Source organism: Cupriavidus pampae, assembly GCF_914271485.1.
Classification (GTDB): Bacteria; Pseudomonadota; Gammaproteobacteria; order Burkholderiales; family Burkholderiaceae; genus Cupriavidus; species Cupriavidus pampae.
Window position 1 is genome coordinate 572,364 of sequence record NZ_CAJZAG010000003.1, and the last position, 56,409, is coordinate 628,772.

The following is a 56,409-nucleotide window of genomic DNA, read 5'->3' on the forward strand; positions in this document are numbered from 1 at the left end:
GTAAAAGTCTGCAAAAACGCAATCGCGGCAAACAAAAACGCGCCCCCGGAGCCAACTACGATTTGGCCGGACCGGGCGCGCGCTCATGCTAAACCCAAACTGCTGGAATTAGTACTCGTGGTTCTGCGGTTCTTCACCACCGTATCGATCACACCACGGTCGGCGAATCGATACGCCTCAGGGTGCCACCTCGGGTGCTACCTCAGGATGCCGCCGCAGGCGCTTCCGCCTGCCCGCGAGCGGGGGGCGGCTTCATGCGCCAGGCGATTATAAGCCAGGCCAGCAACACCACCGCACAGCCAATAAACACCGCCGCCCGGCCCTCGTGCTCGAGCAGCCAGCCGCCGATCACACCGCCCAGAAACAGCCCCATCGCCTGCGTCGTGTTGTAGATGCCCAGCGCCGCGCCGCGGCTGGCCGCCGCATAACGGGACACGAGCGACGGCTGCATGGCCTCCAGCACGTTGAACGCCACGAAGAACAACAGCAGCACCCCAACGATCGGCCACAGCCCCTGCACCGCGGCAAACAGAACCTGCACCACGGTCATCAGCGCCACCGAACCCAGCAACACTACCCGCACGCGGCCATACCGCTCGGCCGCCATCATCGGCCCGAGCATCAGGATGAACGACACCAGAACCACCGGCAGGTAGACCTTCCAGTGCTGGTCGAGCGGCATACCGGCGGCGGACAGCATCGTCGGCACCACCATAAACATGGCGACCTGACTTGCATGAAGCGCCAGCACCCCCACATTCAGACGGAAGAGGTCCGGATTGACCAGCACGCTGCGGAACGGCAACTGCACCGGATGCGGCGCTGGCGGAGTCGGCACCACGAATATCGTCACGCCGATCGCCACCACGCCCAGGACCGCCATCAGCCAGAAGATGCCGGACATGCCGATGGCTTCCAGCAGCGGCGAGGCAATGACCAGCGAGAGCGCAAAGGTCAGGCCGATGCTGCCGCCGACCATCGCCATGGCTTTGGTGCGATGTCGCTCGCGCGTCAGGTCGGCAATGCAGGCCGTGATGGCGGCCGAGATGGCGCCAGTCCCCTGCAGCGCGCGGCCGATCGTGATGCCCATGAGCGTATCCGAGCACGCCGCGATGATCGCCCCCGCAACGAACAACAGCAGCCCGCCAATCATCACCGGCTTGCGCCCGACGCGATCGGACAGCCAGCCCAGCGGAATATGGAGAAACGCCTGCATCAGACCGTAGATGCCCATCGCCAGGCCCACGCGCTGCGCGTCGTGCCCGTCCGGCAGCCCGCGCGCGAACTCGGCGAATACCGGCAGGATGAGGAACAGTCCGAGCATGCGCAGCGCGAAGATGCTTGCGAGCGACAGACTGGCACGCAACTCGCTTCGCGTCATGCGCTCGCGTACCGGCGGCGCGGCATCGGCGGCACCTGGCACCACGCCGGGTTCACCGGCTGCACTGGCAGTAGCGGATTGGGGGGAGGAAGGCATCGACGGCATTGCGGTCGTGAGAAGTATCTGATTCGGTCGGAGCTGACGGGGTTGCGCCTGAGGAGGGTGCCCCTAACGGTGACACCCAAGGCGGGCTGCGCCAATTCTGTCGTGTTTCCCGTCTTTTTGTCGCTGAAGCCCCGGAAACCGAAGTTCGGTATATTAGCAGGTTTGCTTCCCGCGCTTTCCCGGTCACCTGCCGTCCCCGCAGGTGCCGGAGCGATCTCACCCGGCAGGCGTTTGCCCTCGTTTTGGGCATCACAGGCGTTGCTTTAGGCACTTTGAAGTTTCTATGGAAGAAATCAAGATTCGTGGGGCGCGTACCCACAACCTGAAGAACATCAATCTCGACCTGCCGCGCAACAAGCTGATCGTGATTACGGGTCTGTCCGGGTCGGGCAAGTCTTCGCTCGCGTTTGACACGCTCTACGCGGAAGGCCAGCGCCGCTACGTGGAGTCGCTGTCCGCCTACGCTCGCCAGTTCCTGCAGTTGATGGAAAAGCCCGACGTGGACCTGATCGAAGGTCTGTCGCCAGCCATCTCCATCGAGCAGAAGGCCACCAGCCACAACCCGCGCTCGACCGTTGGTACGGTCACGGAAATCCACGACTACCTGCGCCTGCTGTTTGCCCGCGCGGGCACGCCATATTGCCCGGACCACGGCATCGCGCTGCAGTCACAGAGCGTCTCGCAGATGGTGGACGCCGCGCTCGCCCTGCCCGAGGACACCAAGCTGATGATCCTGGCGCCGGTGGTGGTCGATCGCAAGGGCGAACACTCCGACCTGTTCGACACCATGCAGGCGCAGGGCTTCGTACGCTTCCGCATTCGCTCGGGCGGCGGTACCGCGCACGAGGCGCAATCCAAGGTGTACGAAGTCGATCAGTTGCCCAAGCTCAAGAAGACCGAGAAGCATTCGGTCGACGTGGTGGTCGATCGCGTGAAAGTGCGCGAAGACATCAAGCAGCGTCTGGCCGAATCGTTCGAAACCGCGCTGCGCCTGGCCGACGGCCGCGCGATCGCGCTGGAGATGGACACCGGCCACGAGCACGTGTTCAGCTCGCGCTTCGCCTGCCCGATCTGCTCGTACTCGCTGCAGGAACTCGAACCGCGCCTGTTCTCGTTCAACAACCCGATGGGTGCGTGCACGAGCTGCGACGGCCTGGGCCAGATCACGTTCTTCGATCCGAAGCGCGTGGTGGCCTTCCCCAACCTGTCGCTCGCGTCCGGCGCGATCAAGGGCTGGGACCGCCGCAATCAGTTCTACTTCCAGATGCTGCAGAGTCTTGCGGCGTTCTACGACTTCGACACCGACACCGCGTTCGAGGAACTGCCGCCCAATGTGCAGGAAGTGGTGCTGCACGGCTCGGGCGAAGAAGAGATCCCGTTCACGTATATCAACGAGAAGGGCCGCACCACGGTGCGCGCGCACGTGTTCGAAGGCATCATCCCGAACCTCGAGCGCCGCTATCGCGAGACGGACTCCCTCGCGGTGCGCGAGGAGCTTGCCAAGTACCAGAACAACCAGCCCTGCCCTGCCTGCCAGGGCACGCGTCTGCGCACCGAAGCGCGGCACGTGAAAGTGGGCGAGAACGAGCAGGCGCGCGCGATCTTCGAGGTCAACGCCTGGCCGCTGCGCGATGCGCTCACGTGGTTCCTCACGCTGAACATGCATGGCGCCAAGCGCGAGATCGCCGACAAGATCGTCAAGGAGATCACCGCGCGGCTGAACTTCCTGAACAACGTCGGGCTCGACTACCTGTCGCTCGAGCGCAGCGCGGACACACTGTCCGGCGGCGAGGCGCAGCGCATCCGGCTGGCTTCGCAGATCGGCTCGGGCCTGACCGGCGTGATGTACGTGCTCGACGAACCGTCGATTGGCCTGCATCAGCGTGACAACGATCGCCTGATCGGCACACTCAAGCATCTGCGCGACATCGGCAACTCGGTGCTCGTGGTCGAGCATGACGAGGACATGATTCGCGCGAGCGATTACGTGGTCGATATCGGCCCCGGTGCGGGCGTGCATGGCGGCATGATCGTCGCGGAGGGCACACCGGACCAGATCGAGCAGGCGGTCGGATCGCTGACCGGCCAGTACCTGTCGGGCGCGCGACGCATCGAGGTGCCGGCCAAGCGAGCCGCGCCCGATGAAGAACGCCTGCTGCGCATCGTCAACGCCACTGGCAACAACCTGCGCAACGTGACGGCGGAGATTCCGGTCGGGCTGCTGACCTGCATCACCGGTGTATCGGGCTCGGGCAAGTCGACGCTGATCAACGACACGCTGTATCACGCGGTGGCGCGCCATTTGTACGGCTCCACACCGGAGCCCGCCGCGCACGATCGCATCGAGGGACTCGAGCACTTCGACAAGGTCATCAACGTCGACCAGAGCCCGATCGGCCGCACCCCGCGCTCGAACCCCGCGACGTACACCGGCCTGTTCACGCCGATCCGCGAATTGTTCGCGGGCGTGCCGTCAGCGAAGGAGCGCGGCTACGATCCGGGCCGCTTCTCGTTCAACGTCAAGGGTGGCCGCTGCGAGTCATGCCAGGGCGATGGCGTGATCAAGGTGGAGATGCACTTCCTGCCCGACGTGTACGTGCCCTGCGACGTCTGCCACGGCCAGCGCTACAACCGCGAGACGCTCGAGGTGCTGTACAAGGGCAAGAGCATTTCCGAAGTGCTGGACCTGACGGTGGAACAGGCGCACGAGTTCTTCAGCGCGGTGCCGGTGGTACGGCGCAAGCTGCAGACGCTGCTCGATGTGGGTCTTGGCTATATCCGCCTGGGCCAATCCGCGACCACGCTCTCGGGCGGGGAGGCGCAGCGCGTCAAGCTGTCGCTGGAGCTGTCCAAGCGCGACACGGGCCGCACGCTGTACATCCTCGACGAGCCGACCACGGGTCTGCATTTCCACGATATCGAGCTGCTGCTCAAGGTCATCCACAAGCTGCGCGACCAGGGCAACACGGTCGTGATCATCGAGCACAACCTCGACGTGATCAAGACCGCGGACTGGCTACTGGATATGGGGCCGGAAGGCGGCGCCGGCGGCGGGCAAGTGATTGCCAAGGGCACGCCGGAAACCGTGGCGACGAGCAAGGCCAGCTTTACGGGGAAATATCTGGCCCCGCTGCTGAAGCGAAGCTAGGACTATCGCGCCTGCACCTCGGGAACGCCCGCCACATCCGGGCGTTCGTCGTCTTTCAACCGGCTGCGATTCATCAATCCAGCCTGCTCGAGCACCGGATACGCCGTCGCGCAGAACAGCGAGTTGAGCCGCTTGAGCTCGCTGATCATGTCCAGATGCAGCGAGCTCGTCTCGATGCTCTCGGCGGTCTGCACCGCCACGCGCTGCAGATGCGAGCGCGAATACTTGCGCTCGAGGTCGCGGAACTTCGCCTTCTCCTCCACCAGCTGCTGCGCGCTGCGCAAATCACCAGTCAGAAACACCGACATCGCCAGCCGCAAATTGGCCACCACGCGTCCATGCATCTCGGCAATCTCCTGCATGCCGGCCTCCGAGAACTGCAGGTTGTGCGCGATCTTCTTGTCCTTGGCATCCAGCAGCATGCGTTCGATCAAATCCCCGGCATGTTCGAGGTTGATCGTCAGCGAGATGATCTCGGTCCAGCGCTGACCATCGTTCTCGTCCAGCGCCTCGGTACTGATGCGCGTCAGGTAGAGCTTGATCGCGGTATAGAGATCGTCCACCTCGTCGTCGATGCGGCACGTCGCCGTAGCCAGCCGGGCATCGTTGGTACGCAGCACGCGCAAGAGGTTGTCGAGCATCTGTTCGACCCGATCGCCAATGCGCAACAACTCGCGTGCCGCATTGGACAACGCCAGCGTCGGCGTGGTCAACGCGGCGGGATCCAGGTGACGCGGCGTCACCTGACTGTCGCCCGTGTTGCGCCCCGGCAGAATCGCCTCGCACAGACGCGCGAGCGGCCCCGTGGCGCCGATCAGCAAGATCGCCAGCACGACGTTGAACATCAGGTGGAAATTGACGATCAGCCGCTGCGGATCGGTGCTGACCAGCTTGAGCAGGTCTTCCGCGTGGGTCAGCAGCGGCAGCGCGATCAGGCACCCGAGCAGGCGCGACAGCAGGTTGCCCAGCGTCACGCGCTTGCCCGGCTGGTTGTTGCCCGAGGTAGTCAGCAGCGCCGAAATGCCCGAGCCGAGGTTCGCGCCGAGCACGAGCGCCAGCGCCACGTGAATCGACACTACCCCAGCCGACGCCAGCGCGCCGCAGAACAGCACTACCGCGAGGCTCGAATAGCAGAGGATGGTCAGGAAGGCGCCAATCAGCATGTCGAGCGTCGCATCGCCGGTCAACGTGCCGAACAGCACCTTGACGCCGGCCGCCTGCACCACCGGGCGCGTCGCGATCGAGATCAGCTCGAGCGCCAGCGTGATCAGGCCCAGCCCGATCAGCACGCGACCCACATGGCCGACCCGCTGGCCCTTCCAGGACAAGTGCAGGATCACGCCCACGAAAATCAGCAGCGGCGACAGCCACGACAGGTCCAGCGAGAACACCTGCACCATGACGGCGGTGCCGACGTTGGCGCCAAGCATGATTGCCAGCGCGGGCGCCACGGCGATCAGCCCCTGTCCCACGAACGAACTGGTGATCACCGCCGTTGCATTGCTGCTCTGGACAAGCCCGGTCACGCCCAGACCCGCCGCGAAGGCGCTGAGGCGATTCGATACGCTGACCGAGAGGATATGGCGCAGGTTGGCGCCATAGACACGCAGGATGCCTACCTTGACGATATTGGTGCCCCAGACCAGGAGCGCCACGCCGGAAAGCAGATGAAGAAGAACGCCCATCGTCCGCCCTTTCGTGACCGTTAAGGAACCGCAAGAGGGCGGTTCACGCGGTCATCATGTCGTTGTCAATGGGGCATTATGCGCCGGAGGGCAGTCCCGGGCAAACGGTGGGCCTTTCAGTGCCCCTCGAAGTTGCAAACTGTAAACAACGGCAATCCGCTGGCCGACAGCAGCTTGGAGCCACCCAGTTCGGGCAGGTCGACAATGGCCGCACCCTCGATCACGGTGGCGCCGAGGCGTTCGAGCAACCTGCGGCCGGCCATCATGGTGCCGCCGGTGGCGATCAGGTCATCGACCAGCAACACGCGGTCGCCCGCCTTGCACGCGTCCGCGTGGATTTCCACGGTGGCGCTGCCGTATTCGAGTTCATATTCCTCGGCCACCGTCTGAAACGGCAGCTTGCCCTTCTTGCGGATGGGCACGAACCCGAGGTTCAGTTCGTACGCGATGATCGAGCCGAGGATAAAGCCGCGCGCATCGATGCCCGCCACGAGGTCCAGCCGTTGGTCCATGTAGCGGTGGACGAACACGTCGATCAGCACGCGCAGCGTCTTGGGGTCCTGCAGCAGCGGGGTGATGTCGCGGAACATCACGCCGGCCTGGGGCCAGTCCGGCACCGTGCGGATGCGGTCGCGCAGGTAACGGCTGACGTTATTGAGCTCGTCACCGAGATCGGGGGACTGGATAATGGAATCTGCCATTGGGGGAATTCAGTTTTCTGTACACAAGACCGCGATGGTACCGCGCGGAGGGGACAAAAGCGGGCAAACCCGGGCAAAACTGAACGGCGCCCGGACTAATCGCGGATCATCCGCTCCTCGGCCGCCTCCAGCGCCTCCGGCGTACCGCGCAGCACCACGATATCGCCGGGCTCGAGCACCGTGTCCGGCTCTGGATCGAACGCCGGAATGCCGCGGCGCCGCACTGCCGTCACTTCCACACCGATGCGCTCGAGCCCGAGCAGGCCCAGCCGGCGACCCACCGCCGTATGCTCGGCACCGAGCGACACCGCATGCAGCCGCACGGTATCGCGCTCGACCATGTCCTCTTCGTCATCGCGTCCGTGGAAGTAACCGCGCAGCAGGCTGTAGCGCGCATCGCGCGCCTCCTGCACACCGCGTACCACGCGTCGCATCGGCACGCCCAGCAGCACCAACGCGTGCGAGGCGAGCATCAGGCTGCCCTCGATGATCTCGGGTACCACCTCGGTAGCGCCGGCCTTCTGCAAGGTATCCAGTTCCGAGTCATCGACGGTCCGCACGATCACCGGCAATGCGGGCGCCAGTTCCTGCACATGGTGCAGTACCCGCAGCGCCGACGGCGTGTTGGCATACGTGATGATCAGCGCGGCGGCGCGATGAAGACCGGCCGCAATCAGCGCCTCGCGTCGCGCGGCGTCGCCATAGACCACCGTGTCGCCGGCCGCCGCGGCCTCGCGCACGCGGTCCGGGTCCAGATCGAGCGCGACGTAGGTAATGCCCTCGCGCTCCAGCAAGTGCGCCAGATTCTGCCCGCTCCGGCCAAAGCCGCAGATGATCGCGTGCTTCTCGGTCTGCAGGCTCTGCGCCGCGATGCGCGTCATGTTCAGCGACTGCATCAGCCATTCGTTGGCGGCAAAACGCAGCACGATCGCGTCGCTGTACTGGATCAGGAATGGCGCCACCAGCATCGACAACAACATCGACGCCAGGATCACCTGAGTCAGCACCGGATCGACCAGACCGATGCCGTCGATCTGGTTCAGCAGCACGAAGCCGAACTCGCCGGCCTGCGCAAGGCCCAGCCCGGTGCGGATCGCCACCCCCTGGCGCGAGCCGAACGCGCGCGCCAGCAGCGCGATCAGCACCAGCTTGAACAGAATCGGCACCAGCAGCAGCCCGAGCACGAGCCAGACGTGGTCGTAGACCACCTGCACGTTCAGCAGCATGCCGATGGTCACGAAGAACAGCCCCAGCAGCACGTCGCGGAACGGCTTGATGTCCTCCTCCACCTGATGCCGGTAAGGCGTCTCGGAGATCAGCATGCCCGCCAGAAACGCCCCAAGCGCCATCGACAGGCCCAGCCGCTCGGTCAGCGCGGCCATGCCGAGCGTCACCAGCAGCAGGTTCAGCATAAACAGCTCCTGCGAGCGCCGTGCCGCCACGATATGGAACCAGCGGCTCATCAGGCGCTGGCCGAGGAAGAAGATCAGGCCCAGCGCCACCACGATCTTGACCGTCGCCACCCCCAGCGCGGCCACGAGGTCGGCAGGGTCGCGCGAGAGCGCCGGCACCACAATCAGCAGCGGCACCACGGCCAGATCCTGGAACAGCAGCACGCTGATGATGTTGCGGCCGTGTTCGCTCTCCAGTTCCATGCGTTCGGACAACATCTTGGAGACGATTGCCGTGGAAGACATGGCCAGCGCGCCACCGAGCGCGATCGAGGCCTGCCAGCTGAGCGGAAACAGCCAACTGAAGAGCCAGCTCGCCGGCAGCACCACCAGCATCGACAACACGACTTGCGAGCCACCCAGCCCGAACACCAGCCGCTTCATCGCGCGCAGCTTGCTCAGGCTGAACTCCAGCCCGATCGAGAACATCAGGAAGACCACGCCGAACTCGGCCAGGTACTTGGTCTGGGCCGAATCGCTGGCCAGGCCGAGCGCGTGGGGGCCGATCAGGATGCCTACCGCGAGGTATCCGAGCATCGGGGGCAACTGCAGCATGCGGAAGGCCACCACGCCGAATACGGCGGCGGCCAGCAGTACCAAAGTCAGTTCCAGCGGAGAATGCATGCGGCAGGGGTCGGAACAATCGGGAAGGAACAGGATCGAACGGCCGCGGACCTGCTGCAGGTTTCCCGGCGGGCCGTCCAGACGCCATCGCATTCGTTGGTATACTCCGTCGCCATGATAGCCAATTTCGATGCGGATCGAGCACTTCGTCTCGGCCGCGAGACTCTCCAGATCGAGGCCGACGCCGTTCACGGGCTGATCGGTCGCCTGACACCCGAATTCGCGGACGCAGTACGCCTGGTGCTGGGTTGCACCGGCCGTGTCGTCGTGTCCGGCATCGGCAAGTCCGGCCATATCGGCCGCAAGGTCGCCGCCACGCTCGCCTCCACGGGCACGCCGTCGTTCTTCGTGCATCCGGCCGAGGCCAGCCACGGCGACCTCGGCATGATCACGAGCGACGACGTCCTTATTGCGTTCTCGAATTCCGGAGAAACGGGCGAACTGCTGTCGATCCTGCCGATCGTCAAGCGCATGGGCGCCCGCCTGATCTCCATTACGGGCAACCCGGCCTCCAATCTGGCCAAACTGTCCGACGTTCACCTCAACGGCGCGGTGGAAACCGAAGCCTGCCCGCTGAACCTCGCTCCGACCGCCAGCACCACCGCGGCGCTCGCGCTGGGTGACGCACTGGCCGTGGCCGTGCTGGACGCACGCGGGTTCGGCGAGGAAGACTTCGCGCGCTCCCATCCGGGCGGCGCGCTCGGCCGCAAGCTGCTGACGCACGTCCGCGACATCATGCGCACCGGCAATGCGGTGCCCGAGGTGCGCGAAGCCACCCCGCTGGCCCAGGCGTTGATGGAAATCACGCGCAAGGGCATGGCCATGACGGCCGTGGTGGACGATCAGGGCCGTGCCATCGGCGTGTTCACCGACGGCGACCTGCGCCGCCTGCTGGAAACCCCGCGCGATTGGCGCACCGTGCCCATCAGCGAGGTGATGCACCTGAATCCGCGTACGGTCCTGCAGGATGCGCTCGCCGTCGAGGCCGTGCAGATCATGGAAGCCAACCGCATCAACCAGCTGCTGGTGGTGGATGGCGACGGACGCCTGACCGGGGCGCTCCATATCCATGACCTGACCCGCGCCAAGGTCATCTGAGCGCGCCCCGGCCACCATGCAGGCACTTCTCGCCAAACTGACCGGACTCGTCATGCGGCTGCTGCCGCTGCTGCTGATGGCGATCGTGGCCGGCAGCACCTTCTGGCTCGTCGAGATCAACTCGCCGCGCCAGGACAAGTCCGCCGAGACCGGCAAGCGTCACGAGCCCGACTACTTCGTCGACAATTTCTCGGCGACCGAACTCGCGCAGGATGGCAGCACCAAGCTGCGTTTCAACGGCATCAAGATGATTCACTTCGAGGACGATCAGACCTACGAGGTGACGCGCCCCGCCCTGCGCGCGTACGAGCCGGACCGCCCGCCCGTGACCGCCAATGCCGACCGCGGCGTGATGAACTCGGAGGGTTCGATCATCGATCTCTACGGCAATGCGTTCATCGTGCGCCAGGCCGGCGCCGATCTCAGCAAGGACCCGCGCATGACCGCGGCCTCGCAGTATTTTCAGTTGCTGGTCAACGACGACATCGTGAAAACCAACCAGCCGGTACAGCTGGTGCGTGGCCCGTCGGTGATGAACGCGAACGGTCTGATCTTCAACAACGTCACGCGCGAAGTACAATTGCTGGGTAACGTACGCGGCACCATCATTACGGGGCCGCCTTCGGGCCAGGCTCCGAAACCATAAGAAGCGCGCCCATGCAAGACTGTGTCGTTGTCCGCGCAGCCTTGCCAGGCCGTCATTCCTGTCCAATTTCTAGTCCGCTATGACTTCATCCCAGACGACGCCGTCCCGTCGCCGACCCGCTGCTGCCGCGCTGCTCGCCATGGTTGCCATGCTTGGCCTATCGCTTGCGGGCCCCGCATTGGCCGAACGCGCGGACCGCGACAAGCCGCTCGTCCTGGAAGCGGACAACGCCAGCTACGACGACGTCAAGCAGATCTACACGCTGACCGGCAATGTCGTGCTGACCAAGGGCACGATGGTGCTGAAGTCCGATGCGGCCGAACTGCGTACCGATCCCGAGGGCTACCAGTACGCGATCGCGACTTCCAAGCCGGGACGTCAGGCATATATCCGCCAGAAGCGCGACGGCGTGGACGAGTACATCGACGGCTGGGGCGATCGCATCGAATACGACGGCAAGCAGGAACTGTCGCGACTGATCGGACATGCGCGCGCGGCGCGCGTGGCCGGCACCAAGATCATCGACGAGATTCGCGGCGCGCTGATTACCTATGACAGCCGCAACGAGTTCTATACCGCGGCTGGCGGCGGAGAGCCCGCCAGTTCGGGGGCGACCTCGGGCCGCGTGCGCGCCGTGCTGTCGCCGCGCGCAGACGCGGCCAGCGCGCCCGGCGCGCCCCTCGAACTGAAGCCCGCACCGGCCCCGGCCACAGGCACATCGCCAAGCCGGCCCTGAGTCCCGCGTCCCGGGCCCGAAGCATTCCAACGCAGCAGTCCATGAACGATACCGCCACGCTCACCAAGCCGATCTCCGCCGACACCGTCGCCAATGGCAGCACGCTCGTCGTGCGCCACCTGAAGAAGCGCTACGGCTCGCGTACCGTCGTCAAGGACGTATCGCTCGACGTGAAGAGCGGCGAGGTGGTGGGTCTGCTCGGCCCGAACGGCGCGGGCAAGACCACGTCGTTCTACATGATCGTGGGCCTGGTCGCGCTGGACGAAGGCGACATCCTGCTCGACGGCCAGCACATCAGCCGCCTGCCGATCCACGAGCGCGCGCGCATGGGCCTGTCGTACCTGCCGCAGGAAGCCTCGGTCTTCCGCAAGCTCAACGTCGAGGAGAACATCCGCGCCGTGCTCGAGCTGCAACTGGACAACGGCAAGCCGCTCAAGAAGGACGTGATGAACAAGCGGCTGGACACGCTGCTCGAGGATCTCCAGATCGCGCATCTGCGCAACAACCCCGCGCTGTCGCTGTCGGGCGGCGAGCGGCGCCGCGTGGAAATCGCGCGCGCGCTGGCGTCGTCGCCGCGCTTTATCCTGCTCGACGAACCGTTCGCGGGTGTGGACCCGATCGCAGTGGGGGAAATCCAGCGTATCGTCAGCTTCCTCAAGGCCCGCAACATCGGCGTGCTGATCACCGACCACAACGTGCGCGAGACGCTCGGCATCTGCGATCACGCGTACATCATCAGCGAAGGCACGGTGCTCGCAGCGGGCCAGCCCGAGGAAATCATCGCCAACGAGTCCGTGCGACGCGTCTATCTGGGCGAGAATTTCCGCATGTGACGCGCTGGCCGCGAGTGCGGCCACTTACACTCCGCGCGCGGCGGAAAACGATCACCGAGCTAAAGCGATAGGCGATAGCAATTTCCGTTCCATCGACGGGAAGATGCGCATAGAATAGGTCGCATGAAACCGTCGCTTCAGCTTCGCCTCTCCCAACACCTTGCCTTGACCCCCCAACTGCAACAGTCGATCCGGCTGCTGCAGTTGTCCACGCTGGAGCTCCAGCAAGAGGTGGAACAGGCGCTGACGGAGAACCCCCTGCTCGAGCGTGAGAACGACTGGATCGAGAGCCCGCTGCGCGTGGCCGCCGATGGCTCGGTCAACGTGCAGAGCGCGCCCGCGCCGGCCCCCGCCGAGCCGCAGGGCAATGGCGAGGACCGCGCCGAGGGCGCCGGCGGCAGCGACGACGAAGGCTTTAGCGATTCCTCGAACGAAGACTACGGCAGCGAGTGGAGCCTGGACGACTTCGCACGCCGCCCCCAGGGCGACGAGGACGAGAAGACGCCGATGCAGCTCCGTGATGCGGAGCCGACGTTGCGCGAACACCTGATGGGACAGCTCGCGCCGCTGAAGATTTCTCTGCGCGACAAGGGCCTTGTGGTGTTCCTGATCGAGTCGCTGGACGACGACGGATACCTCGGCGCGACGCTCGACGAAATCTACGCCGAGCTGCCCGAGGAACTCGAGTTCGAGATCGAGGAACTGCAGTCGATGCTCACATTGCTGCAGAGCTTCGACCCGCCCGGCGTCGCGGGCCGCAATGCGGCGGAATGTCTCACCCTGCAGTTGCGCCGCATCTCGCATCCGCAACGCGACCTTGCATTATCGATCGTCAACCACCACCTGGAATTACTGGCGGTGCGTGACTACACGCGCCTAAAGAAAGCGTTGCAGGTTGACGAAATAGCATTGAAGGCCGCGCACGATCTGATCCGTTCACTGGCACCGTACCCCGGGCATGCATACAGCCGGCCCGAGGCCGATTTCGTGGTGCCCGACGTGTTCGTGCGCAAGAGCGCGGGCGGCTGGATTGCACAGCTGAATCCCGATGTGATGCCACGATTACGCATCAACGACATGTACGCGCAGATCCTGCGCGGCGCGAAGGGCGAGTCGGGCACGGCAGGACTGCAGCAGAAGCTTCAGGAGGCGCGGTGGCTCATCAAGAACATCCAGCAACGCTTCGATACGATCCTTCGTGTTTCGCAGGCGATTGTCGAACGCCAGAAGAACTTTTTCACCCACGGGGAAATCGCGATGCGCCCCTTGGTTTTGAGGGAGATAGCCGATACACTCGGTTTACATGAGTCCACCATCTCTCGCGTGACCACCAACAAGTACATGGCCACGCCAATGGGGACTTTCGAGTTGAAGTACTTCTTTGGGAGCCATGTGTCCACCGAAACGGGTGGCGCAGCTTCATCCACGGCAATCCGCGCGCTGATCAAGCAACTCATAGGAGCCGAAGACCCCAAGAATCCCCTTTCCGACAGCCGCATCGCCGAACTGTTGGGCGAGCAGGGCTTTGTGGTCGCGCGGCGCACCGTCGCCAAATACCGCGAAGCGCTCAAGATCCCGGCAGTGAATCTCCGCAAGTCTTTGTAGCCGAGCTGCGCCTTCTGCCTGGTGCAGCTCTTTCAGAAGGAGAAACGCTATGAACTTCAAGATCAGTGGACACCACCTGGACATCACGCCTCCTCTGCGTGAGTACGTGGAAACGAAACTGGAGCGTATCGTCAGGCATTTCGATCAAGTCATCGGTGTGAGCGTGCTGCTATCGGTCGACAATCACAAGGAAAAGGATCGGCGGCAGTATGCGGAAATCAATCTGCATCTGAAGGGTAAGGACATCTTCGTGGAAGCCCATCATGAAGACCTGTACGCGGCGATCGACTGTCTGGTCGATAAGCTCGACCGTCAGGTGATCCGTTACAAGGATCGCGTACAAGGCCACGACCGCGAGGCCCTGAAGTACCAGATGGCAGCGGCGCAGATGCAGCAGCAGTAAAAACCCAACGTGCGACGAACACGTCGCCGAGGAGTGATACGAAGAGAGCAAAGCCGCGCATCAGCGCGGCTTTTTTGATTGCAACCGTTCAGCGTCGGTGTATGCTGCGCAATACATGCATGAAGGAGACCGGTGTCCGCCGCCTGCCGGGGCGCGACGCTGCGGTGCACAAGATTCCGATGCCGCTGCTCTATAATGCCCGGACGTTAGACCCCCCAAGAATATCCGCGCATCGCCCATGAATCGTTTGGCCAAACTGCTGCCACCCGGCAACATATCCCTCGACGTCAGCGTCACCAGCAAGAAGCGGGTGTTCGAGCAAGCCGGGCTCCTGTTCGAGAACAACCATGGCGTGGCACGCGCCACAGTCACCGACAACCTGTTTGCGCGCGAGTCGCTCGGTTCCACCGGCCTCGGTGCTGGCGTCGCGATTCCGCATGGCCGCATCAAGGGCCTCAAGCAGCCGCTGGCCGGCTTTATGCGCCTGGCCGAGCCGATTCCGTTCGAGTCGCCCGATGGCAAGCCTGTATCGCTGCTGATTTTCCTGCTGGTGCCCGAACAGGCCACGCAGCAACATCTGGAAATCCTGTCGGAAATCGCCCAGTTGCTGTCGGATCGCGAGATGCGCGACGGGTTGGCGACGCTGCCCACGCCGGAAGCCGTGCACCAGTTGTTGACCGACTGGCACCCGTGACGTGAGCGCCGTCGCGGACGTGTCGTTGCCCGCCGCCCCGCACTCAACAAATCCGTAGATGCACCTCAACCGCAAGTAATCGCATGGAACTCACCGGCGTCACCTCGCAGTCGATCTTCGACGACAACGCAGCCGACATCAAACTCTCGTGGGTGGCCGGGCTGGAAGGCGCCGACCGCGCGTTCGATGTCGAATTCGCGCGCGAGGCCACGTCCGCCGCGGACCTCGTGGGTCACTTGAACCTGATCCACCCGAACCGCATTCAGGTGCTCGGCAAACCCGAGATCCTGTATTACCAGCGGCTCGACGATGAGCCGCGCAAGCGCCAGATGGGCGAGCTGATCCTGCTGGAGCCGCCGTTCCTCGTAGTGGCCGATGGCATGGAGCCGCCGCCCGACCTCGAGCTGCGCTGCACACGCTCGTCCACGCCGCTGTTCACCACGCCGGTCTCGTCGGCCGCGGTAATCGATCACCTGCGGCTCTACCTGTCGCGCATCTCGGCGCCACGCGTGACGATGCATGGCGTGTTTCTCGACATCCTCGGCATGGGCGTGCTGATCATGGGCGAGTCGGGACTCGGCAAGAGTGAACTCGGCCTGGAACTGATCTCTCGCGGTCACGGTCTGGTGGCCGACGATGCGGTGGACTTCGTGCGGCTGGGCCCGGATTTCGTGGAAGGCCGTTGCCCGCCGCTGTTGCAGAACCTGCTCGAAGTGCGCGGCCTGGGCCTGCTCGACATCAAGACGATCTTCGGTGAAACGGCCGTGCGCCGGAAGATGAAGATCAAGCTCGTGGTGCAGCTCGTGCGCCGCAACGATGGGGAATTCGAGCGCCTGCCGCTCGACTCGCAATATCTCGACGTGCTTGGCCTGCCCATCCACATGGTGAAGATCCAGGTGGCGGCCGGCCGCAACCTTGCCGTGCTGGTGGAAGCCGCCGTGCGCAACACGATCCTGCGCCTGCGCGGCATCGACACGCTGCGCGATTTCATGGATCGCCAGCGCGCGGCGATGCAGGCCGACGTGGTATCGCGCGGCCAGGGCCGACTGCTCTGAGCCCAGCGGTCAACCTGGCGCGGGCGGCCCACGTTGTGTGCGGTAACGGGCGTCAAAGTCCCGTGTTTCGTCTGAATGTCGTGTGATTCCACCCTCAGGAGAGAGAAGCATGAAGAAGCTGATTGCGATGTGCGTGCTGGTGACCCCGTTGATCGCCACGGGCGCGTTTGCCCAGGGTGCTTCCGCTCCTGCCGCTCCGGCCGCCGGTAATACGCAGCAGGACCGGATGAAGGCCTGCAACACGCAGGCGACGGGCAAGAAGGGCGACGACCGCAAGAAGTTCATGAGCGACTGCCTGTCGGGCAAGTCCGCCGCCGCAGCCGAGCCCAAGACGCAGCAGGAAAAAATGTCCGTCTGCAGCAAGCAGGGCAAGGGCAAGAAGGGCGACGACTACAAGTCGTTCATGAAGGATTGCCTGTCCAAATCGGCCTGACACCAGTGAGGGCGGCGACGGTCTGGCAACGGACCGACCGCCGCCGGTGGTGCGCCGTGTCATGACGCCGCCATCACCCGGTGCTATTCTCTCGGGTGCCATGCGAATAATTCTCATCACCGGAATTTCCGGATCAGGCAAGTCTGTCGCGCTGAACGTGCTCGAAGATGCGGGCTACTACTGCGTCGATAACTTGCCTGCACAGTTCATTCCCGACCTCGCGAGCTATCTGTCCTCCCAGGGCTACACGCACCTTGGAGTGGCGACCGATATCCGTAGCCGCGAGTCGCTCGCGCAACTGCCCGAGACCGTCCGCAACCTCGCCAGCGAACATCAGGTGCAGGTGCTGTTCCTGACCGCCAATACCGATGCGCTCGTGCAGCGCTATTCGGAAACGCGCCGTCGCCATCCGCTGTCCGTCCGTACCGAGGCCACGCCGCTACTCGAACAGCAGGCCAGCGCAGAGCCCGTGTACAACGATCGCTCGCTGATCGAGGCGATCGACATGGAGCGCGAGTTGCTGAGCCCGCTCGCGGAATCGGCGCATCGCATCGATACCAGCAACGTACGGACCAATACGCTGCGCAGCTGGATCAAGGATCTGATCCGCGACAGCCACACGCAGCAGTTGACGCTGTTGTTCGAATCGTTCGGTTTCAAGCATGGCGTGCCCAGCGATGCCGATATGGTGTTCGACGTGCGCTCGCTGCCCAACCCCTATTACGACCTTGCGCTGCGGCCGCTCACGGGCCGCGACGCGCCAGTGGTGGACTTCCTGCAAAGCCAGCCGCTGGTGCTCGCGATGGCCGAGGATATTCGCGCGTATGTGGAAAAGTGGCTGCCGAGCTTCATCGCGGACAACCGCAGCTACCTGACCGTGGCGATCGGTTGCACGGGTGGGCAGCATCGCTCCGTGTTCATCGCGGAAAGACTTGCCAACTATTTCCGGGCACATGGTAATGTGCTGGTCAGACACCGCGAGCTTGCGCCGGGCTGAGGCATTCAGATTGCCCCCCCAGCTTTACCCCGCATGATCCCGGTAATGCTGCGCGATACGACACGGTATGCACCCATGTCCAGCCACCCGCCTTCCTACATTCCGGCCAACCCGGACTCGACACCCGTCATCCTCGACGCGCTGCCGCTGTTTCCGCTGCACACGGTACTGTTTCCCGATGGTCGCCTGCCGCTGCGCGTGTTCGAAAAGCGCTACGTGGACATGGTGCGCAGTTGCCTGCGCGATGGCAGCGCGTTTGGCGTTTGCCTGATCTCGAGCGGCCAGGAAGTTGCGCGCCCTGACGATCCGACCGTCCCCGAGTCAGTGGGATGCCTGGCGGAGATCGTCGATTGCAATATGGAGCAGCTGGGCGTGCTGCTGATCGAGGCGCGCGGACGCCAGCGTTTTCGCGTGCTCTCGCACGAGACCCACGACGACGGCCTGCTGGTGGCGCGCGCGGAACTGCTGCCCGACGACATCATCGACTGCAAGCTCGAGTTGCTTGGCGAATGCCTGGCCGCGTTGCGCCGCATCGTGACGGCGATCCACGCGGAATCTCCCGACAACCTGCCATTCTCGGAACCGTATCTGTGGGACGACCCGACCTGGGTCGCCAACCGGTTATGCGAGCTGCTGCCGGTGCCGCTCAAGGCCAAGCAGATGCTGATGGAGTTACCCGATGCGGGCATGCGCATCGAGATCGTCCACCGCTACATGCGGCAACACCATATCGTCTAGAACAGACCCCCGCGCGCCTGATCTTCCAGCAGGCGCCGCACGGGTGCCGGCGTCCCCAGGGCATCGAGATCGTCGAGCGACAGCCAGCGCCGCGGTTGATCGTCCGCGCCACCATCCGTGTGCGTGACCGCATCGAGGTCCACGCGAATCGCCCGAATCAGCAAACGGAAATGCGTGAACACATGCGTGAGCTCACCGGCGAGCATCGCGCGCGATGGCTTGCCCAACGTGCGCGCGTACGCGAGCGCGGCATCTTCCGCGGCCTCGATGTCGAACGGCACCGTGTCCACCGGCATCTCCGGCAGGCTCCACAACCCGCCCCAGATGCCACTGTCGGGCCGCAGACCGAGCAGCACATCGCGGCCATGCCGCATCACGAGCATCACCGTGCTGCGCTCCGGGATTGCCGCGCGCGGCTTCGGCGTGGGCAGCACCGCGGTCAGTCCGTCGCGGCGCGCCACGCAATCGGCCGCAAGCGGACATGCGTTGGCATCGCTCAGGCACGCGGGCTTGCCGCGCGAGCACACAGTGGCGCCAAGGTCCATCACCCCCTGCGTGTACGCGATCATGTCTTCCGCCTGATGCGGCCCCGCGGGCGGCAGCGCCTGCTCCGCAAGCTGCCACATACGCGTCTCGATGGCGCGTTCGCCGGGATATCCCGCGATACCGAACACACGCGCGAACACGCGCTTGACGTTGCCGTCTAGGATCGGCGAGCGCACGCCGGCACTGAACGCCGCCACTGCGGCGGCGGTCGAACGGCCAATGCCCGGCAGCGTGACCAGCACGGCGGGGTCGGTCGGAAACACACCGCCGTGCTCGTCCATGACGGCCTTGGCGCAACGATGCAGGTTGCGCGCGCGCGAGTAATAGCCCAGCCCTGCCCACAACGCCATGACCTCATCGGCCGGCGCGGCCGCAAGCGCGGCAACCGTCGGCAACTGGGTGACAAAGCGTTGGAAGTATTCGATGACGGCCACGACCTGCGTCTGCTGCAGCATGATCTCGGACAGCCAGATGCGATACGCGTCGCGCGTGTTCTGCCACGGCAGGTCGTGGCGGCCGTGCTGGCGCTGCCAGCTCACGACGCGCATGCCGAAATCGGACGGCACGGAGACTGGCGCGGCTAAGGAGGAAGCAGGAGATAAGGGTAAGGCGGCGGACTTGCGAGGCATGCGGCAACGGTGTGGGGTGCGCCCTCTCCTTGCGGAGAGGGGCGCCCATGTGAGGTGGGGCAATATTACCCCAGCCCCACACTTCGCTTCCCCGTCAGGCCGCGCGTGCCCCGGAGACGTTAATCGGCACTTCGACGACCGCCTTGGCCAGTACCTCGATGCGGCCGCTCCGTTCGTCGAGTCCGTTGAGCACCTCTTCGAGCTGCGAGATGCGGCTCTCGAGCGTGTCGGTTGCCTCGTGGATGCGTTCGATCGAATCGACGCGGCGGCGCAGCTGCTTCTGATGCTCGCGGACCTGCGCCTCGAGCGGCGTCATCACGGACTTGAGCCAGATCTCGATATCGCGGTTGAGATCGCGGAAGTTGTCGAGCACGCGGCTCGCCATCGTCGCGAACGCATTCTGCACCAGCTGCGGACGCGAGCGCGTGAGCATGTTCACGGCGCCGAAGTGGTTGTTCACGAGCTGCAGCGTCTCCTGCAGATCCATCGCATAGCGCGACGTCACGAACTGGATCGGCGCGGGCAGCGTAAAGCCGTGCTCGGCGTTGAAGCGTCGATACATGCTGTCCACAAGTTGATGCAGGCCCGCGATCTTCTGGTCGGCGTCGGTGATCAACGCTGTCAGTTGCCCGAACAGCAACTCCATGTCCTCGCGCAGACCACGCGAGAAGAAGCGCTCCTTCATCTGTTCACGCGCATCGCGCATCGTGCGGCGCACGTCGCGCAGCTGCAGGCTCTTGATGATGTCCGCGCTGTGGCGGCCGAACACGAGTCGCAGTGCCTGGAACTTGGTGATGCTCTGCTCGAACTCTTCCTTCTCGCCCTGCACACGCAGCAGCATGTGCTTGACCATCGCGTGGTTCTTGCCGCGCAGGCCGCGCAGTTCGAACAGCTGCTCGACGATATCGCGGCGGCGGCTCTGCAGCAGTTGCTGCGCGCTGCGCGAGACGTCGTGCACAAAGCGCTGCACCTGGTCCGCGACGATATCGCGCCGCTGCGGAATCAGCTGATCCGACAGCACGTGCTCGAACTGCGCCAGATTGCTGCGCACGAGCAGCGGCTCGTCATGCGTGACCTTGGCGACCAGACCCTTCTGCGCGGACACCGGATATACGCGGCGCTCCTCGATGCCGAGCACCTGCGCGGTGGTCCGCACCTGACGCGAGATTTCCATCGCGATCTCGGGCGAGGACTTGAGCGGGTCCCACAGTCCATCGATCTTGTTGAGCACCGCCAGGCAACCGCGGCGATGGCCAGCGGCCACGTGGCTGCGCCACAGTGCGAGGTCGCTCTTGGTCACGCCGGCATCGGCGGCCAGCACGAACACGACGACGTGCGCATCGGGAATCAGCCGCAGCGTCAGTTCCGGCTCGGTACCGATGGCGTTGAGACCCGGCGTGTCCAGAATCACGAGGCCCTGGCGCAACAGCGGATGCGGGAAGTTGATCACCGCATGACGCCAGCGCGAGATCTCCACCATGCCGTCCGCATCGACCGACCACGCGGCATCGGGATCGCTCTCGTTATAGAGCCCGAGAGACTCCGCCACGGCCGGCGTCACGCGCGTGGTTTCCACCACGTGCTGGAACGCCGCAAGCATGCCTTCGGGCGAGGACGGATCGAGGGGAACCGTGGTCCAGTGCGAGCCGGAAGCACCGGGCTCCATAAAGTCGGCCGTCGAGGCTTCCTGGAGTCGTGTCTCGATCGGGAGCAGACGGATGCTGGGCGCCTCGTTCTCGTCGTAGCGCAGCTCGGTCGGACACATGGTGGTCCGGCCCGCCGACGACGGCAGGATGCGGCGGCCGTAGTCCGCGAAGAAGATCGCGTTGATCAGCTCGCTCTTGCCGCGCGAAAACTCGGCAATGAACGCGACCTTGAGCCGGTCGCTCTTGAGCACGTTCTGGATGCGCTGGACACGATCGTCGGCGGTAGCGTCGTAGAGGTCGTACTGCTGCAACCACGACTGGAATTCGGCTAGTGACTGGAGTACCCCCGTTCTCCAGGCGCCATACTGTTCGAATTGATGGGCGAGGCTTGTCATGGAGTGTTCGGCTGCGTTTGCTGTTTTGGGCTAGGTGTTATGGCACTGCGCGCACAAACGACGCCGACTTCGGGTGGCCCGTTGACCCTGCGGACCCGAGGCAGGCGCCTCTCGGTCGGATCTTTCTGATTTGCTGGATCCGACGCTTTTTTGTAACTTTTTTTATCTGGGCACACGATACATGTTTCCAGCGCCATTTTGTGGAATTCGCGTCCCTCGGCGCGTGCAAATCGCGCGAGTGTTGCGCCGAGCCATCGGCCATGTCCGATGACCGCTCCGACGGCGTGAAACCGGGGGGCGATCGCAACAGGGTGAGACATTGTCTGGCCCGGCGTCGGGCCTAGCGCTGGCAGTGGGGGCAATAAAACGTCGAGCGCTGGCCCTGGACGATCTGGCGGATCGGCGTGCCGCATACGCGGCATGGCTCGCCGGTACGATCGTAGACAAGGCAGTCGAGCTGGAAGTAACCGCTGCTGCCATCGCTGCCGACGAAATCGCGCAGCGTGCTGCCACCGCGCGCGATGGCTTCGGCCAGCGTTTCGCGCACGGCCGCAGCCAGCCGGTCATAGCGCTCGCGGCTGATGCGCCCGGCCGGCGTGGTCGGACGAATGCCCGCGCGAAACAGGCTTTCCGACGCATATATATTGCCGACGCCGACCACGATATCGCCGGCCAGCAGCACGGTCTTGATGGCCGCCGAGCGGCCACGCGTATGGCGATGGAACCAGCCGCCATCGAAGCGATCGTCGAACGGCTCCACACCGAGGTTGGCGAGCAGCGGATGGCTCGGCAGCTCGGACTCCGGCAGCGGGCTCCACAGGATTGCACCAAAACGGCGCGGGTCGCGGAAACGCAGCACAATGCTGTCGGTGGCGCTGTCGGTGCCACCTGCCGACCCATCGGAGGCCTCCAGCACGATGTCGAGGTGGTCGTGCGGTCCCGGCGCGGGCGCCTGAGGCCACACGCGCAGCGTGCCGGTCATGCCAAGGTGAACCAGCAGCCAGCCCGGCTCCGGAGCGGGGGCACCGGCGGCAGAGTCCGCAGCGGAGTCCGCAGCAGAGGTCGAATTCGGCAGACATTCCAGCAGCAGGTACTTGCCCCGCCGCTCGATGCGCGCGACCACGCGCCCGGTCAGCAGCGACTCCAGCTCCGGATCCACGGGCCAGCGCAGGCCGCGATGGCGCACCGTCACATCGACGATGCGGCGCCCCACAACATGCGGCACCAGTCCGCGCCGCGTGACTTCGACTTCCGGCAACTCAGGCATCGCGTGCCCACTCCCCCAAAGACCCGGTTTGTGACAACCTTCTGGTGTAAAAACTGGTACAGAACCTCTTGTCGGTACGACGCTCCAAATCGCAGACGCCCGACTCCGTATGTGCGTGCTGTCAGACGAAACGCGCACCCGCTGACAAGCAGCGCATTGTAGCGGCAGGCTACAATGCCTCTCATCCATTTCTGACGCCGCGCGCGCCGGAGCATAGAAATTCATGCCGGACTTTCGTTTGTACCGTTCGTCCCCACCAGCCATGCGCCCGGAATTTTTCCCGATGATTACCACCGTCCACATTGGCGAACAACGTTCGCCAGTCCGCCGCGTCGCTCGTGTTACCGGACTGCCAGGTCTGCGCCGCCATGCCCGCGCGCTCGCCGCGGCCGCATGCCTGGGTTTCGGTTCCCTGCTCGGGTCACTTGTTTCCTTACCGGCCTTCGCGGCCCCGCCGGCATCAGCCGCGTCCGAGTTTGCACCGGCCGAGCTGGCGACGCCGCTGCCCGGACTGCTTGCACAAACTGATGACGACGCCAGCGATGCCGCGCCGTCCGCATCGTCCTCGCCGGCGGCACGTGCTCCGCGCACGCCGCTGCCGAACATCACGCTGACGCCGGAGATCATGTACCGCGTGCTGGCGGCGGAAATCTCGCTGCAGCGCGGCCTGGTCGGCACCGCCTATCGCACCTACCTCGACCTTGCGCGCTCGACGCGCGATCCGCGCCTGGCCCAGCGTGCCACCGAAATCGCGTTCAACGCGCGCATCTCGCAGCAGGCCCTCGACGGTTCGCGGCTGTGGGTCGAGCTGGCGCCGAAGTCAGCGGCGGCACGTCAGGTGCTGTCGACGCTGCTGGTGCTCAACGGACGTTGGGAGGAAGCCGAGCCTCTGCTGGCACAGCAGCTCGCGGCCGCCCCGTCCGCCCATCGCGCCGAAGCGATCCTGCAGCTTCAGCAGCAGATGTCGCGCACCAGCGATCCCGCCGGCGCGGTCGCGGTGTTCCAGCGGCTGACCGCCAACGACATGAAGCTGCCCGAGACGCATTTCGCGCTCGCGCGTGCCAAGGAAGCCGCGGGCGATTCGGCCGGCGCGCTGAAGGAACTCGACGAAACGCTACGCCTGAAGCCGGATTTCGAGGCCGCCGCGCTTGCCGCCGCGGAAATGCGCGCCGAGCAGGCGCCGGACGAAGCGATCGCCGGACTCAAGAAATTCCTCGCCAAGTCGCCGTCCTCGGTCAACGGACACATTACGCTCGCGCGGCTGTACCTGCAGAAGAACGACATGACCGCCGCGCAGGACCAGTTCCAGGCGCTGCGCAAGGTCGCCCCGAACGATCCGCGTGTGCCGCTCGCGCTCGGGCTGACCAGCCTGCAATCGCGCAGCTATGACGACGCCGAACGCTATCTGAAGGAATACCTGCAGATGGCCGAGAAGTCGCCGGCAGCGAATCCGGACGTCGCATTCCAGTACCTCGCGCAGATCGCCGAGGAGAAGAAGGATTACAACGGCGCGATCCAGTGGCTCGACCGCATCGACGACGGCCGCCTCGCGCCCGCCGCGCAGGCCAAGCGCGCGCAGTTGCTCGGCCGCCTGGGCAAGCTCGACGACGCGCAGGCCGTGTTCGGCGAGATGATGGCGGAGTCGGAGGACATTCCCGACCCCACCCAGCGCGCGCAACGCATGGGCGCGATCCGTCAGGCCGAGGTGTCGATGCTGATCGACAGCAAGGCCTATGACCGCGCGCGCAAGGTGCTCGAGGAGCGCGTCAAGGCCGAACCCGACAACGCGGACTGGCTGTATGAACTCGCGATGCTCGACGAACGCGAGAAGCGCTTCGACAGCATGGAACGCGCGCTGCGCAAGGTCATCTCGATGCAGCCCGAGCAGAAGCAGGGCTACAACGCGCTCGGCTATTCGCTCGCCGATCGCAACGAGCGCCTGCCCGAAGCACGCAAGCTGCTCGAACGCGCGTCCGAACTCGGTCCCGACGATCCCTACATCATGGATAGCCTGGGCTGGGTGAAATTCCGCCAGGGCGAGCTGCAGCCCGCCGCGGACCTGCTGCGCAACGCCTACACCAAGGCGCCCGAAGCGGAAATCGGCGCGCACCTTGGCGAGGTGCTGTGGCAACTCGGCCAGCAGGACGAAGCGCGCAAGACCTGGAACGAGGCCGCCAAGATCGAGCCCGAGAACCAGACGCTGATCGAAACGCTACGCCGCTACAATCAGAACCTGCTGCTGTCCAAGTAATCGCCTGCGGCACGCCCGGCGCTCGCGCGTCGGCGTGCCGCATGTCAATCCGGCGCGCACGCTGGCGCTATCGATTCCCGACCATCCGAGATGATTCGTTCCCGTCGTCTGGCCCTGCTTTGCGTGGCCGCCCCGCTCTGGCTCGCGGCCTGTGCGAGCGTTACCCCGACCCGCAGCTTCGACGCTGGCGAGACGGCGCGCACCGAGAACTACTCCGGCCGCTTTGCCGCGAACTACGTGCGCTACGGTCGCAACGAAGGTGTGCAGGGCAGCTTCCGCTGGCAGGAGCAGGGGCGCAACGTGCGTCTCGACCTCGTCTCGCCACTGGGACAGACGCTGGCCGTGATCACCTCGACGCCATCGGGCGCCACGCTCGACCTGCCCAATGAAGCCCCGCGCAACGCACCGGAAGTCGATAGCCTGATGGAGCAGTCGCTCGGCTTTGCGCTGCCGGTATCGGGCCTGCGCGACTGGATCCACGGTCGGCCCACGGCGGGCGCGCCCGCCAATGCGACACGCGACGTCAAGGGTCGTCTGGACACGCTCACGCAGAATGGCTGGACCGTGCGCTACGTCGACTGGCAGGAGCCACCGCAGGGCACAGCGGTGACCACCGCGCGGCCGCGCCGCATCGACCTCGCGCGCGACACCGGCGACTCGCCGCTGACCGTGCGCCTGGTCATCGATCCGGAAGCGCAATAACCACCCGCGCCGCCAACGTTCGCCAGCCCTTAGCCTCGCTAGTTCGTCGCCTCCCAGCATGACCGTCATCGATACGAATTCCTCCACGGCAACACTGCCGCCGCCCGATCTGCGCGACTGCGCGGCACCGGCCAAGCTCAATCTGTTTCTGCACGTGACCGGCCGCCGCGCGGATGGCTATCACACGTTGCAGACCGTGTTCCAGTTGATCGACTGGAGCGACACGCTGCATTTCCATCGACGCGAGGACGGCGTCGTCGCGCGCACGACCGAGATCGCCGGCGTGCCCGCCGATACCGACCTTGTGGTGCGCGCGGCGCGCGCGCTGCAAACGGCCACCGGCACGCGCTTCGGGGTGGACATCGCGGTCGACAAGCGACTGCCGATGGGCGGTGGTATCGGCGGCGGTTCGTCCGACGCGGCCACCACGCTGCTCGCGCTCAATCATCTGTGGGGACTGCGCCTGCCGCGCGCGAAACTGATGGAGATCGGCCTCGCGCTCGGCGCCGATGTACCGGTGTTCGTGTTCGGTCAGAACGCGTTCGCGGAAGGCATCGGCGAAGAGCTGACCGCGGTCGATTTGCCCGACAGCTGGTTCGTCGTAATTCACCCACGCGAGCATGTGCCGACAGCTGCAATTTTTTCCGACCAGCGCTTGACAAGAAATACGCCAATCTCTATAGTTGCGGACTTCGCTGCTTGCACAAACAAATTCGCTTTCGGTCGCAACGATCTGGAAGCGGTGGCAACGGCGAAGTTCGGCGAGGTTGCCCGAGCCCTTGCATGGCTGAGACAATATAGTCCGCATGCGAGGATGACCGGATCCGGAGCCTGCGTGTTTGCCCGTTTCGACGATGCGCAGACAGCGCAGCAGGTGCTGGATCGGTTGCCATCCGAGTGGGATGGCAGATGTGCGAAGAGTTTGACGCAACATCCGCTCGCAGCTTTCGCATAGCAAGTTTTCGTCTGGCGTCATGTGGCAGTCTAACGTGACGATGGATGATGAAAGGTTGTGTAGGGGAGTCGCCAAGTTGGTCAAGGCACCGGATTTTGATTCCGGCATTCGAAGGTTCGAATCCTTCTTCCCCTGCCATTACTTCCTATAGTGTCCCCATGGACCGCATGTCAGCAGCCGTAACCGCCGCCCCCGGCGGACGGCAGCAACAACTCCCCCAGCAGCAAGACAGGTGCCCCGAATGAGCAGCGAAGGCTTGATGGTATTTACCGGCAACGCCAACCCCAAACTCGCGGAGGCTGTCGTACAGCACCTCGGCATTCCGCTCGGGAAGGCGTTGACGGGCCGTTTCTCCGACGGCGAAGTCCAGGTCGAGATCCAGGAAAACGTTCGTGGCAAGCACGTCATCGTGCTGCAGTCCACCTGCGCGCCGACCAACGACAATCTGATGGAACTGATGGTGATGGTCGATGCGCTGAAGCGCGCCTCGGCACGTAGCATCACCGCGGCCATGCCCTACTTCGGATATGCGCGCCAGGATCGCCGTCCGCGTTCCGCGCGTGTCGCCATCTCGGCCAAGGTCGTGGCGAACATGCTCGAGGTCGCGGGCGTCGAGCGCGTGCTGACGATGGACCTGCACGCCGATCAGATCCAGGGCTTCTTCGACATCCCCGTTGACAACATCTACGCATCGCCGGTTCTGCTGGGCGATCTGCGCGAGAAGAACTACGGCGATCTGCTCGTGGTCTCGCCGGACGTCGGCGGCGTGGTGCGCGCACGCGCACTGGCCAAGCAGCTGAACTGCGATCTGGCGATCATCGACAAGCGTCGTCCCAAGGCCAACGTGGCCGAGGTGATGAACATCATCGGTGAAGTGGACGGCCGCAACTGCGTGATCATGGACGACATGATCGACACCGGCGGCACGCTGTGCAAGGCGGCCCAGGTGCTGAAGGAACGCGGTGCGCAGAAGGTGTTCGCGTACTGTACGCACCCGGTGTTGTCGGGTGGCGCGGCGGCCCGCATCGCGGCTTCCGAGCTCGACGAAGTGGTGGTCTGCGACACGATCCCCCTCAGCGACGAGGCCCTCAGCTCCGGCAAGATCCGTCAGTTGTCGACGGCGCCGCTGCTGGCCGAGACGTTCACGCGGATCATCAAGGGCGACTCGATCATGTCGCTCTTCGCTGACTCCTGATCCGCGGATCCTGTTAGAATCGCGGGCTTAACTGGTTTTTAACGCATTGGGGACCGGGTTTCGGTCCCCAATGTGCTTCCCAAGGCTGTCTGGTCGCGGACAGCCTTATTCACATCTGGAACATTGGAGTTCAACAATGAAAGTTATCGCTTTTGAGCGTAGCGTACAGGGAACGGGTGCGAGCCGCCGCCTGCGCAACGCCGGCAAGACCCCCGGCATCATCTACGGCGGCGCCGCCGAACCGAAGATGGTCGAACTGGATCACAACGCGCTGTGGCACGCCCTGAAGAAGGAAGCGTTCCACTCGTCGATCCTGGATCTGGAAGTTGGCGGCACGACCGAGAAGGCCCTGCTGCGCGCATTCCAGATGCACCCGTTCAAGCCGCTGGTGCTGCACGTTGATTTCCAACGCGTGTCGGCCACCGACAAGATCCACGTGAAGGTGCCCCTGCACTTCATGAACCAGGAATCCGCTCCTGGCGTGAAGCTCGGCCACGGCATCATCAACCACATCCTGAACGACCTGGAAGTGTCGTGCCTGCCGGCCGACCTGCCCGAGTTCATCGAAGTGGATCTGGCCAATGCAGAACTGAACCAGACCATCCACCTGTCGGACATCAAGCTGCCGAAGGGCGTGACCGTGATCACCCACGGTGACGACAACCCCGCAGTGGCCACGATCTCGCTGCCGGCTGGCGGTGTGTCGGAAGCCGCTGAAGGCGACGCTGCCGCAGGCGAAACGCCGGCTGCTTAAGCTCGCGCTCCGCTTCAGGAAAACCGCCGGTTCGCCGGCGGTTTTTTTTCGCGCTCAGTTTCGCGTATCCTTTTCCGCTGCACGTCTTCTCGCACGAATATCGCATGATCAAGCTCATCGTGGGCCTCGGAAACCCCGGGGCCGAATACGAGGCCACGCGTCACAACGCGGGCTTCTGGCTCGTCGATCAGCTCGCCCGCATGGGCGGCACCACGCTGCGCGTGGAAGGCCGTTTCCATGGCCTGGCGGGCCGCGCACGGCTGTGGGACCAGGACATCTGGCTGCTCAAGCCGTCGACGTTCATGAACCGCTCGGGCCTGTCGGTCGTCTCGCTCGCGCGTTTCTACAAGATTCTTCCCGACGAGATCCTGGTCGCGCATGACGAGATGGATCTGCCGGCGGGGGCGGTCAAGCTCAAGCGCGGTGGCGGCTCCGGTGGCCACAATGGCCTCAAGGACATCGCCGCGCATCTGACCACGCAGGATTACTGGCGCCTGCGGCTTGGGGTCGGCCATCCGCGCAATGCGCCCGGTGGTGCCGCAGGGGGGCGCGAGGACGTGGTCAACTTCGTGCTCAAGCCACCGCGCAAGGAAGAACAGCAGGCCATCGACGAGGCCATCGACCGTTGCATGGAGCCGCTCGGCCTGCTGGCACGCGGCGAGACGGAACGCGCGATGATGGCGCTCCATACCAACCGCTGAAGACACCCACTAACGAGGCATCGGCATGACGGCGAGTGTAGCGACACAGAAAGTAGCGATCCTGACCGCGGCGGGCAGCGGCATGGGGGCGGCGGCCGCGCGGCGGCTGGCAGCGGACGGGTACCACGTCGGCATCCTGTCGTCATCGGGCAAGGGCGAGGCGCTGGCCCACGAACTCGGCGGGCTCGGCATCACGGGCTCGAACCAGTCCAACGACGACCTGCAGCGGCTGGTCGATGCGGTGCTGGCACGCTGGGGCCGCATCGACGTGCTGGTCAACAGCGCCGGTCATGGCCCGCGCGGTCCGGTCCTCGACATCTCGGACGAAGACTGGCATCGCGGCATGGACACGTACTTGCTCAACGTGATTCGCCCCACGCGCCTGGTCACGCCCGTGATGCAGCGGCAAAAAGGGGGCGCCATCATCAATATCTCGACGGCATGGGCCTTCGAGCCCAGCGAGATGTTCCCGACCTCGGCCGTGTTTCGCGCGGGGCTCTCGGCATTCACGAAGATTTTCGTGGACACGCACGCCAAGGACAATATCCGCATGAACAACGTGCTGCCGGGCTGGATCGACAGCCTGCCGGCCACCGAGCAACGGCGTGACAGCGTGCCGCTCAAGCGCTACGGCACCAGCGACGAGATCGCCGCGACCATCGCGTTTCTGGCGTCCGACGGGGCGGCCTATATCACCGGCCAGAACCTGCGCGTCGATGGCGGGCTGACGCGCTCGGTCTGACAGCATCGTCGGCAAGAAAAAACCCCGCACGGCGCGCGCTGTGCGGGGTTTTGCTTTGGTACGGGGTATCGTTGTTATTTTCGGTGCCGAACGACGACCTTCAGGCCGCGTGTTTGGCTGCTGTCAGCAGCCGATAGCGTTGCATCAGCACCTCTTGCGTCTCGACCCGATTAGGGTCCTTCGGGATGCATGCGACGGGGCAAACCTGCTGGCATTGCGGCTCGTCGAAATGCCCCACGCATTCGGTGCATTTGTTGGGGTCGATCTCATAGATCTCGGGCCCCATCGAAATCGCTTCGTTCGGGCACTCGGGTTCACAAACGTCGCAGTTGATGCAGTCGTCGGTGATCAGTAGCGCCATGATATTTCCTTCCGGCTATCCGCGTGCGCCCGACTGGCCGCGTCGTCACGGATCGCAGGCTCCATTCTATTCCGATTCGGACTTGCCGATTTTCTCGTTGAGCCAGCGCTCGACCGACGGGAACACGAACTTGCTCACGTCGCCACCGAGTACGGCGATCTCGCGCACAAAGGTGCCGGAGATGAACTGGTACTGGTCGGACGGGGTCAGGAACATGGTCTCGACATCGGGCAGCAGATAGCGGTTCATGCCGGCCATCTGGAACTCGTATTCGAAGTCCGACACCGCGCGCAGGCCGCGCACGATCACGCGCGCATTGTTCTTGCGCACGAAGTCCTTGAGCAGTCCGGAGAAACCTTCGACACGCACGTTCGGGTAGTGGTTGAGCACTTCACGCGCGATGCCGATGCGTTCCTCGAGCGAGAAGAACGGACGCTTGTTGGGGCTGTGCGCCACGCCGACCACGAGTTCGTCGAAGATGTTCGACGCACGGCGGACCAGATCCTCGTGCCCCCGGGTCATGGGATCGAACGTGCCGGGGTAAACCGCGATGACCATACTTCCTCCTTGGGGAGACCGCTCTATTGAAACAACAGCGGCGTAGTGTAACGCCAAAATCTCTGAAGACAAGGCGCTGCCGAGCGCATCGCTAGCCGGCCTGCCCCGGTTGCCGGTGTTGCAGCAGGTGGAAGTGCACCGCGCCGGCGCGCGCCTGACGCACGATCTCCAATGCTGCGGGAATCGGTGCATCAGGGCCGATCAGCGCACGATCGGTTTCCACATACACGGCGCCGCCCGGACGCGTGAGCCGCGCCGCATGCTCGAGCGCCGGCCCCAGCCAGTCTTCGGCGAACGGGGGATCGAGGAAGACCACGTCGAAGCTGGCCGCGGGCATCTGCGCCGCCACCGTGAACGCATCGCCCTGCACGACCTTCACGCCGCCGGCATCGAAACGGTACTGGTTGTCGCGCAACTGACGCGCCACACGGGGGTTGGTCTCGACGAGCGTGACGGCTGTCGCGCCGCGCGAGGCAGCTTCAAACCCGAGTGCGCCCGAGCCAGCGAACAGATCGAGGCAATGCCATCCGCTCAGATCCTGACCGAGCCAGTTGAAGAGCGTCTCGCGTACGCGATCGGGTGTCGGGCGCAGGCCCTCGGCCTCCAGCACGGGCAGCAGCGAGCGCTTCCAGCGGCCGCCGATGATGCGGACCTGCGCGGGCGTCTGACGCGGGCGGGAGGATGCCGCGCGTGCGCGCGGCGATTTCGCACCTGAGGTACCCGAGGCACCTGAGGTACCTGAAGTACCTGGGGCACCTGAGGGGCGGGAAGGAGGTTCGGCGGAGGTGGTGGATGTGCCGGAAGCGCCCGATGCGCCATCTGCACCACCCCGGGTCTGGGATGCGTTACGCGAAGTCATGACAGGATTGTAGAGCCTGTCGGCCAATCCTCTACTTGCCGGCGGCCTGATTCTCTACCGGACCACCCACGATCACCGTGGCCAACCCGTCCGGATGGACGTGGCGCTGGAACGCCGTGCGCACCTGCTCGCGCGTCACCTTGGCGATCTGCGCGGTCCATGTGTCCAGGTAGTCGAGCGGCAAGCCGTACCAGCCGATGTTGGCCACATTGGTCAGCAGCTTGCGGTTGCTGTCGATACGCAGCGGGAAGCCGTTGACGAGGTTGTCCTTGGCCGCGCGCAGTTCGGCATCGGTCGGGCCCTCGGCCACGAACTTGGCTGTGACCTCACGCACGAGCGCCAGCGCCTCGTTGGTGTTCTCCTTCTTGGTCTGCAGCGTGATGCCGAACGGGCCGGGCTGCTTGGCCGGCGCGAAGTAGCTGTCCACGCCATACGTCAGTCCACGCCGCTCGCGCACCTCGTTGGTCAGCCGCGAGCTGAACCCGCCGCCGCCGAGCACGTAGTTGCCCACCAGCAGTGCGAAGTAGTCGGGATCTCCACGCGCGATCGACGGCGCGCCGATCGACACGCTGGCCTGCTGCGCCGGATGGGGAATGCGCTGCTCGCTCGAGGCAATCTTCATCTGCACGTCGGGCAGCTTGGGCGCCGCCACGCCGGCGGGCAGCCCGCGCGTGAGGTCCTCGGCAATCGCCTCGGCCTGCTTGCGATCGATGGCACCGATCAGCGTGACCACGGCACGATTGGCGCTGTAGTTATCGCGCCAGAATTTCACGAGGTCATCGCGTGTAATCGATTCCACCGAGGCGGGGGTCGACGTCACGCCATACGGATGGTTGGGATAGATCGCCTTCGACAGCGTCTTGTCGGCGATCGAGCCGGGGCGCGTATCGGCTTCGCGAATCGCCGCGATCAGGCGCTGCTTCTCGCGCGTGATGACGGCATCCGGATACGTCGGCGCCTTGATCAACTGCCCCGCGAGCTTGAGCGACTGGCTGCGCTCGGGCTCGGCCGTCAGCGTGCGCAGACCCACGCCGCTGCGATCGCCGCCGGCGGAGCCGCCGAAGTCGGCGCCGGTATCGGCAAACGCATCGGCGATCTGTGCCTCATTGCGGGCGGGCTGGCCATCCTGCGCGCCCGCACCCTTGTCGAGCAGCGCCGCGGTCAGCGTGGCCAGGCCGGCCTTGCCGGGCGGATCGTAGCGGCTGCCCGCATCGAAGTCGATATTGACGTCGAGCATCGGAATCGACGGACTCGGCACGAAGAACACCTTCGCACCGGTCGAAGCAGTCCAGTTCTCGATCGGGATCGCGGCGTGCGCGAACGACACGGCGGCCATGCTGGCGACACCGATCGCCACACCGAGCGCCGCGCGGGCAAGTTGACGCGAATATCTGGACATCACAGTTCCTTAAAGACCCGTTCCGTAAAAAATGGCGCCGTGCGCCTGACTCAGTGACGCAGGCCCTCGGCCGCCGGAGAAGCCTTCGGCTTGTTGGGGTCGATCGGCTGCGGCAGCAGCGTCGCCACGGTCAGGTTGTCGTCGTGGAAATACTTCGCGGCAACGGCCTGCACCTCTGCCGGCGTGACCGCCTTGATCTTGTCCAGCATGCGATCGATCTGCTGCCACGGAATGCCGGCGATCTCCGCCACACCGATCTCCATGCCCTGACCGAACACCGAATCGCGCTTGTAGATCTGCCCGGCGATGACCTGCGCCTTCACGCGCTTGAGCTCTTCTTCAGAGACGCCGTCGCGCGCGATGCGCTGGACTTCCTCGCGCAACGCCTTCTCGATTTCCTCGGTCGTGTGACCATCGGCCGGAATACCGTCGAGCACGAAGATCGATTCGTTGCGGTTGATGCTGTCGTAGCCCACATTCACGTCGTCGGCCAGACGCTGCTGGCGCACGAGCTCGCGATTGAGCCGCGCGTTGTCGTAGCCATCCAGCACCGCGGACAGCACCTCGAGCGCGTACGGATCGACGTCCTTCTCCACGTCACGCAGGCGCGGCACCTTGTACGCGAGCACGATGTACGGGTTCTGCGCGGGCGCCTTGACCCAGACCCGCTTGATGCCCTGCTGCGGCGCCTCCAGCTGCGTCTTGCGCGACGGCAGCGCGCGCGGCTTGAGCTTGCCGTAATAGCGCTCCGCCAGCTTGCGCACTTCGTCCGCCTTGACGTCGCCGGCCACCACCAGCAGCGCGTTGTTCGGCACGTACCATTCGCGATACCACGCCTGGACGTCTTCCACACGCATGTTGACGAGGTCGTCCATCCAGCCGATGACCGGATGACGATACGGCATGGCCGTGTACACGGTGGCGAGCAACTGCTCGTAGACCTTGCCGCGCGGCGAGTCGTCGGTGCGCAGGCGGCGCTCTTCCATGACCACCTTCATCTCGCGCTCGAACTCATCCTTCTTGAAGATGACGTTCGCCATGCGGTCGGCCTCCAGCTCCATCATCTTCGGCAGGTATTGCTTGCCGATCTGCTGGTAGTAGAGCGTGAAGTCGCGGTTGGTCATCGCGTTCTCGCGGCCGCCGAGCAACGCGATCTGGCGCGAGAACTCGCCCACCGGCACCTTGGGCGTGCCCTTGAACATCATGTGTTCGAGCATGTGGGCCACGCCCGTGGTGCCGCTCAACTCGTCGACGGCACCGGTGCGGTACCAGATCTGATGGACGACCGTCGGCGCGCGATGGTCTTCCTTGACGATCACGCGCATGCCGTTGGACAGCGTGAATTCGGTAGTGCCGGCCTCGGACTGGCCGACGGCCGCCGCGGTGCGCGCGCCGGATGGCGGTGCCTGGGGCGCCGGCGCGCTGGTGGCTCCGGCTGTGGCCTGCGCGAACGCCGAGCCGGCGAAGGTCAGCGCGATCAGAGTCGGGACGACGCGGCGCGCAAACTTGCCGCGCAGGGTGTCGCGATGCTGACTGGCTTGATGGGCAGCCTGATGGTTGACCTGATGGTCACCTTCACGGCCGGTACGGTCAGCTAAAAAGACAGCGCAATGGTTCATGCGACCCCGTCTGCTAAAATTTTGGCGATTGATTCTAACGGGTATTGTGACCCCTTTCCCAATGTTTAGTTTCTGGAAGAAGCGCAAGGCCGAGCCGGCCCCTGCGCCTGCCGAGCCGCCGGCCGCTGTACCCACGCCGGAAATCGTGCCGGTTTCCGCACCGGCATTGGTTCCCGCGCCCGTCGCCCCGTCGCCCGCCGCGACGCCGACGCCCATCCCGGTACCGGTCTTTACGCCGGCACCAGTCCCCACGCCAACCCCAGCACCGGTGCCTGCGCCAGTGCCGGTCCCCGTGCCTGTGCCCGTGCCGGCGCAGGTTCCACCGCCGCCGCCGGCCCCGGTTGCCGCCCCCGCGCCATTGCCGGTGCCAACGCCGGTCGAAGAGCTGGAGCTCACGCCGCCCCCGGCGCCGACCGCCGAAGCCAAGCGCGGCTGGATGACGCGCCTGCGTGCGGGCCTGTCCAAGACCAGCCGCAATATCGGCACGCTGTTCGTCGGCGTGAAGGTGGATGAGGCACTGTTCGAGGAACTGGAAACCGCGCTGCTGATGGCCGATGCGGGCGTCGAGGCCACCGAATACCTGCTCGGCGAGCTGCGCCGCCGCGTGAAGAGCGAGCGCATCGAGACCGCCGAGGGCGTCAAGGCCGCGCTCCGCGCGCTGCTGATCGACCTGCTGCGTCCGCTCGAGAAATCGATGGCGCTGGGCCGCGACCAGCCGCTGGTGATGATGATCGCGGGCGTCAACGGCGCCGGCAAGACCACCAGCATCGGCAAGCTCTGCAAGCACTTCCAGAGCTACGGACAGTCGGTGCTGCTGGCGGCCGGCGACACGTTCCGCGCGGCCGCGCGCGAGCAGCTGACGATCTGGGGCGACCGCAACAACGTGACCGTCGTCGCGCAGGAGAGCGGCGATCCGGCCGCGGTGATCTTCGACGCGGTGAACGCGGCGCGCGCGCGCGGCATCGACATCGTGATGGCCGATACCGCGGGCCGTCTGCCCACGCAGTTGCACCTGATGGAAGAGCTGCGGAAGGTCAAGCGCGTGATCGGCAAGGCCATGCCATCGGCTCCGCACGAGGTGCTGCTCGTGATCGACGCCAACACCGGGCAGAACGCGCTGGCGCAGACGCGCGCGTTTGACGACGCGCTCGGCCTGACCGGCCTGATCGTAACCAAGCTCGATGGCACCGCCAAGGGCGGCATCCTGGCCGCGATCGCTCGCCAGCGTCCGGTACCGGTCTACTTTATCGGGGTCGGGGAAAAGGTCGAGGACTTGCAGCCGTTCAAGGCTGACGAGTTTGCGGACGCCTTGCTGGGCTGATCGAATTGCCCTCTTCCCGCAGGAAGAGGGCAGCAGCAAACTACTCGCTGTCCGGCTGCGCGCCGGGCGCCGCATCGCGGAACGCGTCCAGCGCAAGGCAGGCGTCGTTGATGCGTGAGATCACCGGGTAGCGACTCATATCCACCTTGAAACGCTGGGCGTTGAACACCTGCGGCACCAGGCACAGGTCGATCAGCGTCGGCGCGTCACCATACGCAAACGTGCCCACACGGCCGATGCGTTCGAGGTTCACCTCGAGCGAGGCAAAGCCCTGCTCGATCCAATGGCGATACCACGCGTCCTTGGCCTCGTCCGCCACGCCGAGCTGGTGCTTGAGGTACTTCAGCACGCGCAGGTTGTTGAGCGGATGGATCTCGCACGCGATCTCCTGCGCGAGGCCACGCACGATCGCACGCTCGAGCGGATTGCCCGGCAGCAGCGGCGGCTGCGGATGCGTTTCGTCGAGATACTCGATGATGGCGAGCGACTGGATCAGTGGTTGCTGGTCCACCATCAGCGCCGGCACCACACCGTCGGCATTGACGGCGCGGTAGTCGGGCTTCAGTTGCTGCCCGCCATCCTTGAGCAGGTGGATCGGCTCGTAGTCGTAGGGCAAGCCCTTCAACGCGAGCGCGATCCGTACCCGGTACGAAGCTGAACTACGAAAGTAGCTGTACAGCTTCAGCATGCGTCAGGCCACCTTGACCGTGAGGTCGCCCACGCCTTCGACGTGGCAGGTCATGACGTCGCCCTTGACGATTGGGCCCACGCCTTCGGGCGTGCCGCTGTAGATCAGGTCGCCCGGCTGCAGCTCGAACAGCTTCGACAGGTACGACACCATTTCCGGCACCGACCAGATCAGGTCGGACAGATCGCCGCGCTGCTTCTCCACGCCGTTCACGGCCAGCGTGACCGCGCCCTTGGCCGGATGACCAATGGCCGCCACCGGCACGATCGGGCCGATCGGCGCCGACTTGTCGAAGGCCTTGCCCGTTTCCCAGGGACGGCCCGTCTTCTTCGATTCGTTCTGCAGGTCGCGACGCGTCATGTCGAGGCCGACCGCATAGCCGAACACGTGGCTGGCCGCCTGTTCGACCGCGATGTCCTTGCCGCCCTTGCCGATGGCGACGACCAGTTCGATCTCGTAGTGAACGTTGCCCGAGCCCGGCGGATACGGGAACGTGCCTTCGCTGTTGTCCGCCACGTAGCTCACCGCGTCAGACGGCTTGCAGAAGAAGAACGGCGGCTCGCGATCGGGGTCCGAACCCATCTCGCGCGCATGCGCCGCATAGTTGCGGCCCACGCAATACACACGACGTACGGGGAAGCTTGCGCTGCTGCCTCGCACGGGAACGCCAACGGGGGCTTGCGGGGCGAATACGAACTCGGTCATCCAACTATCTCCAGACTCTGGTCTTGTAGGGCAGGTTAGCCGCGCCAGCCGTACGATGCTGCCGGGCCCGCGGCAGTGCAAGAGCATACACCCGCCATCGCGCGGAAGGCGCGGCGCGCGCATTCTCTTATGCATTCCTCTTCCTAAGTCGGCGCGAATCTTGCATGATGCAGTGCAACCGAAGCGACAGCCATGACCCGCCGCCACCCTCCCCCTCCCGCCTCCGTCGCGCCAGTACAGCCCGTGCGCACGCTGCGCATCCTGCTGGTACGGGATCCTCACGACGCCGATCCACTCAACGTGGAGACGATCCGCTCCGGATTGGCGCAGGCAGGCTTCACGGAGGTGCAGATGGTCGACGCGGACCTGCGGCTGCCGGACGTGATCACGGCCCAGCAGCCGGACCTCGTGATCATCGCGTCGGAGTCCGCCGCGCGCGACACGATCGAGCACGTGTGCGTCTCCACCCAGCACGCGCCGCGGCCAATCGTGCTGTTCACCGATAACGACGATTCCGCGCGCATCAAGGCCGCGCTGACCGCCGGCATTACCGCCTACATCGTCGATGGCCTGCGCGCCGAGCGTGTGAAGACCGTGCTCGATGTGGCCTACGCGCGCTTCGAACTCGACCAGCAACTGCGCGCCGAACTCGACGCCACCAAGCTGAAACTTGCTGAACGCAAGGTCGTCGAGCGCGCCAAGGGCCTGCTGATGCAGGCACGCGGCATTGGCGAGGACGAGGCGTACAAGCGCCTGCGCAGCATGGCCATGGAACGTGGCATCAAGCTCGTCGACGCCGCCCAGCGCGTCATCGACGTGATGGCTTAAGCTGGACCGAAGCCAGCGGCGCACGCCGCTGGTGCAATGCACAACTGTGGCGCTGCCGGCCGCCCCGTTCGGGCGTCGCCACTGACCCCGCGCACCCATCCGCTCCACCCATTCCCCGCGCGCTTCCCCTTTCAGGCGCCTTACGCCCGATTTCGCACGAAATTCGCGCGGATTTTCCCCATTCACACGCTGGCACGTCGCTTGCGTTATCGATGGACGGCCAACGAAGGCCGCCAGTCGCACCGGTTTCAACACACACAACTCGATGGATGCGCGCGCCCAATGACGGGCACGCGATCCCGGACAACGACGTCCTGAACTGCACCTGCCTGGCGAAGGCGGGCGGCGGCTCGGGACGTTTTTATTTGGAGCCTCTCAATGCCCTCTCGCCTCAAGATCGCCAAGCCGCTGCGTGTCTCCACCAACACCGCCACCGCCGATATCGTGCCCGCGAGCCAAGGCCGGCGCCGCGTGCTGGCGACCATCGCCGGGGCCAGCGTCATGACGCTCGTCGATCCGCTGGTGCGTAGCGGGGCGTGGGCCGCGGGCTCCGATGCGCCCGAGAAGTCCGAGGTGAGGATCGGCTTCATCCCGCTGACCGACTGCGCGTCGGTCGTCATGGCTTCTACGCTCGGGCTCGACAAGAAGTACGGCATCAAGATCACGCCGAGCAAGGAAGCCTCGTGGGCCGCGGTGCGCGACAAGATGGTCAATGGCGAACTCGACGCGGCGCACGTGCTGTATGGACTGGTCTACGGCGTGCAGCTCGGCATCGGCGGCCCCAAGAAGGACATGGCCGTGCTGATGAACCTGAACCACAACGGCCAGGCCATCACGCTGTCTTCCAAGCTCGCCGAGAAAGGGGTGAAGGATGGCGCGAGCCTCCGGGCGCTGATGACGAAGGAGAAACGCGAGTACGTGTTCGCGCAGACTTTCCCCACCGGCACGCACGCGATGTGGCTCTATTACTGGCTGGCGGCCAACGGCATCAATCCAATGCAGGATGCCAAGGCGATTACCGTGCCGCCTCCGCAGATGGTGGCGAACATGCGCGTGGGCAATATGGACGGCTACTGCGTGGGCGAACCGTGGGGCGCGCGCGCCATCGCCGACAAGATCGGCTTCACGGCCGAGACCACGCAGGCGATCTGGAAGGACCATCCGGAGAAGGTGCTCGGCACCACGGCCGAGTTCGTGCAGAAGAATCCGAACACCGCGCGCGCGATGACCGCCGCGATTCTCGAGGCCTCGAAGTTCATCGACGCGTCGGTGTCCAACCGCCGCAAGACCGCCGAGACGATTGCCGCCAAGTCGTACGTGAACACCGACATGGACATCATTCTCGACCGCATGCTCGGCCGCTACACCAATGGCCTCGGCAAGACCTGGGACGATCCGGACTCGATGAAGTTCTATCAGGACGGCAGCGCCAACTACCCGTTCCTGTCCGACGGCATGTGGTTCCTCACGCAGCAGAAGCGCTGGGGCCTGCTCAAAGACCATCCGGACTATCTCGCGGTAGCAAAGCAGGTGAACCGTATCGACGTGTTCAAGCAGGCCGCCGCCGCCGCGCAGGTGCCGCTGCCAAAGTCGGAATTCCGCACCGCCAAGCTGATCGATGGCGTGGTGTGGGATGCCACCAAGGACCCGAAGGCCTACGTCGACGGCTTCAAGATCAAGGCCTGATTTTTCCACTGCCCTTCCACCGCGATTTGCCGCATGCAGGAGTCAGACGTGAACACCATTGTGCAGACCGCGCCCGAGCGCGCCGCAGATAGCTTCGCCGATCCCGACGTCAAGGAGCGTGCCGCGCGCCGCGCGCGGGAGATTGCCGCGCAGGAGGCGCGCGCCGCCCGACGCGACGCGGTGTCGGGCCTCGTCATGAAAACCGTGCCGCCCGTGCTCGGCTTCGTGTTGTTCGTGCTGGTCTGGCATGGCATCGCCACGCTGATTCCAGCCATTCCCACGCCCGGCAAGACGTGGGATGCCGCGGTACCACTGTTCACCGATCCGTTCTACAGCAATGGGCCGAACGACCAGGGCATCGGCTGGAATGTGCTGGCATCGCTGGCGCGTGTGGCCGCGGGCTTTGGCCTCGCGGCGGTGGTCGGCATTCCGGCCGGTTTTATCCTCGGCCGCTTTGCATTTCTCAACGCGATGATGGCACCCGTGATCAGCCTGCTGCGTCCCGTCTCGCCACTCGCGTGGCTGCCGATCGGTCTGCTGCTGTTCAAGGCCGCCAACCCGGCGGCGATCTGGGCGATCTTTATCTGCTCGATCTGGCCGATGATCATCAACACCGCCGTAGGCGTCACGCGCGTGCCGCAGGACTACCTCAACGTGGCGCGCGTGCTCGATCTGTCGGAGTGGCAGGTGTTCCGCCGCGTGCTGTTTCCCGCCGTGCTGCCGTACATGCTGACCGGCGTGCGGCTGTCGATCGGCACCGCATGGCTCGTGATCGTCGCGGCAGAGATGCTGACCGGCGGCACCGGCATCGGCTTCTGGCTGTGGGATGAATGGAACAACCTGAAGGTCGAGCATATCGTCATCGCGATCTTCATCATCGGCGTGGTGGGCCTGATCCTCGAGCACCTGCTGCTCGCGCTGGCCCGCCGCTTCAGCTACGGCAACAACTGACCGCACGGTGAGCCTTATGGAAAAATTCGTCAGCATTGAAAACGTCGGCCAGACCTTCAAGACGCGCAAGGGGCCGTTCGTCGCGCTACGCGATGTCAGCCTCTCCATCGCCGAAGGGGAATTCATCACGTTGATCGGCCACTCGGGGTGCGGCAAATCGACGCTGCTGAACCTGATCGCGGGCCTGACCACGCCGACCTCGGGCGCGCTGATCTGCGCGGGCCGCGAGATCGCCGGCCCCGGCCCCGAGCGCGCGGTGGTGTTCCAGAACCACTCGCTGCTGCCGTGGATGACGTGCTTCGAGAATGTGCATCTGGGCGTGGAGCGCGTGTTCGGCGCCACCGAGAGCAAGGCTCAGGTCAAGGCGCGCACCCAGGACACGCTCGCGCTGGTGGGCCTGACGCATGCCGAGAGCAAGTATCCGCACGAGATTTCGGGGGGCATGAAGCAGCGTGTGGGCATTGCGCGCGCGCTCGCGATGCAGCCCAAGGTATTGCTGATGGACGAGCCGTTCGGCGCACTCGATGCGCTCACGCGCGCGCATCTGCAGGACGCGCTGCTCAAGATCGTCGACCGTACGCGCAGCACGGTGGTGATGGTGACGCACGATGTCGACGAGGCCGTGCTGCTGGCGGATCGCATCGTGATGATGACCAATGGCCCGGCCGCGACCATCGGCGAGATCCTGAAGGTGGATCTGCCGCGCCCGCGCGACCGCGTGGCGCTGGCCGACGACAAGGCCTATCACGCGTGCCGCACGGCCGTGCTGGACTTCCTTTATCGCAAGCAGCGCAATCCGGCACTGGCGGAGGCCGCTTAAGAGAGACACGCGGGGAGCCGCGCGACCACGGTCGGGTGGAGAGCGATGGCGGGGTCCGCTATGATGAAACCCATAAGCCATTCTCTCCCCACATCATGACGTCCACGCAACCACCCAGCTCCCCGACTTTCTCCGCCGCGAAGTACATCAAGGAGATCGGCCGTGGCGTCAACGGCGCCCGCGCGCTGCCCCGCGAGGATGCGCAGGCGCTGTTCGACGCGATGCTCGCCGGTCAGGTCTCCGACCTCGAGCTCGGTGCCGTGCTGATGGCCTACCGCATCAAGGGCGAGGCGCCGCACGAGCTTGCCGGCATGCTGGAGGCCGCGCATGGCCACTGCCTGCCGCTCGACGCGCCCGCCGATCGCACGGTGGTGGTGATGCCAAGCTACAACGGTGCGCGCAAGCAACCGAACCTCGTGCCGCTGCTCGCGCACCTGCTGGCGCGCGACGGCGTGCCCGTGCTCGTGCACGGTACGCGCGAATTCCAGGGCCGCGTGACCAGCATCGCACTGTTCAAGGCGCTTGGCACACCGCTGTGCGAGACCACGCGCGATGCGCAGGACCGGCTGCGCCTGCCGGCCGCCGGCGGTAATGGCTTGGGCCCGCTGGCCGTGTTGCCGATCGATGTCCTGTCACCCGCGCTGGCCCAGTTGCTCGACAAGCGCGCGATCATCGGCCTGCGCAACTCCTCGCACACGATCGTCAAGATGTTGCAGCCCGTGGGCGCGCATACGCCCGCCGAGGCGCTGAGGCTCTACAGCTACACGCACCCCGAGTATCGCGAGACGCTGACCGATTATTTCTCGCACGAGCCAGCCAACGTGCTGCTGGCGCGTGGCACCGAGGGCGAAGTGGTCGCCGACGCGCGCCGCAGCGGACGCATCGACTGGATGCATGACGGTCACCAGCGCACGCTGGTCGATCCGGTGGGCGGGTCCATCGGCGATGTGCCGGAACTGCCGGTCGGCACGGACGTCGATGCCACCGCCGCCTGGATTCGCAAGGTGCTGGATGGCGCCGAGCCGGTACCCGCGCCGATCGCGGCGCAGGCCGACGCGATTCGTGCCTGCCTGAACCTCGGCACGCGCGTGACCTGGGCCGATCCGGTTTAAGGACGACCGTCAGGGACGACGCTGGGGCAGCGGAATGCGCTCGGTCTCGCCGGGCACGTGTGGGAACTGGTCGTCCTGCCAGCGCTGCGACGCTTCCTCGATGGCCTCCTTGCTGCTGGCCACGAAATTCCAGAAGATGTAGCGCCGGCCGTCGGTCGGATCGCCGCCGAGCAACATCACGCGCGCCGGCTCGCTGGCCGTGAGCGTCACCGGCTCGCCCGGCGTCAGCACCACGAGGTGCTCGGTCGGCACCGCTTCCCCATCGAGCGCGATCGTGCCATCCACCGCGTAGATACCGCGCTGCACATGGTCCGCCGGAATGACCAGACTCGCGCCCGCGTCGATCTCGATGGCCACATACAGCGTGCGGCCATACACGCGCACGGGCGACTCCGCGCCGAAGGCGTCGCCGGCAATCACGGTCATACGCACGCCAGGCAGCTCGATATGCGGCAGCGTCGCGCCGGGATGATGGTGAAACGACGGCGGATCGGCTTCGTGCGCCTGTGGCAACGCCACCCACGTCTGAATACCGTGCAGGCGCGGCCCGGCTTCGCGCGACGCGTCGGGCGAGCGCTCCGAATGCGCGATGCCGCGCCCCGCCGTCATCCAGTTGACGTCGCCGGGGCGAATCACCTGTTCGCTACCCAGACTGTCGCGGTGCATGATCTCGCCCTCGAACAGGTAGGTGACGGTGGCCAGCCCGATATGCGGATGCGGTCGCACATCGATGCCGTGGCCGGGCTCCATGGCGACGGGGCCCATGTGATCGAAGAAGATAAACGGACCGACGGTCTGGGTGGTCGCGGCAGGCAGCAGCCGACGCACGGTGAAATCGCCCAGGTCCCGCACATGGGGCTTGAGCAAGTGTTCGATAACAGACATTGGGGGCTCCGTTGGAATGGAAAGATGCGCGAGGACAGCCCTGAGTGTAGCGAATCCCGCAACACAGAATCCCGAATTCCCGAGGAAACCGGAGCGGCTTTGGCCCCTCTAATCCCTCTGTGAGCTGCCGCTTCCAGCCAGATCCAGACTGGGGGCGGGATGGCGAGCAGCCCCTCACAGAGAGAAAAGGCGTAATCTACTAGAAATGAGATTGCAATGGTCCGGAACTATCGACCCCATTGCCACTCCAACTTAGCACTCGTCCGGCATGAGTGCTAATATCCGTTGCAGTGCTGTAGCCGATCCGATGTGGAGTACGCTACACCCGGCATAAGAGCGCCGGAAGCGAAAGGAGTCATAGTGAACGCAGTCCTGTCTGCTGATCAAATCGCGCTGGGTCAAGCGAGCCCGGCTGCAGGTCTATCCCCGAGCCGCCGCCTGCCGGCAACCCAGTCCAACGCCAGCTTTGCGCTGACGCTGCCGGGTACCCTGGGGAATCTGGAAGCGTATATCCAGGCGGTGCACCGGGTTCCGATGCTTACCCCCGAGGAAGAGCAATCGCTGGCGCGAGACCTGCGCGACACCGAGTCGGTCGATGCTGCCCGTCGCCTGGTGATGTCGCATCTGCGTCTCGTGGTGTCGGTCGCCCGTCAGTATCTGGGATATGGCCTGCCCCACGCCGACCTGATCCAGGAAGGCAACATCGGTCTGATGAAGGCCGTGAAGCGCTTCGACCCGGATCAGGGCGTGCGTCTGGTCTCGTACGCGATCCACTGGATCAAGGCCGAGATCCACGAGTACGTGCTCAAGAACTGGCGCATGGTCAAGGTGGCGACCACCAAGGCCCAGCGCAAGCTCTTCTTCAATCTGCGCAGCCACAAGCGGGATGCGCATACCTTCACGCCCGAACAGGTGGAAGCCGTTGCGCGCGAGCTCAACGTGAAGCCCGAGGAAGTGATGGAGATGGAAACCCGCCTGTCGGGTGGCGATCTGGCACTGGAAGGACAGGTCGAGGACGGCGAGGAAGACTTCGCGCCGATCGCGTATCTGGCCGACAATCACAACGAGCCGACCCGCGTGCTCGAGGCCCAGCGTCAGGACCGCATGCAGGTGGAAGGTCTGGAAGAAGCGCTGGAGCGTCTGGATCCGCGTAGCCGCCGCATCATCGAGGCGCGCTGGCTGCACGTGAACGACGACGGCTCGGGCGGCTCCACGCTGCATGAGCTGGCAGCCGAGTTCGGCGTGTCCGCCGAGCGTATCCGCCAGATCGAAACGGCCGCGATGAAGAAGATGAAGGGCGCGCTGCAGGCTTTTGCCTGATTGCACAGCCAACGCAAAAAGGGCCGGTCTCAGACCGGCCCTTTTTGTTTATCGCGTGTGTTTGTGGCGCGTGTTTGTCTCTCGGTCTGTCTCGCGCGCTGGCTTACGAGCCCAGCAGGGTCTTCAAATCGTGTGCAATCGGATCCGGGCCCTGACCGTGGCGGATAAACAGCCGCAGCTGACCGCTCGGATCAAACACGTAGCTGCCGGCCGAATGGTCCATCGTGTAGTTGTTCGGCGAGGTACCGGGCACCTTCGCGTAGTACACCTTGAAGTCCTGCGTGACCTGCTTGAGCGCGGCTTCGTTCTCGGGGCGCAACCCCAGGAAGCGCGCATCGAAGGCGGGCACGTACTGGCCCAGCAACGCGGCGGTATCGCGCTCCGGATCGACGGTGACGAACAGCACCTGCACCTTGTCGGCCTCGGGGCCCATCTGCTCCATCACGGCCTTGAGTTCGGCCATCGTGGTCGGACAGACGTCCGGGCAGTGCGTGTAGCCGAAGAACATCACCACGGCCTTGCCCTTGAAGTCCGCCAGTGTGCGGACCTTGCCCGACGGATCGGTCAGTGCGAAGTCCTTGCCGAAGCCGGTGGCGCCCGAGATATCGACGTTGCGGAACGTGGGCTTGGGCTTGCCGCAGGCGGCCAGCAGGAAGGCGCAGCAGAAGAGGACGAAGGTACGGCGCAGCAGCGCCGGCAGGGCGGGAAAAGACGTGGGCATTGGCGGGTCGTTGGCGAAATCAGCCTCGGCAGTATCGCCGATCGACGCTCCCCCGGCGATCGAATGTGCGGGGGGCGCGTCAACATGCCGCAGACGTCAGATCTGCGGCAGGAACTTGAAGTAGTGGTCGATCAGCAGTGCCGCGAACAGCAGCGACAGGTACAGGATCGAGAAGCGGAACATGCGCTGCGCGAGGCCATCCGAATAGTTGCGGAACAGCTTCCACGCGTAGCCGAGGAAGATCAGCCCGAGCACGATCGCCGCAACCAGGTAGATGTAGCCACACATGCCGTAGACGAACGGCAGCAGCGTGGCCGCGATCATCGTCAGCGTGTACAGCAGGATATGCAGCAGCGTGTAGCGCTCGCCGTGCGTGATCGGCAGCATCGGCAGGCCCGACTTGGCGTAGTCGGCGCGCCGGTACAGCGCGAGCGCCCAGAAATGCGGCGGCGTCCACGTAAAGATGATCAGTACCAGAAACCACGCCTCGGCCGGCACGGTGCCCGCCACGGCGGCCCAGCCCAGTGCCGGCGGCATCGCGCCCGACAGGCCACCGATCACGATGTTCTGCGGCGTGGCCGGCTTGAGCAGGATCGTGTAGACCACCGCATAGCCGAGGAACGTCGCAAACGTGAGCCACATGGTCAGATCGTTGGCAAACACGTGCAGCAGCCACATGCCGGCGCCACCGAGCACGCCCGAGAAGATCAGCGTCTGCAACGTGGTGATCTCGCCGGTGGCCGAAGGGCGCCACGCGGTGCGGCGCATCAGCGCATCGATCTTCTGCTCGACCAGGCAATTGATGGCGAACGCGGCCCCGGCCAGCAGCCAGATGCCGGCGGCGCCTCCGATCAGCACGGACCACGGCACCATGCCCGGCGTGGCCAGGAACATGCCGATCACGGCGCAGAAGACCGCGAGTTGGGTAACGCGGGGCTTGGTCAGCGCGGCGTATTGACGGGCCAGATGTCGGAGATGACGTAACCGGCCCACGGAAGAGTGGGGGTGTGTAGCAGTAACCACGGGAGAAGACTTGTCCTTCATGTGGCGCGCGCTGCAACGGATGGTTGGGCGGCGGCACCAGCGGTTCGGGTCGCGAGGCCGATATTGTAGTTGAGACGGAGCAACAGTATCAGCAGCAGGGCTGCTCCACCGTTATGAGCGACCGCGGCGATCAGCGGCCAGTCGAACACGATGTTGGAAAGACCGGTGGCCAGTTGCAGTGCCAGCACGGCCAGCAGCCACCGCGCGTGGCGCGTCAGACCCTCCAGCCGGCGCGCGCGCAGCGCGAACCATGCGAGGTACCCGAGCACCACGAACGCAAACCCGCGATGCACCCAGTGGATCGCCACCAGCGCGCTGTGCGGAATGTAGTTGCCGTCCGCCGTCATACCGAGCTGCCGCCAGAGCGTAAAGCCATGGCGGAAGTCCATTTCGGGAATCAACTGCCCGTTGCACAGTGGAAAATCGGTACAGGCGAGCACCGCATAGTTGGTGCTGACCCAGCCACCGAGAAAGATCTGAATCACCAGCAGCGTCAGCGCGACGATGCCGGGCCAGCGCAGACCGGCGGCCCGGGGCGCCACGGCGTGTGGCGCCTCGTTGCGCGAGCCAAGCCAGATCAGCGACGCCAGCAGACCCATCGCAAGCATCAGGTGCGTGACGACGATAACCGGCTGCAGCTTCATCGTCACCGTGAACGCGCCGAACGCGCCCTGCACGCAGACCAGCACCAGCACGCCGGTGGCATACCACGGCGACTGCCGCAGTTCCTTGCGCTTGACCCACGCCAGCACCATCAGCGCGATGATCAGCACGCCAACTCCCATGGCGAAATAACGATGGATCATCTCGATCCACGCCTTCACATGCGTGACCGGTCCGCTCGGCAGCGCGGTCTGCGCCGCGGCGATCGGTTCCATGGCCGCGTGCGGGTTCGAATGGCCGTAGCAGCCGGGCCAGTCGGGACAGCCAAGACCGGAGTCGGTCAGGCGCGTGAAGCTGCCAAACATGATCAGGTCCAGCGTCAGGAACGCCGTGATCCAGACCAGCTTGCGATATTTATCGCGGCTGCCGCGCACGAACACGTACGAGAGCGGCAACAGCGCGATAAGAATGCCGATGATGGCGAGTTGAAGCAGCATGCCTGGTCAGCCGATACGCGAATACTTGAGAAGCTTCTTGAGGTCGCCGTTGATCTTGGCCGGATCGGGATCCTTAGGGAAGCGCATCATCAGATTGCCGAGCGGATCGACGAGGAAGATCGTGTCCTCGGCGCGCGCGCCAGCGTCCGCCGGCAGCCATTGCCGCACCGCGGCCGCATCCATGCGCAGAAAACGCACGCCCGCATAGGGTTCGTTGTAGGCGGCGCTGAGCCGTTCGTCCACCGCGCCCTTGTCCTGGATCAGCCAGACCGGCACGATGCGCTCGCGGTCCTGTCCCTGACCCGCGCGAATCTGACGAATCATGAACAGCTTCTTCGCGCAGGCCTCGTCGCACGCCGCCGGGTCCGTCGTGACCAGCAGCCACTTGCCACGCATCGACGCGAGCGGTACCGATTCGTCGCGCTCGTTGGCAATCTGCACGGCCGGCATCGGGCGCTGCGGATCGATCAACGTGCCGTAGTTGGTGGAGCCGCCGGTGGGCTTGACCACGTAGTACATCAGGTACGACGCGATGACAGGCGACGCGCAGACGAGCAGCAGTACGAGCATCTGCAGGCGGCCGCGGCGCGTGCGCGCGTCAATACGGTCACCAACGGGTGCATCGGTATGCGGAGCACCAGGCGTGCGAGGGGTCTTGGCCGAAGGATCTTGCGGAGGCATGGATTGGATCTGTACGGTCATCTCTTCTTTCGTTATCAGGCGGCCTGCGCCCCCTGCTCCTGGCGCGCGCGTCGCACGCCGAGCACGATCAGCAGCGCCAGCATCAGCGCCGCGATACCAAACCACTGGAACGCGTAGCCATAGTGGCGATCCGCGCCAAAGCCCGCGGGCGTCCAGTCGCGCGCGAGGCCATCGCGCGTGTCCGTAGTCTGTTCAATCACCAGCGGCAGCAGCGGCATGCCCAGCTCGCGCGCATACGCCTGCAGCTCGAGGTTCTGGCGGATCTGCCGGCCCGCCTCGGCATCGGCCGAAGCGCCCAGCCCATAGACGCGCGGCACCGTGTCGAGCGCGGTGCCATTCAGCGTGACGTCCCCGGCCGGCGTGTCGAACGGCGCGAGGCGCGTGCGGTCCTGCGCGTCGCGCGGCAACCATCCACGCAGCACGAGCACGTTGGCGCCACTGTCGAGCCGCAATGGCGTCACGACGAGAAAGCCCGCGCGACCATCGGTACCATGCGGCCGATTGTCGAGCAGCACCGTGTGCGCGCGATCGAAGCGGCCGCGTGCACGCACGGTTCGATCGCTCAATCCACCGCCCGGAATATCGCCGGCATTGAGGTCCACCGGCTCCTGCGCCGCGAGCGTGGCGAGCCGTTGCGCGCGCGCGGTCTTCTCGTGCCCGCGCTGCAACTGCCAGTCGCCGAGCACGCACGTGATCACCATCACGGCAATGGCCGCGATGGTCGGCACGGTACCCGGCGAACGCCACAGCTTCATGCGTGGACCTCCACTGCATCGACGGCATGAGTGCCATAATGCACGCACATGCCCGCATACCGATAAGGACGTCCCCGCCCCGTCATGCGTTTCATCATTGCCCTAGCCTTTATCCTGATCATCGGCAGCCTGGCCTCGGCGCTGTTCTTCATGATGCGCGACCGTGGCCGCACGCCCAACATGATGCGATCGCTGATGCTTCGCGTCGGCTTTTCCGTGGCGCTGTTCCTGTTCATCCTGTTCTCGCACTGGATGGGTTGGATCCACAGCACCGGAATTCAGATGAATCCCTGAAAAGACAAAGCGCCGCAGGGGTAGTTCCGCCCGCGGCGCCTCTCGTCCTGCGTTCTGTCATCCCGACCGCAAGGATACTCCCCTCCGGGATCAGAGCCAGTAGACCACCACGTAGAGACCAAGCCAGACCACGTCAACGAAGTGCCAGTACCAGGCGGCGCCTTCGAACGCGAAATGGTGATCGGGCGTGAAATGGCCCTTCAGCACGCGGCCGAGGATCACGGCCAGCATGATCGCGCCCATCGTCACGTGAAAACCGTGGAAGCCCGTCAGCAGGAAGAACGTGGAGCCGAACACGCCCGACGTGAGCTTGAGGTTCAGCTCGTGGTACGCGTGGTAGTACTCGTAGCCCTGCAGGCACATGAAGATCGCGCCCAGCAGAATCGTCAGCGAGAGGCCCTGGATCACCTGGCTGCGCTTGCCGGCCAGCAGCGCGTGGTGCGCCCACGTCAGCGTAACGCCCGACGTCAGCAGCAGCGCCGTGTTGATGGTCGGGATCGGCCACGGGCCCATGGTCTGGAACTTCTCGACCACGCCCGCGGGACCGGTGTTCGGCCACACGGCCGCGAAGTCCGGCCAGATGATCTTGTTGTTGAGGTCGCCCAGCCACGGCATGGCGATCGAGCGTGCGTAGAACAACGCGCCGAAGAATGCCGCGAAGAACATCACCTCGGAGAAGATGAACCAGCCCATCGACCAGCGGAACGACAGGTCGATGTTCTTGCCGTACTTGCCCCCCTCCGACTCGCCGATCGCGTCGGCAAACCATGCGCGCAGCACGAACAGGAACCACACCAGTCCCACACCGACCAGGTAAGGGCCCCACGGTTGTCCGTTGACCCATCCGGCGGCGCCGCCGCCCACCATCAGCAGCCCGAAGGCCGCCGTGATCGGATGGCTCGACGGGCCCGGTACGAAGTAGTACGGAGCGTTTGCGCGGTTCGCACTCATTCTTCTAATCTCCAGCTCAGAGTCTCTGATTCAGTGGTTTTTATTGTGCTGCTGTGTCTTGTGCTGCTGCCCTACCCTGTTGCCTGTCCCACCACGGTGCGCACGATCACGACGAGCACGCCGACAAAGATCGCCGCGGCGATCAGTCCGGCGATGATGACGTGGACCGGATTGAGCTTCGCCATGTCGGACTCGTGCTCCGAGCCCTTGCGCAACCCAACGAACGACCACAGTACTGCGCGCATCGTTTGCAGGAACGAAGCCTTGCGATGAGTCGCTTGTTTCAGGTCGTCCATGCGTTCCTCAACTGCCATGTCCAGTCGCTTCGCCGGCCGGTGCCTGCGCGACCGGTGCCCCGACTTCGAAGAACGTGTACGACAGCGTGATGTTCTTCACGTCCTTCGGCAGCTTCGGATCGATCACGAACACCACCGGCATCTGCCGCGCTTCGTTCGCCTTGAGCGTCTGCTGCTTGAAGCAGAAGCATTCGACCTTCTTGAAGTACTCGGTCGCCTGCTTCGGCGCATAACTCGGAATCGCCTGGGCCGCGATATCGCGCGACTGCCCGTTGGCCACCTCGTACACGATCGTCGCCATCTCGCCCGGATGCACCTCCATGGTGTTCTTCACCGGACGGAACGCAAACGGCCCGCGCGCGTTGGAATCGAACTCCACGGTAATCGTGCGGCTCGTATCCACCTGCGTGTTCTTGAGGGAGCCGCCGTACAGTTCGCGCGTGGTCACCACGTTGATGCCGGTGATCTCGCAGATCTTCTTGTACAGCGGCACCAGCGCGTAGCCAAAGCCGAACATCACGCCGACCACTACCAGCAACCGGCCGAGCATGCCGCGGTTGAAACGCCTCTCGTCTGCCTTGTCGCTCATCTACCGCTCCTGCACGAACCGGTCAGCCGCCAAGAAACTTCATCTTGGCGAAGAAGCCCAGAAAGAACATCAGCACCACCGACAGCAGGATCCATCCTAGCCGTCGGTTGGCGGCCCGCTGGGCCGCCTTGCGATCGTCCGGCTGCGTGGTCATCATTTGACCAGCGGCGGTTCTTCGAACGTATGGAACGGCGCCGGCGACGGCACGGTCCACTCGAGACCCTCGGCGCCTTCCCACGGCTTGTCGGCCGCCTTCTCTCCGCCGCGATAAGACGGCAGCACCACGAAGAAGAAGAAGTACACCTGCATCAGGCCAAAGCCGAGCGCGCCGATCGATGCCACCGCGTTGAAGTCCGCGAACTGGGTCGGATAGTCGGCATAGCGACGCGGCATGCCGGCCAGACCCAGGAAGTGCATCGGGAAGAAGGTCACGTTGAAGAAGATCAGCGAGCCCCAGAAGTGGATCTGGCCGCGCGTCTCGTTGTACATGAAGCCGCTCCACTTCGGACCCCAGTAGTAGAAGCCCGAGAACAGCGCGAACAGCGAGCCCGCCACCAGCACGTAGTGGAAGTGCGCAACGATGAAGTACGTGTCCTGCAGCTGGATGTCGATCGGTGCGACGGCCGGCATCAGGCCGGTGAAGCCGCCGATCGTGAACACGAAGATAAAGCCGATCGCGAACAGCATCGGCGTCTCGAACGTCATCGAGCCGCGCCACATCGTGGCGATCCAGTTGAAGATCTTCACGGCGGTCGGCACCGCGATCAGCATCGTCGCGTACATGAAGAACAGCTGGCCGGTCACCGGCATGCCGGTCGTGAACATGTGGTGGGCCCACACGATGAACGACAGGATCGCGATCGACGCGGTGGCGTAGACCATCGAGCTGTAGCCGAACAGACGCTTGCGCGCGAACGCCGGCACCACCTGCGAGACGATCCCGAACGCGGGCAGGATCATGATGTACACCTCGGGGTGACCGAAGAACCAGAAGATATGCTGGTACATCACCGGATCACCACCGCCCGCGGCGGAGAAGAAGCTCGTGCCGAAATGGCGATCGGTTAGCACCATCGTGATCGCGCCAGCCAGCACGGGCATCACCGCGATCAGCAGGTACGCGGTAATCAGCCACGTCCAGCAGAACATCGGCATCTTCATCAGCGTCATGCCCGGCGCGCGCATGTTGAGGATGGTCACGATGATGTTGATCGAGCCCATGATCGACGACGCGCCCATGATGTGCATGGCGAAGATCGCCATGTCCATGCCCGGACCCATCTGCACCGACAGCGGCGCGTACAGCGTCCAGCCCGCGGCGGTGGCGCCGCCCGGTGCGAAGAACGAGCCGGCCAGCAGCAGCGCGGCCGGCGGCATCAGCCAGAAGCTGAAGTTGTTCATGCGCGCGAACGCCATGTCCGACGCGCCGATCTGCAGCGGAATCATCCAGTTCGCAAAGCCGACGAACGCCGGCATGATCGCGCCGAACACCATGATCAGGCCGTGCATCGTGGTGAACTGGTTGAACAGTTCGGGGCGGAAGAACTGCAGGCCCGGCTCGAACAGCTCGAGTCGGATGAACAGGGCCAGCAGGCCGCCCGACAGCAGCATGGTGAACGAGAACAGCAGGTACAGCGTACCGATGTCCTTGTGATTGGTGGCGAACAGCCAGCGGCGCCAGCCATGCGGATGATCGTGGGCATGATCGTCGTGGCCATGACCATGGTCGTGGTCATGAGCATGGTCGTGCGGATGACCCAGCGTCTCCGGGGTTGCGGTACTCATCGCGATGACTCCTGAATTCCTGAATGCGGACGTGCGCGGGTCAGCCGGCGACGCGGTTGCCCGCGACGCTGGCCTGCTTGTCTTGTGCGCCGGCGTTGTTTGCCGGTGCCGGTGCCTGCGCCTTGGGCGCGGCATCGCCAGCGGCGGCCTGGGCTGCGCCCCCGCCTTCCGGGAACTTGCCCGCGCGCGCGTTCACAAAGTCGGCCGGCTGGATGACTTCACCGGTCTTGTTGCTCCAGCTGTTGCGCGTGAACGTCATCACCGCGGCCAGCTCGGTATCCGAGAGCTGCTTCCACGACGGCATGCCGCCCTTGCCTTCCAGCAGGATGTGCATCTGGCCAGCCTTCGGTCCGTTGACGACCTTGGAGGCATCGAGGGCCGGGAATGCGCCGCCGCCCTTGCCGTTCGGCTGGTGGCAGACCGCGCAGTTCGACACGTAGACCTTCTCGCCGCGCACCTTCATTTCGTCGAGCGTCCAGGTCTTGTTGGGATCATCGGCCGCGGCGGCCAGCGCCTTCTTCTTCTCGTCGACCCACTTGGTGTAGTCGGCGTCGGACACCACGCGCACCACGATCGGCATGAACGCGTGCTCCTTGCCGCAGAGCTCGGCGCACTGCCCGCGATACACGCCGGTCTTCTCGGCGCGGAACCACGTGTCGCGCACGAAGCCCGGAATCGCATCCTGCTTCACGCCGAACGCGGGAATCATCCACGCGTGGATCACGTCGTTGGCGGTGGTGACGATGCGGATCTTCTTGTTGACGGGCACCACGAGCTCGTTGTCCACCTCCATCAGGTAGGTGTTCGACTTCGGCTGCTCGTTGTTGATCTGCTCGCGAGGCGTGGTCAGCGTGGACACGAACGAGATGCCCTCGCCCTGGCCCTTGAGGTAGTCGTACCCCCACTTCCACTGATAGCCGGTGGCCTTGATCGTGATGTCGGAGTTCGTCGTGTCCTTCATCGCGACCACCGTCTTGGTGGCGGGCAGCGCCATCGCGATCACGATCAGGAACGGCACGATGGTCCAGACGATCTCGACGGTGATGCTCTCGTGGAACGACGCCGATTTGGCGCCCTTGGACTTCCGGTGCTTGAAGATGGAATAGAACATCACGCCGAACACGACGATAAATATCGCCGTGCAGAGGATGAGCATCATCCAGTTCAGCCAATGAATCTGTTCGGCGATCTTTGTAACGGGTTCGGTCAAGTTCAGCTGACGCACGGCGGGACCGCCGGGCATATCACTGACCGCGGAGGCCGCCTGGCTAGCGAGCAGGGACGCGCCGGCCAGACATGCTGCGGATGCCTTCTTCCACATTTTCATTTGTTATCTACCTAATTTACAGATTCAAATCTGTCCCCGTTTCCACCCGGCACCGCTCCCTTCAGAGGCGATGCAGGGCCGCAACGAGTTCCTGCGCGAACTTGCGACGTCGATGCGGGTCCAGATACGACCCCACCCGCACGACACGCTTGCCCGACCGCAAGACCACGAGCGCCCGGAACGATTCACCCAGTTCTACCCGCACCCAGCACGGGTTGAATTCATCCCACGTCATCCGGCTGGCGCTGGCTGTCTCCACGACCAGCATGCCGTCGGTCAAACTGACGCGTTCATAATCCGTCGCATGGCGCCCGTGCGCCAGCAGGGCAATCCCCAGCCCCAGCAATTCGAGGCCGGCGAATGGCAGCACGAGCCAAGTCCCCTGCCATGCGAAAAACAGCGCGATGGCAGTCGAAAAACATACGATGGAGAAGTAGAACCAGCCGACCTGGCGAGGAGAAAGCGAGCAATTCCGCTTCATCAGCCAGTCGTTGCTCGGCAAAGGGGGGCGTCCGTCGAGATTTCCGCCGGAGTTACCAACTGCCGTCTGGAATGCGATACCCAAGTCTTGCATCGCTAACCGCTCCGCATCGGATGCACGCCCGGGACGACAAACGCTCCATGGAAAGCACGTGCGCAGGTGAATGCGGCCTTTGCGCGATGATGCCTACGCCTGCCGGTACCGGGGACCGTACGGATTCGTGCGGCCGGGGAACGGTACGGCCATACATTACTACCGTACAAGTTCCATACATCGTCCGGACATGGCGTTAACCTGATCCGAACATGGTACGGAGGCGTAGCGTGCTTAACCCCGAGGGGCGAGATAGTGCCAGGGGACCACTGCGACAAACTGGCGCATTATATGGCGCTTCGCATACTCAAACAAGGCCGGACTTGCCCGCCGGGCTTGCATCGGCCAAGTTTTTGTGCATGGTGCGGCGCGGCATGATAGTCAACGCAATGGTCGAATTCGTGTGCCGGCGCCGCAGTTGCGTCAGTGTTTTGCGTGGATATCCGGTGTGGATGTTTTGCGACAATCTGTCGCAGGCAGATCTGCCCGACGCAGGTCTTCAGCGACGCGGACGGGCGCGCCCGATCTTGTCCACCGGCACCACCGCGCGGCCCTGATCATCGGTGGCCTGCCGCTCGCGCGGCGCGAGCTTCCACGCATGGCCGTAGACGATCTCGAACGTCAGCGGGATCACGCCATCGGCAGTGCGGCGGCGCTCCAGCGCGTCCAGCACGGCGCGATACCAGCGGCGTCCGCGCAATCCCGCCCCGCCCGGGCGCCGCATGCCACCGAACGCGCGCACCTCGCGCAGCAGTGCCTCCGGCGTCTCGTAGGTAACCGTCAGCGTTTCCATGTCCATCACCGGCGTGGACCAGCCGCCGTGGACCAGCATGTCGCCGATGTCGTGCATGTCCACGAAGCGCAGCGTGTGCGCATCGAGATCGACCTCGGCAAACGCGTCGCGCACCTCGCGCAGCGTGTCGGGTCCGAACAACGAGAACAGCACGAGTCCGTCGTCACGGGTCACGCGATGCCATTCCGGAAACACCTGATGCGGCTCCGGGTGCCAGTGCAGCGCGAGGTTCGACCACAGCAGGTCGAAA

At 64.7% G+C, this 56,409-nt stretch carries 55 protein-coding genes and 1 tRNA gene (1 of these 56 cut by a window edge); 28 read left to right on the forward strand and 28 right to left on the reverse strand.

All coding sequences use genetic code 11. From position 1 onward, the window contains the following. Window positions 1-202: 202 nt before the first annotated feature. The gene (locus LDO41_RS10245; RefSeq protein ID WP_377741817.1) at window positions 203-1,486 is read right to left on the reverse strand and encodes an MFS transporter; all 1,284 of its coding nucleotides are present in this window, start codon (window positions 1,484-1,486) and stop codon (window positions 203-205) included. Between the two features lie 283 nt (window positions 1,487-1,769). Here LDO41_RS10245 and uvrA point away from each other — a divergent pair, with 283 nt between their 5' ends. Then, window positions 1,770-4,634 (forward strand): excinuclease ABC subunit UvrA, encoded by a 2,865-nt coding sequence (uvrA, locus tag LDO41_RS10250; RefSeq protein WP_223986191.1) that lies wholly within the window; start codon window positions 1,770-1,772, stop codon window positions 4,632-4,634. A gap of 2 nt (window positions 4,635-4,636) precedes the next feature. Here uvrA and LDO41_RS10255 read toward each other — a convergent pair whose 3' ends face one another. From LDO41_RS10255 to LDO41_RS10265, 3 genes are all read right to left on the reverse strand, one after another. Continuing rightward, entirely contained in the window at window positions 4,637-6,319 is a 1,683-nt protein-coding gene (locus LDO41_RS10255) for a Na/Pi cotransporter family protein (protein WP_223986195.1), read from the reverse strand. 116 nt (window positions 6,320-6,435) lie between these two features. Beyond that, window positions 6,436-7,020: an adenine phosphoribosyltransferase gene (locus LDO41_RS10260; protein ID WP_223986198.1), complete on the reverse strand. Its 585-nt coding sequence runs from the start codon at window positions 7,018-7,020 to the stop codon at window positions 6,436-6,438. Window positions 7,021-7,115: 95 nt separating this feature from the next. Then, complete coding sequence (locus LDO41_RS10265; RefSeq protein ID WP_223986201.1) at window positions 7,116-9,095, reverse strand: monovalent cation:proton antiporter family protein; 1,980 nt, start codon at window positions 9,093-9,095, stop codon at window positions 7,116-7,118. Window positions 9,096-9,209: 114 nt separating this feature from the next. Between LDO41_RS10265 and LDO41_RS10270 the strand changes: the two genes are divergently transcribed. From LDO41_RS10270 to LDO41_RS10320, 11 genes are all read left to right on the forward strand, one after another. Then, window positions 9,210-10,193: a KpsF/GutQ family sugar-phosphate isomerase gene (locus LDO41_RS10270; RefSeq protein ID WP_223986221.1), complete on the forward strand. Its 984-nt coding sequence runs from the start codon at window positions 9,210-9,212 to the stop codon at window positions 10,191-10,193. 16 nt (window positions 10,194-10,209) lie between these two features. Beyond that, window positions 10,210-10,839 carry an LPS export ABC transporter periplasmic protein LptC gene (gene lptC, locus LDO41_RS10275; RefSeq protein WP_223986225.1) on the forward strand — a complete coding sequence of 210 codons (630 nt, stop codon included), beginning with the start codon at window positions 10,210-10,212 and terminating at the stop codon, window positions 10,837-10,839. Window positions 10,840-10,918: 79 nt separating this feature from the next. Further along, complete coding sequence (lptA, locus tag LDO41_RS10280; RefSeq protein WP_223986261.1) at window positions 10,919-11,575, forward strand: lipopolysaccharide transport periplasmic protein LptA; 657 nt, start codon at window positions 10,919-10,921, stop codon at window positions 11,573-11,575. A gap of 41 nt (window positions 11,576-11,616) precedes the next feature. Further along, window positions 11,617-12,408: an LPS export ABC transporter ATP-binding protein gene (gene lptB, locus LDO41_RS10285; protein ID WP_223986279.1), complete on the forward strand. Its 792-nt coding sequence runs from the start codon at window positions 11,617-11,619 to the stop codon at window positions 12,406-12,408. Between the two features lie 123 nt (window positions 12,409-12,531). After that, window positions 12,532-14,013, forward strand: coding sequence for an RNA polymerase factor sigma-54 (locus tag LDO41_RS10290; RefSeq protein WP_223986282.1), 1,482 nt, complete (start codon window positions 12,532-12,534; stop codon window positions 14,011-14,013). 49 nt (window positions 14,014-14,062) lie between these two features. Beyond that, window positions 14,063-14,416: a ribosome hibernation-promoting factor, HPF/YfiA family gene (gene hpf, locus LDO41_RS10295; protein WP_223986285.1), complete on the forward strand. Its 354-nt coding sequence runs from the start codon at window positions 14,063-14,065 to the stop codon at window positions 14,414-14,416. 238 nt (window positions 14,417-14,654) lie between these two features. Further along, window positions 14,655-15,110, forward strand: a complete 456-nt coding sequence (gene ptsN / locus LDO41_RS10300) for a PTS IIA-like nitrogen regulatory protein PtsN (protein ID WP_223986288.1) — start codon at window positions 14,655-14,657, stop codon at window positions 15,108-15,110. An 83-nt stretch (window positions 15,111-15,193) separates the two neighbouring features. Then, a complete protein-coding gene (gene hprK, locus LDO41_RS10305; protein WP_109582178.1) occupies window positions 15,194-16,165 on the forward strand; it encodes an HPr(Ser) kinase/phosphatase in 972 nt (323 codons plus the stop codon). Window positions 16,166-16,274: 109 nt separating this feature from the next. After that, window positions 16,275-16,598 (forward strand): PsiF family protein, encoded by a 324-nt coding sequence (locus LDO41_RS10310; RefSeq protein ID WP_223986290.1) that lies wholly within the window; start codon window positions 16,275-16,277, stop codon window positions 16,596-16,598. 100 nt (window positions 16,599-16,698) lie between these two features. Beyond that, window positions 16,699-17,595: an RNase adapter RapZ gene (gene rapZ, locus LDO41_RS10315; RefSeq protein ID WP_223986308.1), complete on the forward strand. Its 897-nt coding sequence runs from the start codon at window positions 16,699-16,701 to the stop codon at window positions 17,593-17,595. Window positions 17,596-17,670: 75 nt separating this feature from the next. Next, on the forward strand, window positions 17,671-18,333 hold the full coding sequence (locus LDO41_RS10320) for an LON peptidase substrate-binding domain-containing protein (protein ID WP_223986311.1): 663 nt from the start codon (window positions 17,671-17,673) through the stop codon (window positions 18,331-18,333). Here LDO41_RS10320 and mutY read toward each other — a convergent pair. The 3 genes from mutY to mutM all read right to left on the reverse strand — a co-directional run bounded on the left by mutY (window position 18,330) and on the right by mutM (window position 22,816). Next, window positions 18,330-19,508, reverse strand: coding sequence for an A/G-specific adenine glycosylase (gene mutY / locus LDO41_RS10325; protein WP_223986314.1), 1,179 nt, complete (start codon window positions 19,506-19,508; stop codon window positions 18,330-18,332). The genes LDO41_RS10320 and mutY overlap by 4 nt on opposite strands. Window positions 19,509-19,602: 94 nt before the next feature. Continuing rightward, window positions 19,603-21,549: a dynamin-like GTPase family protein gene (locus LDO41_RS10330; RefSeq protein ID WP_223986316.1), complete on the reverse strand. Its 1,947-nt coding sequence runs from the start codon at window positions 21,547-21,549 to the stop codon at window positions 19,603-19,605. 340 nt (window positions 21,550-21,889) lie between these two features. After that, entirely contained in the window at window positions 21,890-22,816 is a 927-nt protein-coding gene (gene mutM, locus LDO41_RS10335; protein WP_223986319.1) for a bifunctional DNA-formamidopyrimidine glycosylase/DNA-(apurinic or apyrimidinic site) lyase, read from the reverse strand. 283 nt (window positions 22,817-23,099) lie between these two features. Between mutM and LDO41_RS10340 the strand changes: the two genes are divergently transcribed. The 8 genes from LDO41_RS10340 to LDO41_RS10375 all read left to right on the forward strand — a co-directional run bounded on the left by LDO41_RS10340 (window position 23,100) and on the right by LDO41_RS10375 (window position 30,116). After that, window positions 23,100-25,067 carry a tetratricopeptide repeat protein gene (locus LDO41_RS10340; RefSeq protein WP_223986323.1) on the forward strand — a complete coding sequence of 656 codons (1,968 nt, stop codon included), beginning with the start codon at window positions 23,100-23,102 and terminating at the stop codon, window positions 25,065-25,067. Window positions 25,068-25,157: 90 nt separating this feature from the next. Next, window positions 25,158-25,769: a lipoprotein insertase outer membrane protein LolB gene (lolB, locus tag LDO41_RS10345; protein ID WP_223986341.1), complete on the forward strand. Its 612-nt coding sequence runs from the start codon at window positions 25,158-25,160 to the stop codon at window positions 25,767-25,769. 58 nt (window positions 25,770-25,827) lie between these two features. After that, window positions 25,828-26,724: a 4-(cytidine 5'-diphospho)-2-C-methyl-D-erythritol kinase gene (ispE, locus tag LDO41_RS10350; RefSeq protein WP_223986344.1), complete on the forward strand. Its 897-nt coding sequence runs from the start codon at window positions 25,828-25,830 to the stop codon at window positions 26,722-26,724. 61 nt (window positions 26,725-26,785) lie between these two features. Next, window positions 26,786-26,862 (forward strand) — tRNA-Gln (locus LDO41_RS10355). A 103-nt stretch (window positions 26,863-26,965) separates the two neighbouring features. Then, complete coding sequence (locus LDO41_RS10360) at window positions 26,966-27,919, forward strand: ribose-phosphate pyrophosphokinase (protein WP_223986347.1); 954 nt, start codon at window positions 26,966-26,968, stop codon at window positions 27,917-27,919. A 136-nt stretch (window positions 27,920-28,055) separates the two neighbouring features. Next, window positions 28,056-28,673: a 50S ribosomal protein L25/general stress protein Ctc gene (locus LDO41_RS10365; RefSeq protein WP_223986350.1), complete on the forward strand. Its 618-nt coding sequence runs from the start codon at window positions 28,056-28,058 to the stop codon at window positions 28,671-28,673. A gap of 104 nt (window positions 28,674-28,777) precedes the next feature. Beyond that, complete coding sequence (pth, locus tag LDO41_RS10370; protein ID WP_223986366.1) at window positions 28,778-29,374, forward strand: aminoacyl-tRNA hydrolase; 597 nt, start codon at window positions 28,778-28,780, stop codon at window positions 29,372-29,374. Window positions 29,375-29,399: 25 nt separating this feature from the next. After that, window positions 29,400-30,116 (forward strand): SDR family oxidoreductase, encoded by a 717-nt coding sequence (locus tag LDO41_RS10375; RefSeq protein ID WP_223986369.1) that lies wholly within the window; start codon window positions 29,400-29,402, stop codon window positions 30,114-30,116. A 100-nt stretch (window positions 30,117-30,216) separates the two neighbouring features. Here LDO41_RS10375 and LDO41_RS10380 read toward each other — a convergent pair whose 3' ends face one another. The 5 genes from LDO41_RS10380 to LDO41_RS10400 all read right to left on the reverse strand — a co-directional run bounded on the left by LDO41_RS10380 (window position 30,217) and on the right by LDO41_RS10400 (window position 34,912). Then, a complete protein-coding gene (locus tag LDO41_RS10380) occupies window positions 30,217-30,477 on the reverse strand; it encodes a YfhL family 4Fe-4S dicluster ferredoxin (protein WP_223986371.1) in 261 nt (86 codons plus the stop codon). Between the two features lie 66 nt (window positions 30,478-30,543). Then, entirely contained in the window at window positions 30,544-31,035 is a 492-nt protein-coding gene (gene coaD, locus LDO41_RS10385) for a pantetheine-phosphate adenylyltransferase (protein ID WP_223986373.1), read from the reverse strand. 91 nt (window positions 31,036-31,126) lie between these two features. Further along, window positions 31,127-31,894, reverse strand: coding sequence for a 16S rRNA (guanine(966)-N(2))-methyltransferase RsmD (rsmD, locus tag LDO41_RS10390; protein ID WP_290370876.1), 768 nt, complete (start codon window positions 31,892-31,894; stop codon window positions 31,127-31,129). A 31-nt stretch (window positions 31,895-31,925) separates the two neighbouring features. Next, on the reverse strand, window positions 31,926-33,293 hold the full coding sequence (locus LDO41_RS10395; protein ID WP_377741799.1) for a M16 family metallopeptidase: 1,368 nt from the start codon (window positions 33,291-33,293) through the stop codon (window positions 31,926-31,928). A 50-nt stretch (window positions 33,294-33,343) separates the two neighbouring features. Then, window positions 33,344-34,912: a M16 family metallopeptidase gene (locus tag LDO41_RS10400; RefSeq protein WP_223986376.1), complete on the reverse strand. Its 1,569-nt coding sequence runs from the start codon at window positions 34,910-34,912 to the stop codon at window positions 33,344-33,346. Window positions 34,913-34,973: 61 nt separating this feature from the next. Here LDO41_RS10400 and ftsY point away from each other — a divergent pair, with 61 nt between their 5' ends. After that, window positions 34,974-36,233, forward strand: a complete 1,260-nt coding sequence (gene ftsY, locus LDO41_RS10405) for a signal recognition particle-docking protein FtsY (RefSeq protein ID WP_223986380.1) — start codon at window positions 34,974-34,976, stop codon at window positions 36,231-36,233. A 40-nt stretch (window positions 36,234-36,273) separates the two neighbouring features. On the opposite strand, the gene maiA is transcribed toward ftsY, so the two are convergent. Continuing rightward, on the reverse strand, window positions 36,274-36,921 hold the full coding sequence (gene maiA / locus LDO41_RS10410) for a maleylacetoacetate isomerase (RefSeq protein WP_223986382.1): 648 nt from the start codon (window positions 36,919-36,921) through the stop codon (window positions 36,274-36,276). A 3-nt stretch (window positions 36,922-36,924) separates the two neighbouring features. Then, window positions 36,925-37,626: a fumarylacetoacetate hydrolase family protein gene (locus tag LDO41_RS10415; RefSeq protein WP_223986385.1), complete on the reverse strand. Its 702-nt coding sequence runs from the start codon at window positions 37,624-37,626 to the stop codon at window positions 36,925-36,927. A 192-nt stretch (window positions 37,627-37,818) separates the two neighbouring features. Here LDO41_RS10415 and LDO41_RS10420 point away from each other — a divergent pair, with 192 nt between their 5' ends. From LDO41_RS10420 to ybiB, 5 genes are all read left to right on the forward strand, one after another. Continuing rightward, window positions 37,819-38,454, forward strand: coding sequence for an ANTAR domain-containing response regulator (locus tag LDO41_RS10420; protein ID WP_223986388.1), 636 nt, complete (start codon window positions 37,819-37,821; stop codon window positions 38,452-38,454). A 378-nt stretch (window positions 38,455-38,832) separates the two neighbouring features. Next, on the forward strand, window positions 38,833-40,140 hold the full coding sequence (locus tag LDO41_RS10425; protein ID WP_223986391.1) for a CmpA/NrtA family ABC transporter substrate-binding protein: 1,308 nt from the start codon (window positions 38,833-38,835) through the stop codon (window positions 40,138-40,140). A 48-nt stretch (window positions 40,141-40,188) separates the two neighbouring features. Beyond that, a complete protein-coding gene (ntrB, locus tag LDO41_RS10430; RefSeq protein ID WP_377741794.1) occupies window positions 40,189-41,091 on the forward strand; it encodes a nitrate ABC transporter permease in 903 nt (300 codons plus the stop codon). A 16-nt stretch (window positions 41,092-41,107) separates the two neighbouring features. Next, entirely contained in the window at window positions 41,108-41,911 is an 804-nt protein-coding gene (locus tag LDO41_RS10435) for an ABC transporter ATP-binding protein (RefSeq protein WP_223986408.1), read from the forward strand. Window positions 41,912-42,006: 95 nt separating this feature from the next. Next, the gene (gene ybiB / locus LDO41_RS10440) at window positions 42,007-43,023 is read left to right on the forward strand and encodes a DNA-binding protein YbiB (RefSeq protein ID WP_223986411.1); all 1,017 of its coding nucleotides are present in this window, start codon (window positions 42,007-42,009) and stop codon (window positions 43,021-43,023) included. Between the two features lie 9 nt (window positions 43,024-43,032). Here ybiB and LDO41_RS10445 read toward each other — a convergent pair whose 3' ends face one another. After that, the gene (locus tag LDO41_RS10445; RefSeq protein ID WP_223986414.1) at window positions 43,033-43,908 is read right to left on the reverse strand and encodes a pirin family protein; all 876 of its coding nucleotides are present in this window, start codon (window positions 43,906-43,908) and stop codon (window positions 43,033-43,035) included. Between the two features lie 438 nt (window positions 43,909-44,346). Between LDO41_RS10445 and rpoH the strand changes: the two genes are divergently transcribed. Next, window positions 44,347-45,228 carry an RNA polymerase sigma factor RpoH gene (gene rpoH, locus LDO41_RS10450; RefSeq protein ID WP_223987054.1) on the forward strand — a complete coding sequence of 294 codons (882 nt, stop codon included), beginning with the start codon at window positions 44,347-44,349 and terminating at the stop codon, window positions 45,226-45,228. Between the two features lie 103 nt (window positions 45,229-45,331). On the opposite strand, the gene LDO41_RS10455 is transcribed toward rpoH, so the two are convergent. The 5 genes from LDO41_RS10455 to LDO41_RS10475 all read right to left on the reverse strand — a co-directional run bounded on the left by LDO41_RS10455 (window position 45,332) and on the right by LDO41_RS10475 (window position 49,550). Beyond that, window positions 45,332-45,949, reverse strand: a complete 618-nt coding sequence (locus LDO41_RS10455) for an SCO family protein (RefSeq protein WP_223986417.1) — start codon at window positions 45,947-45,949, stop codon at window positions 45,332-45,334. 96 nt (window positions 45,950-46,045) lie between these two features. Then, window positions 46,046-46,993: a heme o synthase gene (locus tag LDO41_RS10460; RefSeq protein WP_223986420.1), complete on the reverse strand. Its 948-nt coding sequence runs from the start codon at window positions 46,991-46,993 to the stop codon at window positions 46,046-46,048. Then, complete coding sequence (locus LDO41_RS10465) at window positions 46,990-48,093, reverse strand: COX15/CtaA family protein (RefSeq protein ID WP_223986422.1); 1,104 nt, start codon at window positions 48,091-48,093, stop codon at window positions 46,990-46,992. Before LDO41_RS10465 ends, LDO41_RS10460 begins: the two co-directional genes overlap by 4 nt. A gap of 6 nt (window positions 48,094-48,099) precedes the next feature. Next, window positions 48,100-48,795 (reverse strand): SCO family protein, encoded by a 696-nt coding sequence (locus tag LDO41_RS10470; RefSeq protein WP_223986425.1) that lies wholly within the window; start codon window positions 48,793-48,795, stop codon window positions 48,100-48,102. Between the two features lie 14 nt (window positions 48,796-48,809). Further along, complete coding sequence (locus LDO41_RS10475; protein WP_223986428.1) at window positions 48,810-49,550, reverse strand: SURF1 family protein; 741 nt, start codon at window positions 49,548-49,550, stop codon at window positions 48,810-48,812. Between the two features lie 84 nt (window positions 49,551-49,634). Between LDO41_RS10475 and LDO41_RS10480 the strand changes: the two genes are divergently transcribed. Beyond that, window positions 49,635-49,844 (forward strand): twin transmembrane helix small protein, encoded by a 210-nt coding sequence (locus LDO41_RS10480; RefSeq protein WP_223986431.1) that lies wholly within the window; start codon window positions 49,635-49,637, stop codon window positions 49,842-49,844. Window positions 49,845-49,934: 90 nt separating this feature from the next. Here LDO41_RS10480 and LDO41_RS10485 read toward each other — a convergent pair whose 3' ends face one another. From LDO41_RS10485 to LDO41_RS10520, 8 genes are all read right to left on the reverse strand, one after another. Then, a complete protein-coding gene (locus LDO41_RS10485) occupies window positions 49,935-50,795 on the reverse strand; it encodes a cytochrome c oxidase subunit 3 (protein WP_223986433.1) in 861 nt (286 codons plus the stop codon). Window positions 50,796-50,866: 71 nt separating this feature from the next. After that, complete coding sequence (locus tag LDO41_RS10490; RefSeq protein ID WP_223987072.1) at window positions 50,867-51,091, reverse strand: DUF2970 domain-containing protein; 225 nt, start codon at window positions 51,089-51,091, stop codon at window positions 50,867-50,869. Between the two features lie 7 nt (window positions 51,092-51,098). Continuing rightward, the gene (locus LDO41_RS10495) at window positions 51,099-51,680 is read right to left on the reverse strand and encodes a cytochrome c oxidase assembly protein (RefSeq protein ID WP_223986436.1); all 582 of its coding nucleotides are present in this window, start codon (window positions 51,678-51,680) and stop codon (window positions 51,099-51,101) included. A 22-nt stretch (window positions 51,681-51,702) separates the two neighbouring features. Beyond that, entirely contained in the window at window positions 51,703-51,834 is a 132-nt protein-coding gene (locus tag LDO41_RS10500) for a cytochrome oxidase small assembly protein (RefSeq protein WP_223987075.1), read from the reverse strand. Beyond that, window positions 51,834-53,465, reverse strand: coding sequence for a cytochrome c oxidase subunit I (gene ctaD / locus LDO41_RS10505; protein WP_223986451.1), 1,632 nt, complete (start codon window positions 53,463-53,465; stop codon window positions 51,834-51,836). Before ctaD ends, LDO41_RS10500 begins: the two co-directional genes overlap by 1 nt. A gap of 40 nt (window positions 53,466-53,505) precedes the next feature. Then, a complete protein-coding gene (gene coxB, locus LDO41_RS10510) occupies window positions 53,506-54,792 on the reverse strand; it encodes a cytochrome c oxidase subunit II (RefSeq protein WP_223986454.1) in 1,287 nt (428 codons plus the stop codon). Between the two features lie 61 nt (window positions 54,793-54,853). Further along, window positions 54,854-55,366, reverse strand: coding sequence for a DUF2244 domain-containing protein (locus tag LDO41_RS10515; RefSeq protein WP_223986457.1), 513 nt, complete (start codon window positions 55,364-55,366; stop codon window positions 54,854-54,856). Between the two features lie 499 nt (window positions 55,367-55,865). Next, window positions 55,866-56,409 carry the 3' portion of a methyltransferase domain-containing protein gene (locus tag LDO41_RS10520; RefSeq protein WP_223986459.1) on the reverse strand. 395 nt of this gene lie beyond the right edge of the window, so the window shows 544 of its 939 coding nt (coding positions 396-939); its start codon lies off the right edge, out of view; its stop codon occupies window positions 55,866-55,868.

Bases quoted from the DNA above. Each gene is read 5' to 3' on its own strand.
- mutM (WP_223986319.1), bottom strand. From the start codon at position 22,816: ATGCCTGAGTTGCCGGAAGTCGAAGTCACGCGGCGCGGACTGGTGCCG.
- rsmD (WP_290370876.1), bottom strand. From the start codon at position 31,894: ATGACTTCGCGTAACGCATCCCAGACCCGGGGTGGTGCAGATGGCGCA.
- LDO41_RS10245 (WP_377741817.1), bottom strand. From the start codon at position 1,486: ATGCCGTCGATGCCTTCCTCCCCCCAATCCGCTACTGCCAGTGCAGCC.
- ybiB (WP_223986411.1), top strand. From the start codon at position 42,007: ATGACGTCCACGCAACCACCCAGCTCCCCGACTTTCTCCGCCGCGAAG.
- LDO41_RS10420 (WP_223986388.1), top strand. From the start codon at position 37,819: ATGACCCGCCGCCACCCTCCCCCTCCCGCCTCCGTCGCGCCAGTACAG.
- pth (WP_223986366.1), top strand. From the start codon at position 28,778: ATGATCAAGCTCATCGTGGGCCTCGGAAACCCCGGGGCCGAATACGAG.
- LDO41_RS10340 (WP_223986323.1), top strand. From the start codon at position 23,100: ATGATTACCACCGTCCACATTGGCGAACAACGTTCGCCAGTCCGCCGC.
- ispE (WP_223986344.1), top strand. From the start codon at position 25,828: ATGACCGTCATCGATACGAATTCCTCCACGGCAACACTGCCGCCGCCC.
- LDO41_RS10435 (WP_223986408.1), top strand. From the start codon at position 41,108: ATGGAAAAATTCGTCAGCATTGAAAACGTCGGCCAGACCTTCAAGACG.
- lptB (WP_223986279.1), top strand. From the start codon at position 11,617: ATGAACGATACCGCCACGCTCACCAAGCCGATCTCCGCCGACACCGTC.
- LDO41_RS10475 (WP_223986428.1), bottom strand. From the start codon at position 49,550: ATGAAGCTGTGGCGTTCGCCGGGTACCGTGCCGACCATCGCGGCCATT.
- coxB (WP_223986454.1), bottom strand. From the start codon at position 54,792: ATGAAAATGTGGAAGAAGGCATCCGCAGCATGTCTGGCCGGCGCGTCC.
- lolB (WP_223986341.1), top strand. From the start codon at position 25,158: ATGATTCGTTCCCGTCGTCTGGCCCTGCTTTGCGTGGCCGCCCCGCTC.
- uvrA (WP_223986191.1), top strand. From the start codon at position 1,770: ATGGAAGAAATCAAGATTCGTGGGGCGCGTACCCACAACCTGAAGAAC.
- LDO41_RS10330 (WP_223986316.1), bottom strand. From the start codon at position 21,549: ATGACAAGCCTCGCCCATCAATTCGAACAGTATGGCGCCTGGAGAACG.
- hprK (WP_109582178.1), top strand. From the start codon at position 15,194: ATGGAACTCACCGGCGTCACCTCGCAGTCGATCTTCGACGACAACGCA.
- LDO41_RS10270 (WP_223986221.1), top strand. From the start codon at position 9,210: ATGATAGCCAATTTCGATGCGGATCGAGCACTTCGTCTCGGCCGCGAG.
- LDO41_RS10310 (WP_223986290.1), top strand. From the start codon at position 16,275: ATGAAGAAGCTGATTGCGATGTGCGTGCTGGTGACCCCGTTGATCGCC.
- LDO41_RS10400 (WP_223986376.1), bottom strand. From the start codon at position 34,912: ATGAACCATTGCGCTGTCTTTTTAGCTGACCGTACCGGCCGTGAAGGT.
- LDO41_RS10290 (WP_223986282.1), top strand. From the start codon at position 12,532: ATGAAACCGTCGCTTCAGCTTCGCCTCTCCCAACACCTTGCCTTGACC.
- LDO41_RS10490 (WP_223987072.1), bottom strand. From the start codon at position 51,091: ATGGACGACCTGAAACAAGCGACTCATCGCAAGGCTTCGTTCCTGCAA.
- LDO41_RS10460 (WP_223986420.1), bottom strand. From the start codon at position 46,993: ATGAAGGACAAGTCTTCTCCCGTGGTTACTGCTACACACCCCCACTCT.
- LDO41_RS10375 (WP_223986369.1), top strand. From the start codon at position 29,400: ATGACGGCGAGTGTAGCGACACAGAAAGTAGCGATCCTGACCGCGGCG.
- LDO41_RS10360 (WP_223986347.1), top strand. From the start codon at position 26,966: ATGAGCAGCGAAGGCTTGATGGTATTTACCGGCAACGCCAACCCCAAA.
- LDO41_RS10485 (WP_223986433.1), bottom strand. From the start codon at position 50,795: ATGAGTGCGAACCGCGCAAACGCTCCGTACTACTTCGTACCGGGCCCG.
- LDO41_RS10495 (WP_223986436.1), bottom strand. From the start codon at position 51,680: ATGAGCGACAAGGCAGACGAGAGGCGTTTCAACCGCGGCATGCTCGGC.
- rapZ (WP_223986308.1), top strand. From the start codon at position 16,699: ATGCGAATAATTCTCATCACCGGAATTTCCGGATCAGGCAAGTCTGTC.
- LDO41_RS10455 (WP_223986417.1), bottom strand. From the start codon at position 45,949: ATGCCCACGTCTTTTCCCGCCCTGCCGGCGCTGCTGCGCCGTACCTTC.
- LDO41_RS10255 (WP_223986195.1), bottom strand. From the start codon at position 6,319: ATGGGCGTTCTTCTTCATCTGCTTTCCGGCGTGGCGCTCCTGGTCTGG.
- LDO41_RS10425 (WP_223986391.1), top strand. From the start codon at position 38,833: ATGCCCTCTCGCCTCAAGATCGCCAAGCCGCTGCGTGTCTCCACCAAC.
- LDO41_RS10365 (WP_223986350.1), top strand. From the start codon at position 28,056: ATGAAAGTTATCGCTTTTGAGCGTAGCGTACAGGGAACGGGTGCGAGC.
- LDO41_RS10265 (WP_223986201.1), bottom strand. From the start codon at position 9,095: ATGCATTCTCCGCTGGAACTGACTTTGGTACTGCTGGCCGCCGCCGTA.
- maiA (WP_223986382.1), bottom strand. From the start codon at position 36,921: ATGCTGAAGCTGTACAGCTACTTTCGTAGTTCAGCTTCGTACCGGGTA.
- lptC (WP_223986225.1), top strand. From the start codon at position 10,210: ATGCAGGCACTTCTCGCCAAACTGACCGGACTCGTCATGCGGCTGCTG.
- lptA (WP_223986261.1), top strand. From the start codon at position 10,919: ATGACTTCATCCCAGACGACGCCGTCCCGTCGCCGACCCGCTGCTGCC.
- LDO41_RS10500 (WP_223987075.1), bottom strand. From the start codon at position 51,834: ATGACCACGCAGCCGGACGATCGCAAGGCGGCCCAGCGGGCCGCCAAC.
- ctaD (WP_223986451.1), bottom strand. From the start codon at position 53,465: ATGAGTACCGCAACCCCGGAGACGCTGGGTCATCCGCACGACCATGCT.
- LDO41_RS10260 (WP_223986198.1), bottom strand. From the start codon at position 7,020: ATGGCAGATTCCATTATCCAGTCCCCCGATCTCGGTGACGAGCTCAAT.
- LDO41_RS10480 (WP_223986431.1), top strand. From the start codon at position 49,635: ATGCGTTTCATCATTGCCCTAGCCTTTATCCTGATCATCGGCAGCCTG.
- LDO41_RS10470 (WP_223986425.1), bottom strand. From the start codon at position 48,795: ATGACCGTACAGATCCAATCCATGCCTCCGCAAGATCCTTCGGCCAAG.
- ftsY (WP_223986380.1), top strand. From the start codon at position 34,974: ATGTTTAGTTTCTGGAAGAAGCGCAAGGCCGAGCCGGCCCCTGCGCCT.
- mutY (WP_223986314.1), bottom strand. From the start codon at position 19,508: ATGCCTCGCAAGTCCGCCGCCTTACCCTTATCTCCTGCTTCCTCCTTA.
- hpf (WP_223986285.1), top strand. From the start codon at position 14,063: ATGAACTTCAAGATCAGTGGACACCACCTGGACATCACGCCTCCTCTG.
- LDO41_RS10515 (WP_223986457.1), bottom strand. From the start codon at position 55,366: ATGCAAGACTTGGGTATCGCATTCCAGACGGCAGTTGGTAACTCCGGC.
- LDO41_RS10380 (WP_223986371.1), bottom strand. From the start codon at position 30,477: ATGGCGCTACTGATCACCGACGACTGCATCAACTGCGACGTTTGTGAA.
- LDO41_RS10445 (WP_223986414.1), bottom strand. From the start codon at position 43,908: ATGTCTGTTATCGAACACTTGCTCAAGCCCCATGTGCGGGACCTGGGC.
- LDO41_RS10320 (WP_223986311.1), top strand. From the start codon at position 17,671: ATGTCCAGCCACCCGCCTTCCTACATTCCGGCCAACCCGGACTCGACA.
- ptsN (WP_223986288.1), top strand. From the start codon at position 14,655: ATGAATCGTTTGGCCAAACTGCTGCCACCCGGCAACATATCCCTCGAC.
- LDO41_RS10415 (WP_223986385.1), bottom strand. From the start codon at position 37,626: ATGACCGAGTTCGTATTCGCCCCGCAAGCCCCCGTTGGCGTTCCCGTG.
- LDO41_RS10395 (WP_377741799.1), bottom strand. From the start codon at position 33,293: ATGTCCAGATATTCGCGTCAACTTGCCCGCGCGGCGCTCGGTGTGGCG.
- LDO41_RS10465 (WP_223986422.1), bottom strand. From the start codon at position 48,093: ATGCTGCTTCAACTCGCCATCATCGGCATTCTTATCGCGCTGTTGCCG.
- coaD (WP_223986373.1), bottom strand. From the start codon at position 31,035: ATGGTCATCGCGGTTTACCCCGGCACGTTCGATCCCATGACCCGGGGG.